Source organism: Bacillus sp. AK124 (genome assembly GCF_053903085.1).
In genome coordinates, this window is record NZ_CP096378.1 from 4044259 (window position 1) to 4101327 (window position 57069).

Here is a 57069-nt window from a genome sequence, read left to right on the forward strand (position 1 = left end):
AGGGGCCTCTCAAACCGCTGTTTCCGCAATTAACGAACAAGACAAGGACGTTTAGGGTCGAAACGCCAATTTTCAATCAAAAACTGCATGGCAACGGCATCATTTCGCTCGCCTGCTTTCATTTTCTCATACCGTTCATTTGCTTTTTCCACCTGTTCCATGTCGATTTCAATGCCGAGCCCCGGCTGATCAGGAACTTGGACATACCCGTCAGCAATTGAAAAAGGCTGTTTTGTCAGACGCTGTCCATCCTGCCAAATCCAATGCGTATCAATCGCCGTGATGTCGCCGGGAGCTGCTGCGGCAACGTGGGTGAACATGGCCAATGAGACGTCAAAATGGTTATTGGAGTGAGAACCCCACGTCAGCCCCCATTCATGGCACATTTGGGCAACGCGGACAGATCCCTGCATCGTCCAGAAATGCGGATCTGCCAGCGGTATATCAACAGCGTGCAGTTGTATCGCGTGTCCCATTTGCCGCCAGTCTGTCGCAATCATATTCGTCGCTGTCGGAATGCTTGTCGCACGGCGGAATTCGGCCATGATTTCCCGACCCGAGTATCCGGCTTCCGCTCCGCAAGGGTCTTCCGCGTAGGCGAGCACATCCCGTTTTCCCTTACAAAGCGCAATCGCTTCTTCCAATGACCACGCGCCATTCGGGTCAAGGGTGATTCTCGCCTCGGGAAACCGTTTTGCCAAAGCGGATGCCGCCTCGATTTCTTCTTCTCCCGAAAGGACGCCGCCTTTTAATTTAAAATCATGAAAACCGTATCGTTCTTGAGCTGCTTCAGCAAGACGGACGATCGCCCCGGGTGTCAACGCTTCTTCGCGGCGGAGGCGGAACCAATCGTCACTTGCCTCTTGCTCACTAATATAGGGAAGCGTTGTGCGCTTTCGGTCGCCGATGTAAAACAAATAGCCGAGCATCTTCACTTTTTCCCGCTGCTGGCCTTCCCCCAAGAGCGACGCTACAGGGACGCCGAGAAATTTCCCGAGCAAATCGAGCAAAGCCGCTTCCAATGCGGTCACTGCGTGTATTGTCGTCCGCTGGTCAAAGGTCTGCACCCCGCGTCCTCCGGCATCCCGGTCTTTAAAACGACGCCTGACAGACTGCAAAATCGATTGAACAGCGCCGAGCGGCTGACCGATGACAAGCGGCTTCGCCTGCTCCAGCGTCTGGCGGATCCGTTCGCCGCCCGGAACTTCGCCGACACCGAGAGCGCCTGATGAATCTTTTAAAATCACGATATTCCGTGTGAAAAAGGGGCCGTGAGCTCCGCTTAAATTCAAAAGCATGCTGTCGCGCCCTGCCACGGGTATGACCTGCATATCAGCAATTGACGGTGTTTGCGATGCTTTCTCCTCTTTTACATGCTGGTGGATGTTTGTATTCATATCGATTTAGCCTCCCTCTTGTTAAAGCGCTTACATTTCATGTGGATAAAGTGGTGTCCGCAGGGTCTTCCTCTTTCTGCAGTTCGATGCGCTTGATCGGCCCGACGAGAAACAGATAACTTAATACCGCGGCAATCGCGTTGGCACCGACAAACACAAGCGCTCCGTTAAATGAGCCTGTCGCATTCACGATATATCCGATGATAATCGGTGTCGTGATGGACGCAATATTTCCGAAGGTGTTGAAGATGCCGCCGCTCAAGCCGGCACACTCCTTTGGCGAGGTATCTGACACAACCGCCCAGCCCAGCGCGCCAAATCCTTTTCCGAAAAAGGCAAGCGACATGATGGAAACGACCAGCCAAGATGAATCTGCATAGTTGCATACGATCATTGAGCAGGACATCAGCATGCCGAGGATGATCGGTGTTTTTCTGGCAACCGTTATCGAGCAGCCCTTTTTCAAAAGGAAGTCTGACACGAACCCGCCCAGCAATCCTCCTAAAAATCCGCAGATTGCAGGAAGCGATGCGACAAAACCCGCTTCAAGGATCGACATGCCGCGTGCCTGAACGAGATAGACCGGAAACCAGGTCAGAAAGAAATAGGTCAACGTTGTGATGCAGTATTGGGCGATATACACCCCGAGCAGCATCCTGCTTCTTAAAAGCTGCTTAATGTAAGGCCATTGGGACTCCTTTTCCTTCTTTTCCGCGTTCTTTCCCTCATCCATCGAGACAAGCGCGCCGCCTTCTTCGATGTACGCCAGTTCGGCGGCATTGATTCTCGGGTGTTTTTTGGGTTCGTAAATCGTTTTCAGCCAAATAAACGACATCGCAATCCCCAGAGCACCCATAATGACAAAAACCGTATGCCAGCTGAATGAGTGGGCGAGCCACCCCATCAGCGGTGAAAAAATGACAAGTGCAAAGTACTGCGCCGAGTTGAAGATCGCCGATGCTGTTCCGCGTTCAGAGCTTGGAAACCAGGAAGCCACCACCCGGCCGTTGCCCGGGAAGGACGGCGCTTCTGACAGACCGACGAGAAACCGGAGCGCAAATAAAAGGATAACGGCCGTTCCCGCGGCGAAAAAGCCAAGCGTTCCCTGCAAAAGGGTAAACAATGACCAAAAGAAGATGCTGGCGGCGATGATGATTTTCGACCCAAAGCGGTCGAGCAGCCAGCCTCCGGGAATTTGGCCGACAACATACGCCCAGCCAAATGCGGAAAAGACATACCCCATCGCCACCGAACTCAGCCCAAGCTCATGCTGCACAGAATCGCCGACAATCGAGAGTGTCGCACGGTCGGCATAATTAATGGATGTGACGAGAAACAGCATAGACACGACAAACCAGCGGACAGAACTTCTTTTCCCCGCGGTATGGGGGGAGGCTGCACGATTTTTTTTCATAGCATCTTCTCCTTTATTCATTTGTACCGAAACGATTGATTTACGGTTTGAAAAATACGGTTTTCACAGCTGTAAAAAATTCTTTTGCTGCCTCCCCCTGTTCCCGTGAATGTGAGCTCGATTGTTTAACGCCGCCGAATGGCGCCTGCAGTTCGACACCGGCGCTTTCGGCGTTGACGCGAATGAGCCCCGCTTCAATTTCATCTATGAATGACAGCATCCAGCCGATGTTTTGCGTAAAAATGGAGGCGCTCAGGCCAAATTTGACGTCATTGGCCGTCTCCAAAGCTTCCTCAAGTGTATCCGCCTTGATTAATGCGATGACCGGGCCGAAAATTTCTTCTTGGGCAATCGTCATGCCGGAAGTGACATTGTCAAAAATGGCTGGCCTGATATAATAGCCGTTTTCGTATTTTCCATCTGCCAGCCTATCGCCGCCGAAAATGAGGTCCGCTCCTTCTTGCTTTCCTTTTTCAATATAGGACAGGCAGTTGTCAAGCTGCTGTTTGTTCGCAATCGGTCCCATCCAGACATCTTCTTTTAAGCTGTCGCCGATTGTAATTTCTTTTGTTTGTTGAAGCAGCTTTTCTTTAAACCGGTTATAAACACCGTTTAAGACGATGACGCGGCTTGTCGCCGTACACTTTTGACCCGTCGACCGAAACGCTCCGCTGATGACCGCTTCAACCGCACTATCAAGGTCGGCGTCATCTGCTATGATCACCGGGTTTTTGCCGCCCATCTCAAGCTGATACTTCGCCCCTCTTTCAAACGCCGTCCGGCCGATAATTTTTCCGGTTTGGTTCGACCCTGTAAATGTAATTCCGTTCACATCCGGGTGTTCGGCAAGCCTTTGGCCGGCCGATGATCCTGGCCCTGTCACCGCATTGACCACGCCTGACGGAATCCCTGCTTCTTCAAAGCACGAGATAATTTTAAGGCAGGTGACTGCGGTTTCTGTAGCCGGCTTGATGACGACCGTGTTTCCATAGATGAGGGCAGGCGCCATTTTCCAAATTGGGATGGCAATGGGAAAATTCCAAGGCGAGATGACGCCGACGACACCGAGCGGCACCCTGTCGGTGTACATGAAAGCGGATGTGTCGGTGGAGGGAATCACATCGCCCGTTTTCCGCATTCCCTCTCCGGCATAGTATCTGAGAATCGCGATTCCCCGCGCTGTTTCTCCTTTTGCTTCAGGCAGTGTTTTCCCCATTTCACGCGTCGCACACTCGGCAATTTCATTGAGGCGCTGTTCCATGATATCAGCGGCCTTGTAAAGAAATTGACCGCGCTCCGCTCCCGACAGCTTTCTCCAAGCCTTTTTGGCCTGCTTGGCCGCTTCAACCGCCCGGTCTACATCCGCAATCGAAGATTTTTGCACAAGCCCGACGATATCCCGTGTATCTGCCGGGTTCAAGCTCTGTTCCATCCCGCCCGATTCAGCCTTCACCCAGCGGCCGTTGATAAAGTTAAAATACGTTTTATTTTCAGCTGCAACAGACATCTTCAAATTCCTCCTTTTGTTTATAGGGCAGCGGTCGTTTTCGGATAACGCCCCATCGCGTTTTTCAGAATGTTTTCGAGCTGCCGGCAATGTTCTTTTTCCACCGGAACGATCGGCGGTCTCGCCGTGTTTTTCACATGAAGGCCCATGATTTCCATACCGGCTTTGATCAAAGACACGGCATAGCCCTTCCGAAGTTTGCGGATCTCGTTAATCGGCATGATGACATGCTCATAAATCTCTTTGACAAGCTGGTCGTTGCCGTTTAATAATGCCTCATAAAACATCCTTGAAATATGAGGAATATAATTGGATATCGCCGAAGAATAAGACGTGAAGCCAATCGGAGCATAGGCCGGCATCGTGACTTCAGCCATCGGCATTCCGTTGAGCCAGCCCAGCCTGTCTCCTATCGTATACGACAAACTGATATTCAACGCCATATCCCCTATGCCGTCTTTGAGCCCGACAAGCTGCTCGAGATCGGTCAGCCGCTGAATCTGTTCAAGTGTCAAAACCGCATTGTCTCGCTGATAAATGATGGCGTTTAAATCCGTGCTTTCAATGATTGTTTTCGTATACTGATAGAGGCCTTCCTGCTCTCCGTGTATCAAGTATGGCGGGAGAATCAGATAGCCGTCAGCCCCTTTTTCCTCGGAAATCCGCGCCCATTCCAAAGCGGTGCTCAAGTTGCCGCCCACTCCTGTGTAAACAGGCACCTTCCCGCCCGCCGCCGAGACGGCAATTTCGACCATTTGCTCATATTCCTTTGCGCTGAGAGACTGAAATTCTCCTGAGCCGCAAGCGATAAAAACCGCCTCAAGCCCTTCATCCAATAAAAAGCGGATGTTTTCGTAAAGTGCTTCTTCCTCCAGTTTTCCTTCCTTGTTGAAGGGTGCCACCGGGAAACCTAATATGCCTTCCGGCGCCTTCCGTAATTGACTCATCTCCGTCATCCCCCTGTCGTTCATTTCCTGAGAAAGCGTTATCATTCAGTTGAAATGCGATGTTTCTGTTTTAGAAAACCCCTCCATTCATCTTTTTGTTTAATTGTAAGACAAATAAACAAATTGTCAATATCATTATTTTCTGATTTTTTTATATCAAGCAAAAAAAAAGAGACTGAAGACACGGTCCGTCTTCAGCCTTGGGCCTCAGCCCCTGGTTGCACAGCGGTTTTTTTTCGGTAAATCAATGCCGATAAAGAGATGCTTAATTCGTATAATACAAGCAGCGGGACGATCACCAACACATCCGAGATAAAATCGGGCGGTGTGATCACAACTGATACGACGATCAGCGCAAAATAAGAAATTTTTCTCATTTTACTGAGCTTGGCCGGATTTAAAATCCCGAGGCTCGTTAAAAACATCACGATGAGGGGCATTTCAAACAAAAACCCGAATGGCAGTGTCAGGTTCATCATAAAGCGAAAATAATGCTCCGCCGTAAACATCGTTTGAAAATGGCCGGCGGATAATCCGATTAAAAACTGAAGAACGAGCGGAAAGAGCACAACATAACCGAATACAATCCCTAAAATAAAAAAAGTGAACAGCCCCGGAATATAAAATAATGCCGTCCTCCGTTCGCGGTCGGTCAGCGCAGGCGCCACAAACCGCCATGTCTGAAAAGCGGCCACCGGTATGGTGGCTGCGACCGCCAGCACCCCCGCAATCATCATATATACCCAAAGAATATCCCCCGGCCCCAGTACAGCAAGCTTTTCATCAAGGTCTCTGATCAGCCAGTCATAGATGTCCTGAACAAACAAAAAGCCGGTGATGAGAAACAGAATAAACGTCAGAAGCGTTTTAATGATTCGCTGGCGCAGCTCTTCAAGATGGGCAATCAAATGTGTTTCCCTTTTTTTCACCTTCGACTTCCTCCCCTTCACATGCTAAACAGAAAAAAAGAACAGACGGGTTCACCCGCCCGCTCTATTGATCATCTATTTTGCCGATGGATCGCTTTGCTTTTTCACATTAGTCTCTTGTCCGATCTCATTGTCATCGGCAGATACTAATGACTTTGTCGCGCTTTTGAATTCGGTCAGCGTTTTTCCAAAAGCCCGGCCGATTTCCGGAAGCTTTGAAGGCCCGAAAATGATCAGCGCAATTACCAGAACCAGGATGAGACCCGGAATACCGATATTTGAAAGCATTTTGCTGTCATCCTTTCATTGATTACTGGGTTACTTTTTTCTCCTTTTGCTTCACTTGCTTCTGATGGGCTCTTGTATGTGCGAGGAAACGGTCTTCTTCGACTTCGTTTGACTTCTTCACGCCTCCAGGCACAATGTTGGAAGCGGTCCGTTTCAGCCCTGTGTAGTCTTTATGATAAACATAGGAAGCTCTTGTCGAAATCGCGGCACCCGGTTCTGTCACATATGGGACCACGCGGTAATCTGTCCGCCATTCTTCCGGTGTGACCGTACAGCGCACATAGCCGCGGTAATCATTGAAAAACTTTATATGAGGATTGTTCGATAAAATCTTATCCGTATCCGCTCTTTTATCAGCGCCGTTTCCTCCAGATGTAATTGACGTCCCGACGAATTCCACACCGAAGATGTCCGATTTTGGATTGTCAAAGTCAACGAGCAGGTTATTTGCCCAGCTGGCATGCACATCACCGGTGAGGACGACGATGTTGTTCAGTTTTTGAGATTTGATGAAGTCGATCACCCGCTTGCGCTGAGCGGGGTATCCGTCCCACGAATCCATGCTGTAAATCGGCGCCGCGCTTGTCCCAAAGTTCCATTGCGCAAAGAAAATCTGCTGTGCAATGATGTTCCAGTGCGCCCCGGAACGACTCAGGTTGTCAAACAGCCAAGCCTCCTGTTCGGCTCCAAGCAGTGTCCGCTTCGGATCATTCGATTCATCAGAAGGAGGCTTATTGCCATCTCCATTGGCTTGGTCATCGCGATACTGACGGGTATCAAGCACGCTAATGTCCGCCAGATTTCCATAGGAAAAATTCCGGTACAATTGCATATCAGGACCGTTCGGCAGGGATTTGCGGCGGAGCGGCATATGCTCGTAATAAGCTTGGTATGCGGCGGCGCGCCGTTTAATAAACGCTTCTACTGACTGGCCTTTTTCAGGGATGACATTCGCATAGTTGTTCTCCACTTCATGGTCGTCCCATGTGACAACCCACGGGAAAGCGGCATGCGCGGCTTTCAAGTTTGCATCTGAACGGTATTGGGCATGGCGGTTTCGGTAATCAAGCAGCGACATGATTTCAGGACCGCTGTGTGTCCTGACATTGCCTGTTTTTGAAACATATTCATTCGGACCGTACTCATAAATATAGTCGCCGAGATGAAACACAAGATCGAGCTTTTCCTTCGCCATATGCTGATAGGCGGTATAATAGCCGTGTTCGTACTGCTGGCATGAAGCAAAAGCGAATGTGAATGTAGCAACATCTGCCCCTGCCGCCGGAAGCGTTTTTGTCTTGCCGACGGGGCTCAGCTGGCTGCCGCATTTAAAGCGGTAATAGTACACATGATTCGGTTTCAGTCCGGATACCTCAGCATGTACCGAATGTGCAAGGTGCGGTGTCGCTTTTTCGGTTCCCCGTTTGACGATACGGCGGAAGCGTTCGTCTTCCGCGATCTCCCATTTCACGGATACAGCTTCATTCGGCATCCCGCCCCCGTTTAGCGGATCGGGCGCCAGCCTTGTCCACAACACGACGCTGTCAGAAAGCGGATCTCCCGATGCTACGCCAAGTGTAAACGGATATTCGGAGAATGTCGGTGCTGCATTGACTTCCATTGCCCCCATCGATTGTGCAATTGCAAGTCCGAGCGAAAGCCCGGCTATTTTGCCGGCCCCTTGAATAAAACGGCGGCGGTCAAACGTATTGTCCTTGAGGCTTTCCTCGCTCAGCTTTTTCATCCATTCCTCCAGCGGTCCTTCATGTGTCATTCGTATTACCCCTCTCTATACAAATGATTGATCGGGTTCTATTATAGGCAGAGTTTATTAACGAACTGTAAAGTATTGTAAACAGGAGGAGAGACGCGGTTGATGGTCCATCAAGTCGCACCGCCAATAGATGTGTCGAATTTTGTCACAATCCAACCCATTCGCCTATGATTTCGACAAAAACCCGGTCCTTTCCCGCAGACCGATTTTCCCGTTTTTCTTCACATGATCTTTAAAGAGAGAAAACAAAAAAAGCCCACACCATTGCCGGACAATGATATGAGCTTGATCACCAAGTGACTTTATGTAAGATGATGTTTTGACGGATTCATCGCAATGTTTTTATTTGCCGTTCATGTTTAAGGCTTTCATTACCACCTTTGTTGCCTCTGCAATAAGTTTATCATCATACTTGGCGTCCTTTTTATCCCTGCTGGATAATACTGCAAGAACGACAGGATCTCCTTTTGGCGGCCAAATGATGGCAATGTCATTCCGGGTTCCATATGATGCCGCTCCAGTTTTATCAGCCACTTCCCAACCGTCCGGCACACCGGCACGGATTAAGGCGTCTCCAGTGGTATTTCGTTTCATCCAATCGATTAAAAGCTCGCGTTTTTCACTTGGAAGTTTATCTTCAAGAGCAAAGGCTCGAAGGCTTGTGACAAGTGCTCTTGCTGTACTGGTATCCTGAGTTTCACCCGGATTCACTTCATTTAACTCTGGTTCGAATCGTTCGGGATTTGTAACCTCATCACCAATCTTCCTCAGTTCCTTTTTCAAACTTTCAGGTCCGCCAATTTGTTTAAGAATGAGATTCTGTGCCGCATTGTCACTATATCGAAGCGAAGCATCCGCAAGCTCTTTGAGCGTCATTCCCGTATCAACGTGCTTTTCCGTAATCGGGTTGTAGTTTACAAGATCATCACGTGTATATGTTATTCTCTGGTTCAGATCTTCTATTGATTTCTGTTGCAAAAGCACGCCTACAGTTAAAGCCTTAATCGTCGAAGCAAAAGCAAAACGCTCATCCGGCCGATACGCTACCGTCCGGTTTGTACCTGTATCCAATGCAAAGATCCCGAGTTTTGCATCAAATTGTTCCTCAAGTTTTGCAAAATCATCTTTCATCTCCGTCTTTTCATTCTTCTCGGCAGGTTGCGAGGCATTCGTTTGATTGTTAGCGCATCCTGCAAGCGCGACGCAAGAGAAAAGCAACACTGCTGCAGCCTTTTTCAGTTTTAAAGTACTGAACCATAATTTCATCAAAATCGTCTCCCTCCGTTTGAATATTTGATTGATCGTAACCAGATGAAGCACTCTTTCCACTATCCCTATAGTGTTATGGCTTGAACGATCACGAAACAATAATTGGTACGTACGATCTTTCAGCCGACTCAAACATCAAATCTTACAAATGTAGTCTTTGAAAGTATTACATATGTAAGATTTAAATGCAACCGTTTTTTCGGAAGGAAATGATGACCTCGTTTCCACCGGGGACAAATGAACGGAGGGAAGTGATGGAATTAAAAATGCAGAAACTGCATGTTCACTCCAGTTAAATTGACTTCTTAAAATGGCAAACCTATAATGAGAGTATTACATTTGTAAGTATAGGATGATTAAAATGAAAAAAATACCTCAAATCTCTGATGCGGAATTAGAAGTGATGAAAGTCATCTGGAAGCATTCTTCGATCAATACCAATGAGGTAATTAAAGAGTTATCCAAAACCAGTACATGGAGCCCTAAAACCATCCAAACCATGCTGCTGCGCCTCATTAAAAAAGGCGCATTAAACCACCATAAAGAAGGACGGGTTTTCGTTTACACACCAAATATAGACGAAAGTGATTATATAGAGGTTAAGAGTCACAGTTTTTTAAACCGGTTTTACAATGGAACTCTTAATTCGATGGTATTAAACTTTTTGGAGAATGATCAGCTGTCAGGTGAAGAAATTAATGAATTGTATCAAATATTAGAAGAACATAAGAACAGAAAGAAGGAATGAAATGAGCAGTTCTTTCTTTATTCCCTTTTTGGTTAGTCAAATTCTATTGTCTCTGTTTTTTTCTATCATCTTACTCATTAAAAAACTGCTCAGGACTCAAATCACTGTAGGCACCCACTATTATATTAGCGTGATTTCTCTTTTGGCATTGATCGCTCCTTTTATTCCCTTTCATTTTCTAAAAAGCCATCATTTTGACTGGATTCTGAATTTAGGAGGAGCTCAATCGGCCTTATCCCAAACCCACTCCACAGACAAGACGACAGAAGCAATCGGCCAACATGTAAACTGGGTGCAGGACTTTTCGTTGTCGATTGAACAATCGTCTTCCAAAATGATAGATTCAGCCTTTTTCGCAGTTTGGATATTGGGCGTTGCCGTTATGCTTTTGGCTACTCTTTATAGCAATCTAAAAATCGGCAAAATAAAAAAGAACCTGCAAATTGTTAACAACAAAGAGCTATTATCCCTTTTTCACACATGTAAAGAGGAAATACGCTTTCATCAAAAAGTCATTTTGGGCCGTTCTCCATTGATAAAATCCCCCATTACATTTGGGGTCATTCGTCCATATATTATCTTGCCAAAAGATATTTCAATGTTTTCAGCCGACGAAATGAAATGTGTTTTGCTTCATGAACTGTACCATTGCAAACGAAAAGATATGCTTATCAACTATTTTCTTTGCCTGTTGAAAATCGTCTATTGGTTTAATCCTCTCGTATGGTATTTATCAAAGGAAGCGAAAACGGAGATGGAGATTTCTTGCGACTTTGCCGTATTAAAAACGCTTGATAAAAAGTTGCACCTCAAATATGGCGAGGTGATTTTAAAATTCACTTCAATTAAGCAAAGAACATCGTCTTTGTTAGCCGCTTCTGAATTCAGCAGCTCATACAAACATATCAAAAGACGGATTGTTACAGTTGTCAACTTTCAGACGGCATCACCTTTGCTAAAGGCGAAAAGCGCCTTAGTGTTCACTCTTGTTCTTGGGGCCATATTAGCCGGTACTCCTTCTGTGTCTATATTGGCCATGCAAAAAGAAACACGCTTTTTACCCGGCACCAATGTAGAATACGAAGATTACAGCACTTTTTTTGATAAATTTTCAGCCTCAGGGGGCTTTGTCCTGTTTAATTCTAATAGGAAAAAGTATACAATATACAATAGGAAAGAAAGCACCTCCAGATTCGCACCTGCTTCCACCTACAAGGTGTTTAGCGCATTGCTCGCACTGGAATCCGGGATCATCACGAAGAACGACTCTCACATGACTTGGGATGGGACTCAATATCCGTATAAAGAATGGAATCAAGACCAGGATTTATTCTCTGCGATGAGCAGCTCCACAACATGGTATTTTCAAAAATTGGACCGGCAAATTGGGGAGGATCATTTACGTCATTATCTCAAATCTATACATTATGGAAATGAGGATTTTTCAGTCCCAGCCGATTATTGGCTGGATGGCTCTCTTCAAATTTCCCCACTTGAACAGGTCAATATATTAAAAAAGTTTTATGATAACGAATTTGATTTTAAACAGTCTAATATTGAAACTGTGAAAGATTCAATACGTTTAGAAGAATCAAATGGCAGGGTTTTATCCGGTAAAACCGGAACCTCGGTAATCAACGGGGAACTCCATGCCGGTTGGTTTATCGGGTATGTAGAAACTGCCGATAATACTTTTTTCTTTGCTGTTCATATTCAAGGTGAAAAACGGGCTGCCGGAAGCTCCGCTGCCGAAATTGCACTTTCCATTTTAGATAAAAAAGGGATTTATCCCTCCGTTTCCCGATAACAGTTTACTTTTTATTCTATGAACATGAATGATGCGCAAATCGATGAATGGTCCTTTCACATTCCTAATAATACGGAACTTGGAGGCAAGAACATGGAAACCCTTTATACAGAAAGATTGACTTTGAGAAAAATGGAATTGGAAGATGCAGATGTCCTCTGTCAATACTGGTCAGATCCGGAAGTCACAAAATATATGAATATCACGCCTTTTACAGACGTCTCACAGGCGCGGGACATGATCCAAATGATCAATGATTTAAGCCTTGAAGGGCAGGCAAACCGCTTTTCAATCATTGTGAAAGAAACGGATGAAGTCATCGGGACGTGCGGTTTTAATATGATCGACCAGGAAAACGGCAGAGCTGAAATCGGCTATGACTTAGGGAGAAATCATTGGGGAAAAGGCTTTGCTTCCGAAGCTGTTCAAAAGCTGATCGACTACGGCTTTACAAGCTTGAACCTCAACCGGATCGAAGCGAAGGTAGAGCCCGAAAACACGCCTTCAATCAAACTCCTCAACTCGTTATCCTTTCAAAAGGAAGGACTGCTAAGAGATTACGAGAAAGCGAAAGGAAGACTGATTGACGTATACATGTTTTCGCTGCTGAAAAGAGAATACGCTGGGTAACCGGCATGCAGAAGAGCTTCCTCTAAGGTGAGGAAGCTCTTTTTAACCCCTTTTTCCGGCGCTTTCGCTCAACCGCTTGGCTTCCAAAAAGAAAACCTGAATAAATTTCTTCGTGTTGACGCGGGCGGACGGCAAGGCGGCGGCAGAGTCTTTCTGCAGCTCTTTCATTTTTTTGCTGATGACAGTAAAGTCAAAAAAACGGGACGCATAGCTTTCAAACCGCGGATTTGAAAAATCTGTTAAACCGAGTGATGCGAAATGGTTTAGCGAATGGCTGACCGCCCGCCGTATCCGCTGCTCAGACGCTTTAATCTCCCTGTTGATCTCCACGGGTGAAGCAGCCGGCCCGAGCTTTTGCTCGGCAATCTGATGAAAAATCTGTTTGAGCGGCGGAAAGTCCTTTTCATATAATGAAGTCTGTTCATCATCAAACAAATACTGAAGGATGGCGAGTAAATCCTGGGACCCGCTCTCCCCGACGATTCCGAGTTCAGAAAGGAGAAATTCGCCCGTTTCCTGAATGCTTTTTTCCCTAAAGCCGTTTTTTCGTCCGCTGCCGAGACTCACGAGCCGGTTCAGCGAAGATTGTATGTCATGGATCGACCTTTCCAGCTCGATGCGCTCCTTGACTTTTTGAATGACGTTCAAGATTTCAATGCGGTTAATCGGTTTATGTATATAATATTCAATCCCCAAAGAATAGGCTTCACCGATCATTTCCTTCGATTCCACCTGGGAAATCATGATGATCTTCCCTGAGAAAGCGCCATACAAATGACGAACCGTCTCAATTCCGTCGCGGAGCGGCATTAAAAGATCGACAAACAAAATATCAATTTGCTGCAAATTCAGGACGTGGCCTTCCAAATCGCAGCCGTCTTCCGCTTCTCCGGCCACTTCTCCCAAATCTTCGTCTTCAATGATTTGTTTTAAAATCGATCGCACAGCACGGTCATCATCTGCAATAAAAAAACGCACAGGCCTTCACCCTTTCTGAATCAATTGTTGGACCGGAAGTCTGATCGTAAACACAACACCGCTTGCATCACTCTGAAATCGAATGCTCCCCCCGAGCTCCTCGACAGTTTCCTTCACATAAGACAAACCGATTCCGGTTGAAGGGGTTCCGAATTCATCATATTTTGACGTGTATCCCGGCTCAAACACCACATCCCCGACTTTCTCTGGAATGCCCGGTCCGTCATCTTCCACGCGGCATTCCAGCATGTCATCGGCGCGCCTATAGAGGCTGAGGCGGATGGAGCCCTGTCTTTGAATCGCTTCCACCGCATTCGCCATAATATTATTAATCACGGACAATACAGTATACACGTGGTATTTTGGATGTTCTCCGCCTATCGAATAATGAAAGTCAATGTCTTTTTCGAGCGATTCGGCATACTTTCGATTAATGCCGGTCACAAGCCGGACCAGATCTTCTGCCGCCATGTAGTCTCTGAAGCTTTCTTTCGAAATTAGTTTTGAAAGCCCGGCGAAGATGCGCTGGTTGTCTTTTTTGACCTCGTGGATTTCACCGGCGAGGCGCAGCACCTTCTGGCTGATCTGCCGGACAGAGGAATTGTTATCGCTCTGTCTATTTAAGAGCCTGTACAGCTGATAGGATTCGTTCGTAATCTCTTCAGTATTCTTCAACGTCTTTTTCAAATGAACGGTTTCTTCGTATAAATTTGAAACGATCATCAGCATGTGCTCATTTTGTTCGCGGATCTGCTTTTCCCGCGATTGCGTTTCATACAGCTTCATGACATTAAAAAAGCTCAGCACAATAAAGCTGTGGGAAAAAGCAATCGCCATCATGTCGCGGATCTTTCCCGGGGTGACGGTAGACTCGAACATCATATATTGAACGACCAGTTCGGCTCCATCGGCAATCAGTTCAATTCCGAAGCCCAGAAACCCGATGTAGAGCGGGCGAAATTGAAATCGCTTCACTTTTGCCAAGTAGAATAGAAACGCATATGTGAAATAAAAGAAAAAAGTCGGATAATGGTGATAAAAGGATGACAACCAATCGATCTGCCCCGGGCCGAATGCATCAAGCAGCACCCGAAACCCGACGACGGCCGCTCCCGTTAAAAAGCCGGACAGCACAGCCGGGACATTCCGCAGCAGCAACAAAAGAAAGAAAAAAGTTGGAACGCCGAAGCTGACCCGGAAGGTCTCGTTCAACGGATAAAACTTCAGCTCTCCTGCGAGCGGCACCGTTAACATCATCACTGTTAAGATATAGCCGTCTTTCTTTACAAGCCGGGCCGCCTGCTTCATCACGCTTCCCCAATTTCCACCCATCATGCTGATCCTCCATTACAAACGTGTTGCTTTATTTTGACTTTAACCGCACGTTTTCCGCAACTCCCATTTTACCCACAGTCGATTTGATTTTTAAATCAATTGGCTTATTTTTTAAATATTTTTGTCGCTTTTTGTAGGTTTATGTAGGTTCTATTATAAATTGAATGTATATTTTCTCTATTTGAAAACGCTTATATTTTCCCGCAACTCACTCCCTTGCGCAACCCAAACCCCTTTTCCCAGGAAAGAACAGGCTTTAAAACAACTTGTGCGGCAGAGGCTTATACCCCTTTGCCTTCTGCCGCCATGCCCTAATCACCGCTTTTTAGAGCCTCGTATTTTTTCAGCAAACCTGCAAGCTTTAACAGGTCAGATTGGAGGAAATTCGATGAATGAAGTATTGGAAGAACGCTATGACGCCCGCTTCTGGCAATCCCGCCTTGAAGATTTGGTTGAACATTACCGTCCTTTTTCCGCAAGCGGACGCAACGCCGAATACATTCCCGCTTTAGGAAAAATCGACTCTAACCAGCTCGGCATCTGTGTGATCGGTTCTGATCAAACGGTGATCAAAGCAGGAACTTGGGACGTATCATTCACACTCCAGAGCATCTCAAAGGTGGTCAGCTTTATCGCAGCGTGTTTGACGAAAGGGATTTCTTACGTATTAGACCGTGTTGATGTAGAACCGACGGGAGACGCGTTCAATTCAATCATCCGCCTTGAAATGCACAAGCCGGGAAAGCCGTTTAACCCGATGATCAACGCCGGAGCGCTGACCGTTGCGTCGATCCTACCCGGTGAATCGGCACTGGAAAAAATGGAGTCGCTTCATGAAGTCATTGAAAAAATGATTGGAAAACGGCTTGAAATCAATGAGGAAGTATTTCGGTCAGAGTGGCAAACCGCCCATCGGAACAGAGCATTGGCCCATTATTTAAAGGAAACCGGCTTCCTCGAAGCAGACGTCGAAGAAACGCTTGAAGTCTATTTGAAGCAATGCTCCATGGAAGGAAGCACTGAAGACATCGCCTTGATCGGCATGATTCTCGCAAATGACGGATATCACCCTCTCCGCCAAGAGCAGGTGATCCCGAAGGATGTCGCCAGGCTGACAAAAGCTTTAATGCTGACGTGCGGCATGTACAATGCTTCAGGAAAATTCGCGGCCTTTGTCGGCATTCCGGCAAAGAGCGGCGTCTCCGGCGGAATCATGTGCGCGGTGCCTGCCAGCATGAAAAGAGAACAGCCTTTTCGGCATGGATGCGGCATCGGCATCTACGGTCCGGCGATTGACGATTACGGCAACAGCATGACGGGCGGAATGCTGTTAAAACATATAGCCCGTGAATGGGATCTCAGTATTTTTTAAAATCACAAAAAAGAGGTGAAAGCATGCAGCAATTCCTTCAAGAAGTCATTGTTGTCACAAATGATTTTCTTTGGTCAAAACTATTAATTATTATGCTTCTGGCTTCAGGACTGTTTTTTACTTTTAAATCGAAGTTCTTTCAAGTTCGCTTGCTGAAAGACATGTTCCGGGTTTTAAAGGAAGGAGCACCCGACAAAAACGGAATCTCTCCTTTTCAGGCTTTTTGCATTAGCATGGCCGCGAGAGTAGGCACAGGAAATATTACGGGGATTGCGATCGCCATTGCCTTGGGCGGACCCGGCGCTATCTTTTGGATGTGGATCATCGCCATCATCGGTTCGGCGTCAAGCTTTGTCGAAAGCACGCTGGCGCAAATTTATAAAATAAAGGATAAAGACGGCTTCCGCGGCGGCCCTGCTTACTATATGGAAAAGGGTTTGAAAAAACGCTGGATGGGTGCGCTGTTTGCCGTCTTGATTACATTATCCTTCGGAATCGTGTTTAACGCGGTCCAGTCCAATACGATAACGGTCGCTTTTGAAAACTCATTCGGCACAGACCGTCTTACACTGGGGATTATCATTACGATTGCCTTCGGCATCATTACCTTCGGCGGTATCAAACGGATCGCCAAGCTGTCCGAATATATTGTCGTATTTCTCGCCGTCTTATATATCGGCGTCGCCGTTTTTGTCATGCTGATGAACATTACGAAACTGCCGGACGTCATCTCTTTGATTGTCGGTCATGCGTTTGGCCTTGAACAAGCGGCAGGCGGAGCCATCGGCGCAGCGCTAATGAACGGAATCAAACGCGGCCTCTTCTCAAATGAAGCCGGGATGGGCAGCGCGCCGAATGCAGCAGCCGCAGCGACAACGAGCCATCCTGTCAAACAGGGTCTTGTCCAGGCTTTAGGGGTTTTCACGAGCACTTTGGTGATTTGTTCAAGCACAGCTTTTATCATTTTGTTTTCCGATGCGTATCAAGAACCGGGGCTGAGCGGAATCGAGTTGACGCAAGCATCGCTCAGCACGCACATCGGAGCATGGGCCTCAGGCTTTCTTGCCATTATGGTGTTCCTGTTTTCTTTCAGCACCTTAATCGGAAACTACTACTATGGAGAAACGAATATCGAATTCCTGCACACGAACAAAGCATGGCTCTTCATTTACAGAATCTGTGTGCTTGCGATGGTTATCTTCGGATCGGTATCAAAAGTCCAGCTTGTGTGGGACCTCGCCGACTTGTTCATGGGCTTGATGGTCATCGTCAACTTAATCGCGATTTTCCTGCTGTCAAAAGTGGCATTTGCCGCCTTGAAAGACTATGTGAAACAGCGAAAAGCTGGAAAAGATCCGGTCTTTTATAAAGATGTTCTTGAAAACCATGAAGGCGTCGAATGCTGGGAACGCTCCGGCACCGAACAAAAAACCGAAAGCAAAAATGCGATATAACACAAGCCGCCGTATCCGGCGGCTTTTTTCGTTCATTTTAAACCGTCCAAAATAATAAAACGTTTTTCCTCTTGTATCCGTCATGTCTCCGAAGATTTACTTCACCTGCTTTGGCAGAAAAGGGGTCCAGCCATGAATATGAAAAGAAGCCGTATCCGCCGGCTTGCGCTGATATTCGCAGCGATGGCGGCGGGGCTTGCTTCAAGAAAGGCGGCCGATATGCTGCCGGACATCGTGAATGCCTATTTAGGGGATGCGCTGTGGGCGCTGATGATTTTCTTCGGCGCAGGCTTTTTGTTCAAAAACGCGAAGACAGCTTCAGTGGCGCTGATTGCGCTCGCGTTTTGTTTTTTAATCGAATGCAGCCAGCTGTATCACGCTCCATGGATTGATGATATCAGAGCCGTTCCGCTCGGCGGACTCATTCTCGGTTATGGATTTTTGTGGAGCGATTTATTGGCTTATGTGCTCGGCGTTTCCGCAGGTGCCGCGGGCGAAAAGCTGTTTCGCAAACGAAAAAGACAGCCGTAACGCTGTCTTTTGGGGAATATTTACGCACTTTGATTTTGAGTCTTTTTACAGTTTAAAACAAACATAGCAAGTCCGATAATAAGAAGGATGGGTCCAATGAGTAAAGCACGGTACAGGCGATTATTTCCTGTATTCGGCAGCGGGTTGCCTCCTGTTTTTTTTGACATGTCCAATGTCTCTATCCTTTTTGGCAGGAGGAGCTGCGGTATTTGTCTCTTCCTTATGATTTTCTACCGCATGCTTTACGATTTGCCCATCTTTTTTGAGTTTCAAATTCGAACGTCTCTTCATTTTAAATAGATCCCTTCGGGGCAATCGTTTCCGTGTGTGTCAAAGCGAGCGATCCCGTTTTCATCGTTTTTTCTCCTTGCAATTTCTGCGCATTTTTCGTTATGACTGTGGCAATAATAAAAAGCCGGCAACAGAAGAGAAGCGCTAATATTATTCGTTAAGCTGTATGATGACGGTTACTAATGCAGCCAACATCAAAAGAATGATAATGGCGAAATAAGTCCAAAGAATGGAAGTAAAGGGATTGAGCGGCCTTTTTGTCCTCTCATTCCAGTTTGCGTTTTTACGGTTATTGGATTTGAGTTGTGCCAGCTGAAATATATTTAAAAACACAGATATAACTAATGCAACTGCCAAAGATAGATTCAAAGTTTCAACCTCCCTTAAAATAAGTCGAGGAGTCATCCAAGGCAAGCTGACCGTAAATTTCCTCCTCTAAATGAATCATTTCCTTTGTTTTTTTAGAGATGAAAATGGTAATCGTCTTGAACGCTTCCTAAAACCTATTCCATTGCTTTATTAGCCGTTATCTCCCCATATCCTCTTTTTTAGTTTCAGACCGCCGCCCATAAATATTATCCCGTTTTTTAGACAGACTACCTGAATAAAGGAGGCAGGTCATATGAAATTAAGCAACAAACTCATCCTCGGGTTAACGGTTTCGTCACTCGCCGGGAAGTTTCTTGAAAAGCTGCTGATCCAAGACAATGTCAGCCCCAATATTACCGCGTCATTTAATCAAGAAGCTGATATTCCGGATATTGATGCGTCCTCATACATCCATCATTTCGCCTCGGTCATCGGCAGTGTGGTCATCGGGCGAAACGTTTTCATCGGGCCTTTCTCTTCGATCAGAGGAGACACGGGATTAAAAATCTACATCGGCCATGATTGCAATATCCAGGACGGAGTTGTCTTGCACGGTATGAAAAACTATGAATACAACAACCCTGTTACTGAACAATCCGTTTTTAAGGATCGTGAATCGTATTCCATTTACATAGGCGAGAAAGTATCACTCGCCCCGCAATGTCAAATTCACGGCCCCGTACGAATTGACAACAATGTTTTTGTCGGAATGCAAAGCCTTGTTTTTGATGCCTATATCCAAGAGAATACGGTGATCGAACCGGGAGCAACAGTAATCGGTGTTACAATTCCCCCAAAACGGTTTGTTTCGGCGGGTCGTGTGATTTCAAACCAGGAGGATGCCAACCGGCTTCCTGAAATAAGCGATTCTTATCCATATCATGACCTCAACTCGAAAATGACGGCCGTCAATCTTGAATTGGCAAAAGCGTATAAAAAGGAAGCGAGAAAATGGAAACTATGAAAGAAATTTTGGTTGTCTACGGACGAATCATCACCATCCTTCCCCTTTTATTGGCTGTTACATTGCTAATGGGAAAACGCTCAATCGGCGAAATGCCTGTATTTGATTTTTTAATCATTATTACATTGGGGGCTGTCGTCGGAGCTGACATAGCCGATCCGAGGATTGAACATTTGCATACCGCCGCTGCGGTGGTTGCGATTGCCCTATTGCAAAGACTCGCTTCAAAAATCATGATCAAAAACAGAACACTCGGACGTCTGATTACATTTGAACCGACCATCGTCATCAAAAATGGAACGTTTATTGTCGGCAATTTAAAACGAATCAGATATTCGGTGGATAATGTTCTGCAAATGCTTCGTGAAAAAGATGTTTTCAATGTCAGCGACGTAGAAATGGCGTTTATAGAGGCGAATGGAAATTTAACGGTATACAAAAAGCCAAATAAAATGGAAGTCACGGCTGAAGATATGGGGATTCAAAAAAGCGGCGGCGAATTTTCATATCCGGTCATCATTGAAGGGAAAGTGTACACATCTGTCCTTCACCAATTGAATGTAACGGAAAACTGGCTCAAAAACCAGCTGAAGAAGAAAGGGCTTGAACGAATGGATGAAATCTTTTTCGCTTCTGTTAATCAAAACCATCAACTGCATGTTTCGCTTGATAATGAAACGGCGAAAATTGAGCCGGAGCTTTTGCATTAAAAGCTCCGGCGGATTTTTTCATCGGCCGTTTTCGGGACAGAAATCGTTGTGAATCATGTAATATTCGAACACCTGCTGCAGCCACTCATCCTCTTCTTTTGTAAAAGGTGAAGAAAACTTCTCTGCCAGCTGCTGCGATTCGATTGTCTCCATCTGTCCTAAAGCCGACAGCACGCCCTCTCCGACAAATTCCAAACTCGTCTTCATATATCGGTCCGCCATTTCCTGCACTTCGGGGTCATCAACCGGTTTTCCCATGAGCCGCTTGGCTTCCTTAGATAAACGAACATACTCTTGATCCAATTTGGCCATCTCATCTTCTGATTTGCCGAATACATCATCGGCAAAACGTTTGGACACCTGCTGTTCAAGCCATATGCGCTGCTCCTTCTCAGTCTGGATGCTGTTCAGCAGGCTCATGAAAACAGAACTGTCGATTTCCTCTTCCTCCTCCAGAAGACCGATTGTCCTGTTTATCGCTTTCAGCCCTGTTTCAATATGTTCCTTTTTCTCCTCCAGCACCTTTTTCTGCTCCTGCAGCGCCTCAATCAGACCGGCATCAAAGCATGCATCCTTCATGAAAGCGCGAATTTGTTCAAGACTGTACCCGAGAAACTTAAAACATGTGATTTTCTGCAACTCTCTCGCATCTCTGTCTGTGTAGAAACGGTGGCCTGTTCCCGGCTGTTTTTCAGGCTTCAACAGGCCGATTTCATCGTAATAATGGAGCGTCCGAATGGATGTCCCTGTCATTTCTGAAAAAACACCGATTGAATAATATCCGTCATTTTCCATAAAAATCCCCTCCAACTGACGATTTATTCCTATCATAACGCCTCACGCTGCTGGAGGTGCAAGCTTATTTTTCGCAGACTCGTGATTTTTCCAAAAGGTACGGGACAATCAACTCCAGTTTTTAATCCGGCGGAGTCTCCCCGATTAAGTTCTGCAAATCTTTTTTCACATTCCCAGCATCCGTTCCGATCACAATCTGGATATGATGCTGGTCAATTTTGACCACACCGTGCGCTCCTAATTGCTTTAATTGCGCTTCATCCGCCAAGGACGTGTCTTTTAATTTCATTCGCAAACGGGTTATACAGTTTTCGCAAGTCACGACATTCTCACGGCCGCCGATATGCTTAAGAATGCCTGCAGCCATAGACTGATGCAGCCGGTTTCCTTCAGGTGTTTCCTGTTCCCTTCCGATCACCGGAATGTTTCGCTTTATAATCACAAAGTAAAACGTAACATAATAGAGAGCAAAAAAGGCAAGGCCGACGGGTATGATCCATAATCCGCCGTCTGATAAATTAAGGTTCAGCAAATAATCGATTACGCCTGCTCCCCATGAGAAGCCGTGACGAATCCCAAGCAAACAGAGCACCGCTCCGGCAAGTCCCGTATAGACCGAGTGAAGAAAGTACAATAAAGGCGAAGTAAATAAAAACGTGAATTCAACTGGTTCCGTAATCCCGGTGATCAGTGATGTGGCTGCTCCTGAAGACATGAGCGCTTTCGTTTCCTTTTTTCTCGTTCTGGCTGCATGCGCGATTGCCAAAGCGATCGCCGGAATGCCAAACATCATCGTGATAAAAAAGCCGCCGAGAAAGTAGCCGGCTGTCGGGTCTCCATTCAAAAACCGCGTAATTTCCCCTGTCACCGCTTCGCCGGATGCCGTCTCATAGCGCCCAAGCCCAAAATAAATATACGTATTCATGACATGGTGAAGGCCGAACGGCAGCAAAAACCGATTCAGAAATCCGAATACAAACACCCCGAAAGCGCCAAGACCTACAAGCGACTGGCTAAAAGTGTCGATCGCCGCTTCTGCATAAGGCCAGACGATTGAAAAAAAGCCTGCCACCGGAATCGTCACCAATACGATCATCGTAATCGGAAACTTCTCTCCGCCAAAAAATGAAAACATGCTTGGCAGTTTCGTATGTTGAAACCGGTTATAAATGAAAGCCGCCATCAGGCCGGCGAGCACCCCGCCGAAGACGCTCATATCAAGATCAGGATTCAAGATGCCGAGCCCCTCTTTTAATACGGTTATCGCCAAATATCCTGTCAGCGCAGGAATTCCTTTATCTTTTGAACGGGCAAAGCCCATGGCGATGCCGATTGCGATCAGGACATCCATATTGTTCAATATCACGCCTGACGCTTGAAAAAGCGGTATATTCAGCATATCTTCCGCAGAAAGACGCAGCAGCAGGCCGGCGATCGGAAGAACGGTAATCGGAATCAGCAAAGACTTTCCCAGCAGCTGAAAAATATGTTTCATTCCGGCATTCTCCTTATGTCAAATTCCTAAATGATACGAGCTGGACATCAGTAAGCTTATTCAAACGGATGACAACGTCCGGATCGGTTAAAAATTCAAGTTCATCGACTCTCGGATAATTATAAGAAGAGTTCGTCAAAAGCTCCTTATCGAGGTATGCCGGGTGGGTCATGACCTCCACGGTATCATGCTCTTCAAACAGTTCAGAGACGGCTTCTTCATCCTTTAAAGCCGCTTCGAGGACAGGTGAAAAAGAGTCTGTTGTTTTCACTCCTTTTTCCGTGATCACAGCACTCTCCATATTGCGCCTGACAGGCAAACGATACTCTTTGGCGAGCGTCAAAAATGCGTCTGAGATGCCCGGGGAAGCGTTGATGTGATGGTGGCTGTCCAAATGATCGGGTTCCAAGCCCATGTTGATGCATGTTTCAATCTGCGCTTTCCACTCTCGGTATACTTCATCAGTATCAATTGTAAAAGCACCTTGATAAAATGCGAGATTGCGAAAATTCCCCTTTGCATCGACGATCGTCCGGTGGTCAGACAAAAGCGGTCTTCCGCAGGTCAGCACCAAATGTACGCCGATCCCGAGCCCGGGCGATTCGCGAGCCAGCCGCGCCGCATGACCTGCGCCCGGCATATTTGTCATGAACGTCGCTGATGTTAAAATCCCCAGCTTATAGGCATCAATAATTCCATAGTTCACGCCTCTTGAATATCCAAAATCATCAGCATTGATAATCAGTTTTTTCATCCATCCAATACCCCTTATCAGTCTTTTTTAAAAAAAATATGCGGAGACGTACCGTTTTACCCTAAATAGAAAACGACAAAAGCTACTAGTAAAAACTGATTTTTGGTAGATTGACAAAAGCTACTGAAGTCTTTTAAACTATTTTTCATATATTTTTAAAAACTCTAAAAAAGGAGGCCGGGGTCTCAAACGACAGATCCTCAACAATGAGATGACCAATCCGATCCAATCGATTTTAGAACAATTTCCTATCATCACACTTGACGGCGCGATGGCCACCGAGCTTGAACGGTACGGCTGTGATTTGAACGACAGCCTGTGGTCTGCAAAAATGCTCATCGAAAACCCCGAGCTTATCAAACAAGTGCATCTGGATTATTTCCGTGTGGGCGCCGATTGCGCGATGACAGCCAGCTATCAGTCGACGGTTGAAGGTTTCACAAAACGCGGCCTCAGTGAACAAGAAGCGCTCCACCTTATCCGGGAGTCTGTACGTCTTGCTGTAGAAGCACGCGATGAATTTTGGGCGGTTCCGGAAAACCGCAAAGGCCGGCCCAAACCGTTTGTAGCCGCTTCAGTAGGCCCTTACGGCGCTTTTTTAGCGGATGGTTCCGAATATCGGGGGGATTATGACGTCACAGAAGACGAATTGGCCGATTTTCACAGGCAGCGAATGGCCGCTTTAATCGATGCAGGCGCCGATATGTTAGCCTGTGAAACAATACCGTGCCTTTCAGAAGCAAAAGCAATCGTTCATTTATTGAAAGAATTCCCTGACACACATGCGTGGATCAGTTTCAGCGCTAAAGACGGACGTCATATCAGCGACGGCACGAAAGCCGGCGAATGCGCGAAATGGCTCGATCAGCATGACCAGGTTGCGGCAGTTGGCGTAAACTGTACGCGGCTGGAGCATGTCTCTTCGCTCATTGGCGGCATCAAAAAGCATACAGCTAAACCGATTATCGTCTATCCGAATTCCGGTGAACAGTATGATCCGGAGACAAAAACATGGCATGGTGCGGCATGCAAAGCTTCCTTCGGAGAAAGCGCCCGCAGCTGGTACAACCAAGGAGCACAGCTGATCGGCGGCTGCTGCAGAACAACACCTGAAGACATAAAAGCCGTCGCCGACTGGGCGAGAAAGCTGGAGATATGATGGAACAGTCAAACAACAATCGTCAGAACTTTCAAAGAAAAATGCAAACGAGACACCTGATCATGCTCTCCTTGGGAGGCGTTATCGGCACGGGTCTTTTCTTAAGTTCCGGCTATACGATCTCACAGGCGGGTCCTGCCGGAACGATTTTAGCCTACTTAGTCGGGGCTCTGATTGTCTACCTTGTCATGCTCTGCCTCGGCGAATTATCGGTCGCCATGCCTGTCACCGGATCGTTTCATATGTATGCCTCCAAATTCATCGGGCCGGGCACCGGATTCACCGTCGCCTGGCTTTACTGGCTGACCTGGGCTGTCGCGCTGGGTTCGGAATTTACCGCTGCCGGGTTATTAATGCAGCGCTGGTTCCCCGATACTTCGGTGTGGATGTGGAGCGCGGTTTTCGCTGCACTGATTTTCGTGTTCAATGCTGTCTCAGTGAGATTTTTTGCCGAGTCCGAATTTTGGTTTTCGAGCATTAAAGTACTTGCCATTATATTGTTTATTATTTTAGGCGGAGCGGCGATATTCGGCATCATCCCGCTACAAAATACAGATTCCGCACCGCTTCTTTCAAACTTTGCAGGAGAAGGCGGGCTCTTTCCGAACGGTTTCCTTCCAATTTTTATGGCGATGCTCTCCGTGAATTTTGCGTTTTCGGGTACGGAGCTGATCGGGATTGCCGCCGGAGAAAGCGCCGAACCGGAAAAGAACATTCCAAAAGCGATCAAGACAACACTCTGGAGACTGGTGCTTTTCTTCATCGGAACGATTTTCGTGCTCTCATGCCTCATTCCGGTCAAAGAAGCCGGTGTGATCAAAAGCCCGTTCGTCGTCGTTTTTGACCGTATCGGTGTTCCATACGCGGCCGACATTATGAATTTTGTGATTCTGACGGCTCTGCTTTCCGCGGCCAACTCAGGCTTATATGCTTGCTCCCGGATGCTCTGGTCACTGTCAAAAGAAAAAACGTTACACCCCGTTTTTCAAAAGCTGACTTCACGGGGAATTCCGTTGAACGCGCTGATTTTCAGTATGATCGGCGGCATTCTGTCGCTGCTCTCCAGTGTTTTTGCACCTGATTCCGTCTATATCGTTCTTGTATCAATTTCAGGCTTTGCCGTTGTTGCCGTCTGGATGAGCATTGCAGCCTCGCAGTTCATGTTCCGCAGACGCTTTTTGGCTGAAGGAAACACCGCAGACGGCTTAAAATACCGGACACCGTTTTATCCGGCAGTACCGATTGCCGCTTTTCTATTATGTCTGGCATCCTGCATCGGCATTGCCTTTGATCCGAACCAAAGAATCGCCCTTTTTTGCGGTGTTCCATTTATGGCGTTATGCTATATCATCTACTATGCAAGAAACAGAAAGAATGGCGGAAAAATGTCTGAGCCCGTTAAAAAAGCAAGTTTGCATGTTTCGTTTTCTGAATACGAGGAAAAGAAAAACTAAAATCTCGTATAAAGGAGCGAATTGTTATGGAACATGTGAAAGCCCTTGCCATTAAAGGCATCATGACAATTGTGATACTGTACCTTGTTCTCGGGCTCGGGTTTAGTTTCAGTTTTGAAAACACCCTCTTCATCACAATTGTTCTTGGCGCGGTATCCTATTTGCTGGGTGATTTGTTTATTTTGCCGAAGACCAATAACATCACAGCCACTTTAGCCGATTTAGGCGTCGCTTTTCTTGTCGTTTGGCTGATGGCTCTTGCGATGGGAACGGCTGCAAACACCGCTGCATTGGCCGCGTTTTTTGCAGCAGTCGCTATGGCAATCGGTGAATACATTTTCCATTTTTACTTGATGAATAAAGGCCTTGGCTCTCCCAACCGCAGAATGGAAACGAGAACGGAATAATATATAAAAAAACGTCCAGCAAACTGGACGTTTTTTAATCAAGAATAGAGATTTTCCCAATACGGCCGCACTCTTCTGCAAACCAGATCGATTGGGCTGGTCCGGCCGCTATCCCGTGCGGTTCAGACTCGGCCGTCGGAATTGGATATTCCGTAATATCCCCGTTGACTGTAATGCGGCCGATTTGACCCGCACCCCATTCCGTAAACCACAGGGCACCATCGCCGCCGGCGGTAATCGCGTGCGGGCGGGCATTGGCTGTCGGAAGCGGGTATTCGCTGATCTTCCCTGAGACCGCAATTCTCCCAATTTGATTTTCGTTTATTTCTGTAAACCACAAAGCTCCGTCCGGGCCTGCAGTGATTCCGACCGGTCCGGATTGTTCTCCAGGAAGCGGATACTCGCTGATGTCTCCATCTGCCGTTATTCGCCCGATGGAGCCGCTTTGATTTTGTGTAAACCAGAGTGCATCGTCTGCTCCCCTTGTAATAAATGACGGGAAGGCTCCCGGTTTGGGCAGTTTATATTCAGTGATTTCGCCTGAAGATGACAGCCTGCCGATTTGATGTCCGGCCATATCGGTATACCACATGGCATCGTCACAGCCTACGGTGATCCCAAACGGGGCAGTACCTGGAGGAAGGGCATACTCAGTTATTTCCCCTTGAGGCGTCATTTTTCCGATTTTCCCCGCTTTATACTCCGTAAACCATAGCTCACCGCTAATCCCGGGAGTAATAATCGAGGCGCCTGCGCTCTTCGTCGGAATCGTATATTCGGTAATATCTCCAGACTCTGTGAGCATACCGATCCGGTTTCCCTTTTGTTCAGTAAACCAAATGCGCCCGTTTGCACATACGGCGATCCCGTACGGACCCGACTCGGGGTCGGGAACGTGATATTCAGTCATGCGAATCTGCATGAGCGACCCTCCCTTTATTCCATTTTCCTTGAGCATCTGACCTTTCAGAACGCTCCCAGGCATTTCTCATTTTCATGTTACCTCAGGCGGAGCATGCAGTGAAACAGAAAGTTCCATTAAATATAAACTGTACAGGCATGCTCTAGTATCATAAGATTGTTTTAAAGCATAAACTTATTTTTCTATATATGGTTCAATAAGGAACCGTCTGCCAGATCTTATCATTTTGAAATATATTCATATTATCGCCCTATCAATTCATTGGTGACGGCATACTTTGTGTATAAAGGCAACCGCTGTCTCAGGCGGACCAAAACAAAGAAAGAAGTGGATGTGTTCTGCATGTTTGAAGATGAGAGACTGAATCGCTTGATTTACCTTTATACCCCTCTTTTTGCGAAAGATTTTCCGATCATTCTGTTCTGGATTCCAAAAAGCGGCTGCACGACGCTGAATCGCTGGTTCTTTTTCCAAAACGGACTGCTTGAAGATGTTGGCCGAAGATGCGCGGGGGAGGTTCATCACTACAGAAATACGATCTATACGCAGCAGCCGGATTATGTGAAGGATCTTCTGGCAGAATTAAAAGAGGGAAAAAAGGACACTTACAAGCTTGTGCGCAACCCTTTCCGGAGAGCAGTCAGTTCCTTTCTGGCGGCAATTTGCTCCCCGAATTTTATCTGTCTGTTCAACAGTGACATGAATACAGGGCTGTCTTTCACCCAATTCTTGCATTATTTAAAAGATTTGGGGCCGGAAATCAGCGCCATTGACCGGCACCTTGGTCCTCAGTATCTCGAAGGAGAAGAAGAGTTTGTTACCAATTATATTTACCTCGAGCAATTCAGCGCGCAAATCAGAGAGATTGAAAACAAATACAAATTATTGAAATCTCCGATATCACAGCTGTCGAAATCACCGCACCATCTTTCCGATACTATGCTCAAAAAAGGAAAATTCGCGGACACCGTTTTCACCATGTCATCCTTCGACTGGGTGTTACCGACTTTTGAGAGCTTTTACAATGACGAAACAAAAGAGCTGGTGCAGGAGATTTTTGCGAAGGACTTCGAAGTCTACGGCTTTGATCCGAAACATATCAAGTAAACCGGAACTCGGCCATCACATTACGATCTCCTTTCAATTCGATTACATTTTGGAAAATTGATTCCAAATGGTTTCTTTTTCAGAGACGATCGTTTAGAATGCCCACTAAAGGTCATTTTAAGAATCACTTCTGTTTGAAGAAAGGAGATATATTATGAAAAAAGGCATATCATCTCTCATGATTGGATTATTGGCTGTCGTATTGGGCGCCTGCACTTCAAATCATGATGATCAGCAATCCAAGGCAAACAATCAAGAAAAAACAGCCCAAAGCGGGCAGCAGGATCAAGAAAAGCAAATGAAAGCCATGCAGAAAAAGCTTGATCAGCAAAAAGTCGATGATACAAAAACAGTGGCTGTCGTTAACGATGAAAAGATCACAGGCAAGGACTATAACAGCGTATTATCAACCGCACAAATGCAGTATCAGCAAACAGGACAGGATCCGACTTCAAAAGATGCGGCACAGCAAATCAAAAAGCAGGCCATCGACAGCCTGGTCGGACAGGCTTTAATTACCCAAGAAGCGGACAAAAAAGGCTACAAAGCATCTGAGAAAGAAATTGAAAAACAGCTGGACGAAAGCAAAAAGCAGTATAAAAATGAACAAGATTTTGAGGAAGCTGTCAAGAAAGCCGGCTTAAACATGAACACGCTGAAAAGTGACATTGCCGACAATATCAAAACAGAAAAATATATTGACAAAGAACTGCCGGCAGATCAGGTCACAGACAAAGAAATCAAAGATTACTATGATCAATTTGCCGCACAGCAAAAAGACAGCGGACAGAAAAACACACCTGCGTTTGACGATGTCAAGAAACAAATCCAAGACATGCTCAAACAGCAAAAAAGACAGGAAAAACTCGGACAGCAGGTTGAAAAACTGAAAAAAAGCGCCGATGTGAAAGTGGAAATTTAACAAAGTCAGCCATCCGTTACAGGATGGCTGACTCGTTTTATTTATCAGGTTTATTCAAGCGACTCTATCGCCGCCATCACATCAGCTTCATGAAAAGATCCCATCAGACATAAAGATTCATCCGGACGCACGGCATGAGCGGCAACGGTCCGTTTTGCCTCTTCAACGTTTTCTAAAATGCCTAAATCGCTAAGTCTTCTCGGAAAACCGAGCCCTTCATAAAAGGGAATCAGTTCGGCAATTTCATCTGTCCGTCCTTCTAAAGCAAGCTGCACGAGTATCCCGTAGGCTACCTTTTGGCCATGCAGCACACGATGGGTTTCGGGGATGAACGTTAAGCCGTTGTGAATGGCATGGGCTCCGGCCATTCTGCCATAGCGTCCCGCATATCCGCCTACTGTGCCAGCCAGCGCGATAACCGCTTCGAGGACATGTGCGAAAGATGAGGAGGTTTCGCCTTTTTCAAGACTTTCTATGGCTTTCAGACTTTCTGTCAACAAAATATCCCGAATATAGACAGACTGTCTCAGCCCTGTCTGAACCATGATGGAAAGCGAATCGGCCGTATTTCTGATGATCGCTTCGGCCTCATACCATTTCGCAAGCGTATCACCGATTCCGCTTTTCACATAAGCGACCGGCGAAGAAAGGAGAAGCAGCGGATCGACCAGCGTCAAATAGCTTGAGCGCTTATGGTATTGGACGCCCGAAAAGTTGCCGTCATCATCATAGATCACGCTTAACGGCGTGCTTGCCGCGCATGTTCCCGGGATCGTCGGAATCATCATGACTTCAATGTTCAACAAATCGGCGGCTGCCTTCGCCGTATCTAAGACGGTTCCCCCGCCTATCCCGATGATGACATCTGCCGATTCTGCTGCTTCTGCTGCTTTTTTAATCTTATTTAGGGAACTGCAGCCCGTATGCTGAACGACTTTCCAATCGTTTGGAGGCGTTGTATAACTCGTAAAAGCTTTAAACGATTTGACTCCAGTAATGATGACGGGCCGTTCGAATGCATTCGCAAATGACGGCAGTTCTTTCGCGATCCCCTCCCTGCAAACGTACTGGTTCGGACCGCTTCTGACAATATCTTCAGGCTGCATATTTCCCACTCCTTCTATTATTTTCTAATATTTATCATCTCACTTTCTAACAAGATGTCAAACGATATCACAAACCGGTCACCGGTTTCTTTCTGAATTAAGCAAGACTCTCTTCCTTCCCATTCAAGCTCAAACAGCTGTTCCAAATGAAATATTCCGTGTGGAAAGCTTCCGGTATACAAAGCTGACGCGGCTGCAGCGGCTGTCTGTGCGGTAATGAATGATTCATTTTCGCCGAACAGCGCGATGCCTGTCCCGGCGCTCCGGCCGTTTTTCAATCCTTCAGCATCCACCTTTACCGCGTATTGCGCTGATCCGATGTTGAGCGCCCCCAGCATACGGACCGCCAGATTTCGAATTCCCTTATTGTTTAAGAGCTTGGCTGCGCCGATTTTTTGCATGGCCGCAATCAGTGCGGTGGCAGGCCTTGAATCAAAGCAAAGCCGGGTAGAAACAGAAGGGACGGCTAATGTGCCTGGCAATGTCACCTGATCGGAAAAAGGAAACCGGTAGGCTGTCCGGCGCCCCAATCGCCCGCCGAAGTTTGTCCGCCGGCCGTCTGTAAAACTGCTGACTTCCATCAAGTGTCCATTTTCTTTCACATCATACACCGTATTCAGATGGTCAACTGTCCACTCGATCGCCGCTTTTCCGTGGCTGTCACCTAAACCGAGCATGATCGCAATATCAATCCGACTCGTTTCATCGAGAGCCTGGGCGGCTTTCTGCGCAAGTAAATTGGTAAGCCCCGGAGCCAGGCCGACGCTTAATAATCCAGTGCCGCGGCATGCTTTGTCATTCAGCTGTTCAAGCTGAGCTAAAAATGAACCGTTCGCCGTAATGTCGATATAATCCGTGCCGCTCGCCAGACAAGCCTCTGCCAACTCAGTGTTTTCCTGATCGATGCACACGATCACCAGCTTCGTCGTCTTGAGCCAATCCCAGTCAGCCGGTGCATCTCTGTTGAAACGCATCGGCTTCACTTGGCCGCCCGTTTCCTGACTAAAACGCTCGGCGTGATCCAGGTTTCTTCCGGCAGCATACACACGGCCCGGATATTTTTCTCCGAGACTCCGGCAGATTTGGGCGCCGACATGACCGTACCCGCCGATCACGACAATATGTTTCTTCATTGTTTGCCGCCTCCTTTCACAGCAAACCAGCCGTCGATTACATAAGCGCTGAAAAATCTCGTTACGTTTGTAAAGCCTGCTTTGCCGAGCAGATCCTCCACCTCTGAAGCCGGCACCGGATGAGAGCGGCTGCCGATTGAAGCGGAAAAGCTCTCCCATTCCTGTTCAGAAATCCCGCCTGCCAGCATATGCTCCTTCCAGGCACACATCTGCCACTTGAATGCCTCTGACGTCATGTTGCCTTGAATGGCCGCAATGAAAAACGGAGCGCCATCCGCCAATCTTGAGGCGATCTGCTGCAAAAATTCAAGCTTATGGCGGACAAAGTGAAGCACAAGCATGCATGTCGCAGCATCATATTGAAATCCGCACTCAAGCTGATGTACTTCTCCTTCAATCAGATCGGCTTGAGGCTGAATTCCGGCGAGCTCCAGCCTTTTTCTCGCCAAACCGAGCATGCTGGCAGACGGATCGACTCCTGTATATGACCAATTCGGGTGTCTTTTTGCAAGCGTCACGAGCTCCTGCCCGCCTCCGGCCCCGACGACCATCACATTAGCCGCATCTTCAGAAAGCCGGACCGTCAACAAGCGATCCATCATATCGTAGAGCATTTCATAGCATGGGATTTTTAAAGGGATTTTCTTTTCGTATTGATAGACATCAGGATGATTCCAGTCCATGTTCATGACAAGCCGTTCTCCTTTTAGTAAAATTAATTAAGAATTGTTCTCAATTATAAAGGAGTTTCAACAAACCACCATCCCTTAAACCTGGGATTTTTAAAGAGGAGGACCGACATGAACCGGCCGTTAAAAGACATACTGAACGAACTGCAGCGCACAACCCGTTCTTCGCCCCAATATATCGAAGCCATGCTGTCTGCATTAAAACAGGCGATTCCGTTTGATGCATCATGCTGCACGGCTGTAGACCCCAAGACCTTACTGTCCATCGGAGCCGTCACAGACGATCAAATTGAAGCGATCCATCCGCAATTATTCGAGCTTGAGTACACGCAGGAGGATGTGAATCGATTCGAAGCCTTAATTCATGCACGGCAGACAGCGGCTATATTAAGTGAATCGGTCAAAGGAGACTTCCGGCAAAGCAAACGCTACAGCAACATTTTTGGGCCTGCAGGCTATGAAGATGAATTGCGCGCCATTCTGCTCAGCAAGGGGGAGTGCCGGGGATACCTTACCCTGTTGAGGAAAAGAGGACAGCCGCTGTTTACAGAAAAGGATAAGAGCTTGCTCGCTTCACTCGCACCGCTTATCGGCCGGCACCTTCAGCAATTCAGACACCACCTGTCAAAAAAAGACGTGTTTCACATGAAACATGTCGGAGGCATTCTGATTTTGTCGGAAGACCTGCAGCCCTTGTCATGCAACCGAGCGGCCCTCCATTGGCTAAATATCTTGCGCGGCTGGGAAAGGATCGGCAGCGATGCCGTGCCGAGACCTGTCCGGGCCGTCTGCACGCGGGCAGCGGCTGAAACTGCCGATCCGGCAAAAACGGTCATCTCGATTCCGGGTCATTCCTGCCTATCCATTAAAGCGAGTCGTTTAGACGGCTTTGGTCCATCAGGCCAGATCGCCGTTTCATTCGAGCCTGCTTCACCGGCAGAAACCATACCGCTGATAGCAGAAGCCTACAACCTGTCCGACCGGGAAAAAGACATCGTGTACCGGGTCATCCGCGGACTTTCAACAAAAGCCATCGGAGACGAATTGCATATATCAGCTTACACCGTTCAAGACCACTTGAAATCGATTTTTTTGAAGACGGGCGCAGGAAACCGGAGGGAGCTGATGTGGAAGCTGCTTGATGATGTGCTGGAGTGAGAATAAGGTGGAAAACTGTTCTCAACTCCGATTCCACAGACAAGACACGCAGTGTTTTTCACTATGTCTTATCTTGGAGGAATGAAGACCAGCAAATTCAGAGGACTTAACTTTTTCTTCATTCCACCCCATCCTGTTCATTGAACAGCTCGTCCAAACGCGCCACAGCATCCTGTTTTTCAAAGGTGCTGAACCATAGGTCGTCATACGAATCCAAAATGCGGTAATGGTGAGAAATCAAGTTTTGCTGAAGGCGAAACTCGCCTTTTTTCTCAATGTCCCGCCACCACACTTTTCCGCCGAGCGTCTTCCCTTTTGGTCTGTCGATGCTTCGGTGAGCGACAGTCTCCACCACCTCAAGGGGCTCATCCCCGAGCACGGCCTGCAGCACCTCACTGTTCCGAAAAAGCGCGCATACCGCGACAACATGCGCCCACCCCGCTGCCGACCTGCCCTTTTCAATTTGCACGAGCGTTTTCTTCGACATCCCGAGCACGTTCGCCATTTTCTCCTGCGTATAGCCGCTTTCCGCACGGATTAATCTTAACTTGGATGAAATGAGTTCGGTTATGTATTCTTTATCCATGGAGGAACCTCCGATGTTCTTTTTAGTGTAATATTACACTAAAAGTTACAATGGTTCAATTTTTATGACCCTGTAATTGCTGTCAGTTTAACACTCTCCTTATGATCTTCACCATTGTGATTCCATTCCACGACAGCTTTAAATTGCTCATTCTTTTCACAAAAAATACGATTTTTTCATTAAGCAACATCATACAAGAAATTTCTCAAAAACATGATAAACTTAAACATCATCACACCAAGGAGGCCCGACATGCGAAATGAAACCCGCACGCTTTTCCTCGACCCTGATCTAAATGTTGAAGCCTACCGCTTTAAAGGCATTATGCAGAAGTTTCCGAATCACTTTCACGAGTACTTTGTGATTGGTTTTATTGAGAAGGGGCAGCGCTATTTGCTTTGCAAAGGAGAAGAATACATCATTAATCAGGGCGACCTCGTGCTTTTCAATCCTTATGACACGCACAGTTGCGAGCAGATTGACGGAAAGGCGCTCGATTATCGCTGCATAAATGTGATGCCTGACGTTATGAGAAAATTTGTGAAGGAGATCACCGGAACCGACAGCCTCCCATATTTCACGGAAAATGTCTTGTTCCGTCATGAGCTGAACGCCAGCTTGAAGGAGCTTCACATTCAAATATTGCAGAAAGAAAAAGCTTTGAAAAAAGAGGAACTTTTTCTCAATCTTCTCGAAGAGTTGATTCGGACGTATTCTGATGTTGCGTTTCTCGAAAATACGCCTGAACCGTCCGACGAAGTCAAAGCGGTGTGCGGTTATTTGGAATCCCATTACCAGGAAAACATTACGCTTGAACATTTAAGCAAGCTGGCAGGCTGGAGCAAGTATCACCTCCTGCGGTCGTTTACGAAGCAGAAAGGAATTTCCCCCTACAGCTACTTGGAAACCGTCCGTATCAATCATGCGAAAAAGCTGTTGGAAGAAGGCGTAAAACCAATCGATGCCGCTTTCCAAACAGGCTTCAGCGATCAGAGCCATATGACGAAATTTTTCAAGCGGCAGGTCGGGCTGACGCCGAAACAATATATGAAAATCTTTGAATATGACAGGCAGGAGATCAAAGGATGAAGATAAGACGCGAAACCGCCGGACACCTCGCAGCTGTTATCACGATCATCATCTGGGGTACCACTTTTGTCTCGACAAAGGTGCTGCTCGAGGATTTTGCGCCCGTAGATATATTGTTTTACCGGTTTCTCATCGGATTGATCGTGCTGATTATGGTGCATCCGCATGTGCCGACATTCCGGAGCTGGAGGCAGGAAGCGCTGTTTGCGGGAGCAGGTTTATGCGGGGTGACGCTTTATTTTCTGTTGGAAAACATCGCGCTTACCCTTACCTACGCCTCAAACGCCGGCATGATCGTCGCAGTTATTCCGATGATCACCGCGGTATTGGCGCATTTTTTCCTTTCGGGCGAAAAGCTGGAGCCCCGTTTCTTCATTGGATTCGCCGCCGCTTTTACAGGACTTGCGCTCATTTTCTTTAACGGACAAATGATGCTCAAGCTGAATCCGCTCGGCGACATTCTTGCTGCTGCCTCTGCATTCGTCTGGGCGGCATATGCGATTTTGATGAAAAAAATCAGCACATTCGGTTATCATACAATCCAATGCACACAGCGGATCTTTCTGTACGGCTTGCTATTCATGGTTCCCGCTCTGTTCCTGTTTGATTTCCGCTTCGACGCCAGCCCTTTCGCCTCCCCCGCCAATTGGCTGAATATCCTGTTCTTAGGTGCGGGCGCTTCTGCGCTTTGCTTTGTGACATGGAACTGGTCGGTCGGTGTGCTTGGGGCGGTAAAAACGAGCGCTTATATCTATATGGTACCCGTCATCACCATTGCCGCATCCGTCGTCATTCTGCAAGAAAAACTGACATGGGTTGCTTTTTGCGGAGGAGCGCTCACATTGGCCGGTCTTTATATTTCTGAATCAAAAACAAAACCTCAGCTGAAGGAGGAACAAATTTGATAGAAGAGACAAAATGCGCATTGATCATCGATGAAAGCCTGCCGCTCGGGCTAATTGCCAATACAGCTGCAATCCTGGGGGCTGCACTCGGCAAAAACAAACCCGGCCTGCTCGGAGAAAATGTAACGGACGGCTCGGGAATCGACCATTTGGGTATCGTCAAACTTCCAATCCCCATTTTAAAAGGCAACGCCGAGCTGCTTCATCAATTAAGACAAAAGCTGTTGACCGACGAATTCAACGATATTCTGACGGTCGATTTCACCGATGTCGCGCAAGGCATTCATACATATGAAGAATTTATTGAAACATTTCAAAGAACCGCAGCTTCCGATTACCGCTATTTTGGAATCGGCGTTTGCGGCGATAAGAAAAAAGTCGCGCGGCTGACAGGAAGCTTGGGGCTGTTGAGATAAACAAAATACGGAAATTGATTTCGCTTCATTTAATGAAGGAGTCAATTTCCGTATTTTTTTGTCAATAGTAAAAAGAGGAACAATTGGGGTTGCAGTTGGAGGAATTATCATAACAACAGCTGGTGTAATTAGCTGGAACTCAGCATCTGAAATTGCTATTGGCACGGCGGTGTCTGCTGTGATATTTAGATAACTAATATCTCATTAATTTCCTTATTTAATGAAAGCTAAATAAATACATATTATAATGTATTTATTCAGTTTTTCAAAATTAAAGTATCGTGGAGGTATTACATTGAACACAGACAAACAAGTATTCATTGAAACGCAAAAAACAGCCAAAACCCTTAAAACTTACCGCGATAAGAGTGACGAAGAGTTATTAGCCTTTCTCGCTAAACAAGATTCATTAACCTTAAATCAACTGAAAGTCTATTACTCAGATCCTTCATTTGCGCTTCATTATTTCATTAGTGCGGCCTTTTTCAGTATAATATTGGCTACCTTCATAACTGCAATTCTTTCTGGTCAAGCAGCTTCGATATTCCCTTTCATTTCCGGCATCTCCATTCTAATATTAGCTGTCATATTTGCGGGGTGTATCTTCTGGGTGCTTAAACAGCTTGTCATCCTGAAAAAAAAGCCGATTCAATTCATTACCCACTTTTCCAAGAAAGCCGAGTTTGCACGTATCATAAAAATGATTGATTATGTTTTACAACAAAAATACCAAAAGGTATTGAATACACCGTACCAATAAACTCTCATGTTTTTTATGAAATAGGAGTGACAATCCAATGAGTAACGAAAAACAATTATTTCAAAAAGCTGAACATACAGCCAAACTCCTTGAGTCTCACAAAAGTGACGAAGAGCTGCTTACATACCTTGCAAAACAAGATTCTATTGCATTAAATCAGCTAAAAATCTATTTTTCAAACCCCAGCTTTACATTAACGTATTTTATTAAGGGTATTTTTTTTAGCAGTATGACTGCTGTAATTATGGCGGCCTTTTTGTCTGGCCAAGTCTCCTCCTTCAACCATGGTCTTTCAAGGCTATTTTCATTCTGCTTCATGTTCTATCTGATGTTCTCTTTGCTTTGGATCGTCAAAATGCTAATCACCTCGCGAAAAGGACCCATGCAAACAATCCTGCATTTCCAAAAAAGAGCGGAATATTCCAGAATCACGGGTATGATTGATTTTATTTTAGAAGAACGTTTTAAAAAAGAACTCAATTAGAAAGCAGAGGAACATTCACCTCTGCTTTGATTCTCTAACAATCAAACAAAAAAAGAAGGGCAAATGACATGCAAACAGACAAACAATTATTCGAAAAAACAAAACAAATGGCAGAAGCTATATTATTATCAAAAGCTGAAAACGATGAAGAGCTGATGGCATACCTCGAAAAACAAGATTTATCCACGTTAAACCGGCTGAAAGTTTATTTTTCGGGTCCTACGCTAAAAATTAGCCACGTGATCAAAGCTTCGCTTTACAGCTCCTTCACCGCCAGCATTATAACTGCTATATTTTCTGGTCAAGTCGTTTCCATTTCATATGACATCGAGCATAATTTTTTTCCTTTGATATTAACAATATTACTTTTAGCCAGCTCCATCTGGGTGTTCGGCACAATCACTAAATCGCAAAGAAACAAAGACCAAAACTTTTTACACTTTAGAAAAAAGCGAACCATACAAAAATTATTGGAATGATTGACTTCGTTTTGGAAAACAAACATAAAAATATTTCAAATTAAAAAAGCATCCCTAAAGATGCTTTTTTCATGTTTACTCACCACTCGACAAATTCTGTCTTCTCTCCTGCTCCGCGATGATTTCATTATCCTCAGCGTTGTCTCTCGTCACTTTCTGCGTCAAAATCGCGCCGACCGCCACTAAAATCATCACAGCTATGTAATAGCCTTTTTCATTGAGCTGCAGGTTGTCCGCATTGTAAAGGCCGATACCGAACAAAAAGACCCCCGCAAAAAATGTGAAATATGACATAACCGTAAAGGCCGTTGTGTTTCTTCTTCTGTGTTTCTGCATCTTAATACCTCCTAAAGAATAAAACTATTATACTTTATTTAGGTCAACAGAAGAAGAATGTTCTTCCTTCCCACACATAATTTAGTATATATGTCACACAGTGATAAAAAAGGCCTACAAAATAAAAAACCGGGAATGACTCCCGGTTTTTAATGCTTTTCTTCGCCTAAAACAGCTTCTGCAATATTGACGGCATGGTCGCCGATCCTTTCCAGATTGCTGGTGATATCGACGAAGATCACGCCTGCTTGTCCGCTGCATAATCCGTCGTTTAAGCGAAGAATGTGCTTTTTGCGAAGCTTGCGTTCCATTTTATCGATTTGATTTTCTTTTTCGACTACACGTCTTGCGGCATCTTCGTTATTTTCTCCAAGAGCTGTGATAGACTCCTTAACAGTGGAAATAGTCAGATCAAGCATTTCTGTTAAGTCCGCCATTGCCGCTTCGGAAATTTTCACCCTGTTGGATTGCTGGTACTCGCCAAGCTCAACCAAGTTTTCAAAGTGATCGCCGATTCTTTCAATGTCTCTGACTGTGTCCATTAACATATGATGTTCTTCAGATTCTTGTTCAGAAAGAGTGGTCGCTGACAGTTCGATCAAATAATCGGTAATCTTCCTGTCCAAATTGTTAATCGCGTCTTCTATTTGAAAAGCCCTTTGCGCATGTTTTGCCTGATTCGTATTTAAAAACTCTTTTGTTTCCTCAAGTCCCTTTACCGCAAATTCACCCATGCGCAATACTTCTTCTTTTACCTGACCCAGCGCAATTGAAGGAGACTGCTGAATGAACAGCGGATCCAGATGTGTTGCTTTATAGTCCACAACCGAATCTTTGCCCGGAATCAGCTTCGTAACGATCAAAGCCAATATGCCGACAAACGGAAGCTGAATCAGCGTATTCGACGTATTAAAGATCCCGTGGGCAAACGCAATCACCATCTTAGGGTCCAGCCCTAAAGAGGATTGAAGCGTTAAAATCAAAGCTGTGAACGGCTTCAGCAAGATCAGGAAGATAACTGTCCCAATCAGGTTGAATAATACGTGAACAGCCGCGGCCCGTTTGGCTGCAACGGAGGCGCCAAGAGATGCCAGTACGGCGGTAATCGTCGTACCGATATTGTCTCCAAATAATACAGGCAGAGCGCCGTTGAGATCTATTAATGAATCGGCAAACAGCCCTTGCAGGATCCCGATCGTTGCACTTGAGCTTTGGACGAGAACGGTGAAAAGGGTGCCGACAATCACACCGAGAACTGGATTCGCACTCATGCTGACTGTTAAATCATGAAAAGCTTCAACCGTCCGAAGCGGCTTCATCCCGCTGCTCATTAACTCCAAGCCATAGAAAAGTGCACCAAATCCAAACAGAATTTGTCCGATGTTCTGGAGCTTTTTGTTTTTAAAGAAAAACAGCAAAAATGAACCAATGGCGATGATCGGAAGCGCATATGCCCCAACGTCAAAGCCGATAATAAAGGCTGTGGCCGTCGTTCCGATGTTCGCACCCATAATGACGCCGATCGCCTGGCGGAGGGTCATAAAGCCGGCGCTGACAAGACCGACAGTAATAACGGTGGTGCCGGAACTGCTTTGAATTAAAACCGTGACAATCATACCTGCCAAAACACCCATCAGAGGGTTGCTTGTAAAACGATCTAAAATGTCTCTCAGCTTATCTCCGGCTGATTTTTGGAGTCCTTCTCCCATAAACTTAATACCAAGAAGAAAAATCCCGAGACCTCCAATGAATTCAAAAAGCAATTTCTGCACATCTATTTCCAAAGTCGTTGCCCCCCTAATTCGACATAAATCTACAAACCAAACACTATGATTATGATGGAGATTAAAGCCTATGTAAACGATTCAAATCGAAAATTTACAATAACTTAACATTGCCGGCTGATGATTTACATTCCCTTAACATTGCCTGGACTGATCGCAAATATACCTTATTCCAACAGGCAAAAATCCCGAACTTTTTCATGGGTTAAACCGTATTTAAAACTAAAGGAGAGATCACATATGCCAAACAGAGCTAACGGTACTCACATTAAAATTAAAAAGACAAAAGGGGAACGGGTTTGGAACGCATTTGGCTATTTCTTTTACCTGGGATCAATTATCTTTTTGGCCGCTGTCTGGGGAGCACTCCCCGAAAAAGTGCCTGCACATTACAACGCACTCGGTGAAGTCGATCGCTGGGGATCAAAATGGGAGCTTTTGATATTGCCGGGAATCGGATTACTTATCCTTCTGTTCATGCAATTCTTAGAAAAGCACCCTGAGATTCATAATCATCCAAAGCGTCTGAATGAATCAAATGCTGAAGACTTCTACCTGCTCAGCCGAAAGTTGATCAACCGCTTAAAAAATGCATGTTTAATCATTTTTTCTCTCATATTAATGGAATCTGTGTCAATCGCTTTAGATTGGGGAAGCGGATTTGGCGGATGGTTTCTTCCGGTTGCCTTACTCGGCACCGCCATGCTTGTGGCCGTAAGTTTAATACAGCAACAAAAGATCAAATAACGGTCAGGTGCATATTTGTAAAGATTCAAAATGGTCGTCCCCGACGGATTTTTATTGTTAGTCGAAACGGAGGTATTCAATGTTCGAAGCAATTATTCTATTTATTTTAGGGGTCTCGGTTCTCGCAGCCGGCTTTTTATCTTTAAAAAGAGAGCTGTCAACTGAATCTGTTTCTATATCTTCCACTGATGAAGCTAAATCCGAATATAAAAAAATGTTAGATGATCACGGCTGGTTTTACCTGACCGGTATCGCCCTTTTCATGCAATTTATATTTCGCGGATTTCACTTTACATTTGAACACTTTTTTTACGCCTTCATCATTAGCTCTGGAATCCAGTCGATTTTTTACTTATTTAATAAAAAGAATTTGGGCTATAAGGTATGCGCGGTGATTGTGGTGAGTTTTTTAGTTATCTATCTTTAAAGAAAGAGTGATGAACACTGTAATCTTGTTCATCACTCTTTCGAATGCCGTTAATTATTTCGCTTCTGAGATTTTTGCAACGATTTGAGCCAATCCTTCTTTAATTGGAGTGAGCGGACGGCCGAGCACTTTTTCAAAATCATCGCTTTCGACTTCAAGTGTGCCTTCACGAATGCCTTTTTGGATTTCGACAACCATCGGAATCAGAAAATCCGGTACACCCGCATTTTTCATGATATCGCGATAGGCAGCATCGTCAACATGCTGAACGGATACTTCTTTGCCCAATACTTCTCCAAGGGCTGAAGCGATTTCTTCCTGAGTTAATAGTTTGCCTGAAAGTTCGTAGACGGTGTTTTCGTGGCCTTCGCCGGACAGAACCGCTGCCGCTGCATCCGCGTAATCCTGCTGCAGCGCCCAGCCCACCTTGCCGTTCTCTGCTGACGTCACCCAAGGGGCTCCCGCCAAAACACCTTGAATACTCGACATTTCATTTTCCAAGTACCAGTTATTGCGCAAGAAGGAGTATGGAATCCCCGTTTTCAAAATCGCTTCTTCAGTTGCTTTGTGAGTAGGCGCAAGGAAGTTTTTGCTTTCGCGGGCATTCGCAATACTCGTATAAGCGATAAACCGAACTCCCGCGCGTTCTGCGGCGGCTACCGCATTGCCGTGCTGACGGATTCTCGTCTCATTGTCTCCATCGGCAGAGATGATCAGCAGACGGTCAACGCCTTGAAATGCGGATGCCAATGTTTCCGAGCGGTCAAAATCCCCTTGACGCACATCGACTCCTCGCGCCTGCAGCGCTTCCGCTTTTTCCGGATTGCGCACGCTGACCGCCAACTGATCCGCCGGTACAGTTTCCAGCAGTTTTTTCACAACTTTCGATCCTAATTTTCCAGTTGCTCCTGTTACTAACATTTTCATAATCAAATTCCTCCTAATGTTTTAATGTCGAACTGTAACAAAAAACGTTACACTTGATGTAACTATCATAATTACAAATAGACTGATTGTCAACAGGAATGTCTTTCACTTGGCTAAAAAAATAAAAGTAGACGACATACGCCTTCCTGGCTCTCTTGTCAATATGGAAATAATAGAGTAAGATGTTATCATTGATTTTGGTCGACCAGATACCGTCGACCCTCAGATGATGCGAAATCAGTTATTCATAAAGGGGAAGAAGCAACATGTTGATTGTGTTGGTTATGTTTTTATTAGGTCTTGTGCTTGGCTTTGTCGGGGCCGGCGGAGCCGGATTCGTCATCGCACTGTTAACGATGATGTTTCACATTCCGATTCATACAGCATTGGGAACATCTCTGGCCGGTATGGCTTTTACGAGCTTATCAGGAACGTACAGCCACTTTCGCGAAGGAAATATCAAGCTGAAAATCGGCTTAACCGTCGGCTGTTTTGCTGCAATAGGATCCTTTGCAGGAGCTAAGCTGACTTCTCTGATACCTTCAAGTTCATTGCACTATATGACCGCAGGAATGTTATTCTTATCGGCCATTCTGATTTTAATCAGATTATTCTTTTTGCAAGAAAAAGAAGCTGACCAGGAAACGAACCTTGCCTTTTGGATCAAGGCCAGTTTATTGGGAATCGTAGCCGGCATCCTGTCCGGAACGTTCGGAATCGGCTCGGCGCCTTTTATTCAAATCGGGTTGATGATGATGCTGAACCTGTCTATTCGCCATTCCGTAGGAACGACGATGCTCGTCATTATTCCGCTCTCGTTAGGCGGTGGGGCGGGCTATATTTCAGAAGGCTTCGTCGATTATGTTCTGTTGGTCAAAATCTTGATCGGTACGATGTGCGGCGCTTATGTCGGAGCTAAATTCACCAATGTCCTGCCGAAAGTCGTCTTGAAATCGGGTTTATTTTTAACTCCCGCCGTTTCAGGGTTCATTCTCTTATTTTAATTAACTTGGAATGGCTATAGCGGGAGATCACGAAGGAACCTGTGGTAAAATACGAAATGAAAACGAATACGAGGATGAGAAGCGTGATTGAAAAACCAAAACCGTTTTATGAACAATCCTACCATGCGATTAAGCGAATGATATTTGAAGGGAAATTAAAGCCCGGTGAACGAATCGCCGAAGCGAAGTTAGCTAAGGAGCTCGGCGTCAGCAAAAGCCCTTTGAGAGAAGCGATCAGAGTTCTGGAAAAAGAGGGGCTCATCGTCATCGACTCAAGAGTGAAGGTCTATCAGCCGACAATCAAGGACGTTGAAGAAATCTATTTTTGCAGAACGGCGCTTGAATCATTCGCTGCGGGATTGACGGCAAGAATTGCAACGGCAGAGGAACTGAAAACGATTGAAGACGTTTTGCAAAAAACGGAGGAAGCCATCCTTCAATCCAAGGATCAAAACACAATTATCCAATTAAATGATACATTTCACGACTTAATTATCCAATATACACGAAACAGTCTATTGCGGAAGCAGCTCAACGATTTGGAAGGATTAATTTATTATTTCCGCATTTTGAATTTTGAAGGAGAAAAACGGGCTGAAGCCATTTTGGAGCAGCATCGGGAAATTTTCCGCCATATGAAACAAAGAGACGACGAGCAGGCATCAAAAGCGATGATTCGCCACCTTAAGCTTGATCTTGACCACTTAGTCGAAGTACTGTCTCACCGCGGGGAAAAATGATAAAGAGGGCTGCCTGTCTTAAGGCGCCCTCTCCTTTTTTTAATAGAAAGAAACAAATTCATTAACCGGCTTGCGATATCCTCTCAAGCGTCGGCTGCTTTCTTTTTCTTTGCCGATCGTAATCATGAGGACGATTTCATGTGTATCCGGGATCTCGAGCAACTCGCGGACCTGATCGCTGTCAAATCCGATCATTGGGCATGTGTCCCACCCCCGGTTTTTGGCGGCAAGCATAAACATCATCGCAGAAAGAGAAGCATTGCGAATCGCTTCTTCCTTCATGAATGGCTCCCCGCGCGTCTCGTAAAATTGGGTATTGTTTTCAACCATTTCCTGCAGCTCAAAGTCCTTAATAATTCCTAAATCCCTCATGCCTTCGTTGATTTTTTCCGTTTGCCGGTAGGCGTAGCGGTCTCCCGTCACTAAAATCACGGCAGAGGCTGAATGCACTTTATATTGGCCGCTCGCAGCTTCCCTGATTTTTTCTTTTAAATCCTTCTCCAATACCACTTTATACTCTGCGTGCTGCAAATTGAACGCTGAAGGCGCTAGCTTGATATCCTCAAAGATAGGCTCCAAATCTTTCACCGTAATTTGAACATCTTCCAGAAAATTATTTGCAGAGTGACGCGTTTCGATAAGCTCGTTAAATTCCATTTTCAAAAAACTCCATTCATCTATCCTTTTGCATCAATATCCTTACTTTTATGATCGGCGATAAGCTACCTATTGTTTAGCGACGCTCACATGAACCAAAGAGAACGCGGCGTGGTGTCGGGCTTCTGTCGATAGACATGCTCAAATGTCTTGTGACCGGCGTCATAGCAGCTTCTGTCACCACATTATTTTTTTCCTTCGAACCTTATATACTCAGCAATCAACCATGATACGCCAAAATCAAAATGCTATAATTGAGAAAAAATGTGAAAGAAAGCAGCGTGTGAACTATGAAACTATCCTTTTTGCCCAGTAACACTTTTATCGATCCGAACGGACAGAATATTAAGGAAATATCGATTCTTGTTGATCAAATCGTCAAATTTGTCATTGAGCACACAAGCAACGCCGGAAATCACCGCACTTTGCCTTCTCCGGAATCATCACATTACGGCGATATACCCGAGACCGGAATCGAATTAGAAGAGCTCTTAAAAAAGTTGCAGGCGATTGTAAAAAACTCCATGAATCCTCTAGGCCCGAATTATATGGGGCATATGGATTCCATACCGACTCTAATGTCTTGTCTGGGCGAATTCGTCAGCACTTCAATCAATAACAATATGCTGAGCCTTGAAATGTCGCCTGTCTTTTCGAAGATGGAAGTACAGCTTTTGGGCACCATTGCCCGTATGTTTGGATATGACGACAACTCAGGGGGTGTGATGACAAGCGGCGGAAGCCTCGCGAATCTTCAAGCGCTCGCAGCAGCACGAAACGATCAATTGAAGGTAAAGGAATCGGGGTTATTCGGTCTTTCCGGACAGCCGGTCATCTTTGCTTCAGACGTCAGCCATACTTCCTTACATAAAGCAGCGATGCTGTTGGGACTGGGTACCTCCAGCGTAATCCCGGTGAAAAGCAGCAGCGATTCGAAAATGGATCTTGACGATTTAAGAAAGAAAATCAAGCAGGCAAAAAATGAAGGCAAGATTCCTTTTGCAATCGCAGCCACGGCCGGAACGACAGTCACAGGAAGCATTGATCCCATTCGATCGATCGCTGACATCGCAAAGGAAAACGGATTATGGCTGCATGTCGACGCGGCATACGGAGGAGCACTCATTTTTTCAGAAGCTTACCGCGATAAGCTGAACGGAATCGAAATGGCAGATTCCATCACATTCAATCCGCAAAAATGGATGTACATTGCGAAGACTTGTGCAATGGTTTTATTCAAAAATCACGGCGTTTTGGAAACCGGTTTTCGCATTTCCGCCCCTTATATGAATGAAACAGCCTTTGCTAACTTGGGCGAAATCAGTGTGCAGGGCACGCGGCATGCGGATATCCTAAAGTTATATTTATCGCTTCAGCACATTGGATTAAAAGGCTACAGGGAGCTGTTGCATGAAAGCCTCGCATTAAAAGACGAGTTTACCAAGCAGGTGAAACAGCGCCATTATCTCGAACTGTCCAGCGAGCCGGATACAAACGTTGTCTGCTTTAGAGGGATCCCGCATCACCTTGATGAAGCTCAATGGGATAACTGGAATCTCGAATTGCAGCAGTTTTTGTTGAATGAAGAAAACGTCTTCTTTTCATTGCCTGCATATAGGGGAAACCGCTGGCTCCGTGCCGTTTTGTTAAATCCTTTTATCTCTAATACCCTTATTCAAAGGGTCTTTGAAAAAATTGATCAGTTTTATGATCAGGGGATATCGTGTTAAATGAATAAACAGACTTTGAAAAGGAGGAGAAATATGACAAAGAAAATTGGCACAGAAGAAGCCATTCAAAGATGGAATCGATTTGCCGATGCGTATGCCGCCAATCATACCGAACTTGGAGACATCCACAAAGAAGTGTTTTTAAATCCTGCTATTTTTTCTCTCATTGAAACGGTAAAGAATCAACGTGTGCTCGATGCCGGGTGCGGTGAAGGGTATTTCAGCAGGCTGCTGGCCAAGGCCGGAGCCAATGTAACGGCTGTCGATTACTCGCCGAGAATGATCGACATTGCCAAGGAAAGAACGCCGGATGATTTGCCGATTGAGTATCAGCACGGGAACTGTGAAGACCTGAATATGTTAGAAGACAAAAGCTTTGATTTAATTATATCGAATATGGTCATGCAAGACCTTGCGGATTATGAAAAAGCGTTTCAGGAAATGCATCGGCTGCTGACAGACCGCGGATTTTTTATTTTTTCAATTTTGCATCCCTGCTTCATTACGCCGGAAAGCGGCTGGGAAAAAACAAAAGACGGAAAAAAACTGCATTGGAATGTAGACCGGTATTTTTATGAAGGTACATACGAACAAAAGCTTGGCGATCGGGAGAATATGCTGTTCTTCCATAGAACCTTGACGAGCTATATTAACACTTTGAGGAAAACGGGCTTCGTGCTCGAAAGCATAGTAGAACCAAAGCCATCAGAAGAAATACTGAAAAAATATCCGTCATTTGCAGAAGATTTCAGATGTCCTGATTTTATCGTTTTTAAATTAAGAAAGCCCGGCGGCGATGTCCGATAGGCCTCATATCGATGGATTCTTTTCCTACCCTTTTTGAGTGTCTGTTTTTCTTCGCGACCAAATGACGGATGGAATCAGAGCCAGGGATAACAGCCCTCCCGCCAATGCGATCAAAACATCATGCATTCCTTGCCCTTTCGCACGTGTTGAGGGCAACGATCAATAAAGGGATCCAGCGCCACCACTGCACCAGCGAGCAGTAAGGTTACTCCTGAGGCGATGCTCATGGCTGTCCGGCCAATTTTGTCAACAAGAACCCCTGTGACAAGTGATGGAAGATACATTGACTATGAAAACCTATCACGATCCCGACATCTCCAAGCTGTGTCCGTGGCACTGCATATGAACGGGAGTCATGGTCATAATCGCAACCATCACAATTTTTCGTTTATGAATAGTTGAATTTTTAAAAAAGCACCTTTTGTAAATTTGTTAAGAGCATGTCCCCTTCAACATTTTATGAACTGAATCTATCCATATTCCGATTTTAGATTGTGGTGGCATTTCGGTTTCAGGTATTAAAAAAACTAGTCACCGAATCAGTAACTAGTCAGATGATGTTCTGTTAATTCTTGACTTGCGACAACTATTAAATCTTCCTATTTACACTTGGTACATAAAATTTCGTGAGCAAATTTAGATAACACTCTGTCTAAAGGACCGACAGGCATCCGCCTTTTATTCGGCATTCTAATAGCTACAGTCATCTCATCATTTTCATTTATTTCTTTTCCACATCGAGAACATTGTAGTTTTACGTCCTTAAAAAAACCTTTAAAAGAAGCCGTCATATTAAAAACCTCTATCCTGTACATTTTAAGTAATCACAGCAAACAAATTTAACGTTATCTTTATTCGTATACTAGCTACTATATTAAAATTGGAGCCTACATGGTATTTATTAATTCCTCAATCGAATAAATATCTTTCAAACTAAGAAGTGCAAAACGATGATTCTCGAAGCGACTGCTGCAATATGCTTTATTATTTTGTTTTAAAAGTAAGTTCATAATATTTCCCCCACTTTTTTGTATTTCGTCTTTCCAAAAATCAAGTTTTAAGATGTGTCCAATAATAAACAATAATAAATAGCGGTTACAATTAAAATAGCAAACCTGTATTTCCTATTTTAACATAACTTACCTTTCAACATGTCTTCTCAACATAGAAATTATTCTATTCACATAAACTGTGTACCTTCAAAATCCCCCTAATAATATATGTTTAAAAGACCTTTAAATTCCAGATCAAAAACGATAATACAGCGACAACAGCCGCCCTATCGAAGATATACTTAACACACCCACAATCTTTTGGCGGTCCCCTTTAAGGGAAGAAGCGAAGTGAAAAAACAAGATTGTGCTTTGTGCATTTGCTATACGTCCTACCAATTTTCTTACTGGAAGTCCCCTCCTATATGATTGGATAGTTTGGTCTTCCTTTAAAATACAGTTTTAGCACCTTTATTTGCTCTTTAACAAGATTACAGCAATCAAACTCAGTCGCAAATCGGTTCTTTTTTCACTCTTGAAACGGTCATCCCATCGCCGATCGGCATCGACAGGTATTCTAATTGAGGATGGGCGGCGACCGCTTGATTGAATTTCTTCATGGATTCGGTATGACGCTTCGGTGTAGCATCATCGTCTCCTATACTTCCCCCTGCAAGTACGTTATCGGCAACGATTATAGCGCCAGGTTCCGCCAATTTGATGCAATACGCCAGGTAATGTTCATAATTTCCTTTGTCTGCATCGATAAAGAAAAAATCGAATCGCTTTTGATTGCCGGCTAATGTTTCAAGGCTTTCCAGAGCCGGTTCTGTCATATCCGATACCTGGCTGCCGAATCCCGCTTTAGAGAGATTGCTGTGTGCCAGGTCGATGGAAGGAAGACTTTTTGAAATCGGACAATAATATGATGGTGCACATTACAAAAATTAGAGAAAAAATAGAAGAAGACCCCAAACACCCTATAACATTAAAACTGGAACGGGATATAAAATATGAGGAAGTTTGGAATTAAGCTGGTTGCAAAGCCTCTTGGCGCGATTGCAATTAGTTTTCTTAGAGGTCACCATACTTACACCAACACGCCCACAACCCCGTCGACTGGAACCCTTTTCAAAAAACGAAACACGAAAAAAGCCGATACTTGCCAGCATCGGCTATTCGACTTGTCATTAATAGCCCGGGATAATCAACTCGTGTGGAACATCATTAAAAGATAACAGCAGCCATTTTAAACGATAATGCCATTTGTTCAAATAATACAGTTTACCTTTTATGTCATTCATTTTTTAAAACCTGTCATCCGTAACCATGCGGTAGCAGGTTTTTTTATTTGCTTGACTTAGAGTTAACTCTAAGTTGTAAACTAACTTTAATCAAATGAGAGGGATGATGTTTGTTGTATTCCATTAGTAAAGCTGCTGAGAAGACTAGTATTAGTTCGTATACATTAAGATATTATGAAAAGATTGGGTTACTTCCACCACCAAAACGAAAAAACAGCGGAAGGCGTTTTTATACGGAGACTGATATTCAGTTCATGTTATTCCTGAAAAGTTTAAAGGAAACAGGTATGTCTTTGGAGGATATTAATGAGTTTGTCAAAGACGGATGCATTTTGGAAAAAATCAGTTCGGATGTTAAATCGGCACAACTCTCCCCATCTATAAATAAACGTATTGAGATTTTAACCAAACACTTAGAGAAAATGGAAATTAAAAAAAGGGAGCTGGAAGAAGTGATTTCTACTACAAAAGGAAAATTGGATACATATTATTCAATTTTGAAAGAGGAAGTGGAAAACAAATGAAACATTTAAATATATACATGATGTTACTTGGTTTCTCTATTTTCACGGGAGCTACTTTTAATCTTGCAAAATATACAGTTGGATATTTTTCTCCCTCGTCTTCTGCGGCATGGCGTTTCGGTTTAGCGGCTGCAGTGATGCTCATCATTTTGATTTTTACTGAAGGTATAAACAAGAGTCAATTACGGAAAAACGCCGTTTCATACATTGTTCTTGGAATTATAGGGATCTTTGGATTTAATGCATTGTTTTTTGTTGGTTTGAAATATACATCTCCCGTTAACGGAGCATTAATAATGGGGCTGAATCCTTTATTAACAGCAATTCTCGCTCGAATTATCTTAAAGGACAAAATGACAAAAAAACAAGTGCTCGGTATATTCTTTGCTTTCATCGGTGTATTGTTAGTTATTACACAAGGTTCTATCGAAACCATTAAAACCTTATCAATTTCAGGCGGAGACTTAATAATCTTTACAGGTAACGTTTGTTGGGCACTTTATGGTGTAATTGGACGTCGGTTTGTAAAGGATGGAACTCCGCTATCTACAACCACTTATACGATGGTTATCGGTGCTGTTAGTTTAATAGTAGCTTCCTTATTTACATCCAATCCTGCTTCTTTACCGAACATCCCGATTGGAGTTTGGGGAGCAATTGCCTTTATGGCTTTCTTTACAAGTGTTTTGGGTTACCTATGGTGGAATCAAGGGATTAAGGAGATTGGGGCAAGTAAAACATCTTTATTTTTCAACCTTGTTCCCGTTGTAACGATGATTATTTCATTTGCTGTTGGAACACCGATAAAGGCATTGCAAGTTATTGGGGCTGTGTTAGTTATATTGGGCGTTCTAACTGCTTCGGGGGTAATACGCATTCCTAAGTACAATACTAAAGAACAGTCAGCTGTATAAAGAAACAGGGATTATTTTTGAAAAAATGTGTTAAGTTAAATATACACTAATTCTAGGAAGAAGGTGATCCCATGCCAAACAAAAGTAAACCCAATAGATTAATCGCTGAGAAGTCACCATACTTACTCCAACACGCCCACAACCCCGTCGACTGGTACCCCTGGGGCGAAGAAGCCTTCGAAAAAGCGAAACACGAAAACAAGCCGGTACTTGTCAGCATCGGTTATTCGACTTGTCATTGGTGCCATGTCATGGCTCATGAAAGCTTCGAAGATGAAGAAGTTGCGAAGCTCCTGAATGAAAAATTCGTCTCTATTAAAGTGGACCGCGAGGAGCGGCCTGATGTGGATTCAATTTATATGACGATCTGCCAGATGATGACGGGGCAGGGCGGCTGGCCGCTGAACGTGTTTTTAACGCCTGATCAGAAGCCGTTTTATGCGGGTACATATTTTCCGAAGACGAGCAGGTTTAACCGGCCGGGATTTGTTGAGGTGGTGAAGCAGCTTTCCGATACTTTTGCGAACAACCGGGAACATGTTGAGGATATTGCTGAAAAAGCCGCCAACAACCTGAGAATCAAAGCGAAAAGCGATGCCGGCGATTCGCTCGGCGAAGACATGTTGAGACGGACGTATCAACAGCTGATCAACAGCTTCGATGCGGCGTACGGCGGTTTCGGAAGCGCACCGAAATTTCCGATCCCCCATATGCTGGCATTTCTGCTTCGCTATCATCAATACAGCGGCGAGGAGAACGCGCTGTACAGTGTGACGAAAACGTTGGACAGCATGGCGAACGGCGGCATTTACGATCATGTCGGCTACGGGTTCGCCCGCTATTCGACAGACGACGAATGGCTCGTTCCCCACTTTGAAAAAATGCTTTACGATAATGCTTTATTGCTGATCGCATATACTGAAGCCTATCAAATCACGAAAAACGAACGGTATAAACAGATTTCCGAGCAGATCATCACATTTGTCCGCCGCGAAATGACCGATGACAGAGGCGCTTTTTATTCAGCGCTTGATGCCGACACAGAAGGCGTGGAAGGCAAATATTATGTGTGGTCAAAAGACGAAGTCCTCGAAACGCTCGGGGATGAACTAGGCGAATTGTATTGCGCTGTTTACAACATCACGCAAGAAGGGAATTTTGAAGGCCACAATATCCCAAACTTGATCTACACCAGGCTGGAAAACATCAAGGATGAATTCGCGCTGACAGATGAAGAGCTTCAGAACAAGCTTGAAGAAGCGAGAATAAAACTTTTTGAAAAACGGCAGGAAAGAACGTATCCCCATGTCGACGACAAAGTGCTGACATCTTGGAACGCTCTGATGATCGCGGGTCTTGCCAAAGCGGCGAAAGTCTACAATGCGCCCGAATACTTGGAGATGGCGCGAGCTGCAGTCGCGTTCATCGAGAATAAATTGATTCAAGACGGACGCGTCATGGTCCGCTACCGTGACGGCGAGGTGAAACATAAAGGGTTTATCGATGACTACGCCTTCCTGCTGTGGGCCTACATCGAATTGTATGAAGCATCACTTGATTTAACCGATTTGCGAAAAGCCAAAAAACTCGCAGAGGACATGACGGGGCTGTTCTGGGATGAAGAGCACGGGGGTTTTTATTTTACGGGAAGCGATGCCGAGGCTTTGATCGTGCGTGATAAAGAAGTATACGACGGCGCCCTCCCGTCCGGAAACGGCGTCCTGGCCGTGCAGCTGTCCCGGCTTGGTCGGTTGACCGGCGATTTAACGCTCCATGATCAAGCGGCAAAAATGTTTTCTGCATTCAATGGAGATGTCTCCTCTTATCCGAGCGGCCATACAAACTTTCTCCAAGGCCTGTTGAGCCATGTCATGCCGCAAAAAGAAATCGTTGTGCTCGGAAAGCGCCATGACCCGGACAGACAGAAGATCGTAAGCACTTTGCAGCAGGCTTTCCAGCTGAATTACGCCGTCCTCGCCGCAGAATCGCCTGACGATTTCAAAGGGATTGCCGACTTTGCGGCCGAATACAAAGCAGTCGATAACAAAACGACTGTCTATATTTGTGAAAACTTCGCCTGCAGACAGCCGACCACGAATATAGACGAAGCGCTCGATCAGTTGGTTTAAACGGATGCCATCATGGGAATAACATCTGCAAACACCTAATCAGAAAGGGGTTATGACCATGAAGCAAAAGAATCTGATCTCAGGTCTCGCCGTTGCCGCCGGAGTCACCGCATATATGCTCAAAGACGAAACAAGAAGACAAAAACTGAAATCGTACTTGCAAAGCGTCAAAGAAAAGATCCCTTACTTTTCGGAAAAACACAACGTAGATTCATTCCCGGTTGAAAAAGCAGGCCATCCGTCTCCGCATGATATCGAAGATAACAAAATGGTATCGGAAGGATCCATGTACCCTGTTCAATACTACGATGAAAAGAAAAAATAGCGATGCATGAGCTGTCATATTTATGGCAGCTTTTCTGCTGCCGTTGTAAAAACTGCAAGCGGATGATAGATATCAAAATCCAAAAATAAAAGCCGCCCGTCGGCAGCCTCTTCAAACCTTATATTTTATTTTCATAGCAATAATGATTGACAAGCTCTTCAATTAAATCATGTTCTGGAAACTCTCCGTGAAACTCAAAGGGAATCTCCTCGACAAACCGGCCGCGCCGGTATACATGGATGGCGCCGTTTTGTCTGGTCACGCTGTATTCCGGTTCAAACGTGTATCCGTTCCGCTCTATTGCACCCATTGTTCATGCCCGCCTTTCAAAACAACAGTTCATACACTTCGTTTAATTCTCTTGTTCGTTTATGGTCCTGTTCATTCAGCGCATATTTCATCTCATGTTCAAGCACTTGATTCAGAAATTCCATTTCCCGCTCCTCCAAGTGCTCGACAAACTCTTCTTCATTGGCATATCGCCTGGAAACGATTTTTCTGTAAATGTTTTGTCCTATGCCGTGTTCAAGGTGATTCGACAGTGACTCACGGAGGTAGCCCAATGTTGTGTCCATGATTCAATCTCCTTTTTTACCTTATAGGTTGGGTGAATTCTTGATGATTCATGCATGAGCGGCCTAAATTTTCAATAAGAAAAAGGCGATACACCATGATGCTGTGCAGATAAAAACTTTCTCCTTCCCAGATGGTAGGCACCTAGAGCGAAGAAGACTGAACACGCAGCAATGAGAAAGACGGCTTTTCCCCCGTACAAGGCAAGCATCATTCCCCCCAGCCAAGGCCCTAAAAATTCACCGATGTTGTATAAGTTTTGCATGCCGTAATACGCGCCCTTCATATGATCCGGAGCAAGCTCGTCCAAAAGGACATTCATTGAAGGAAAACATAAAATTTCGCCGATTGTCAGAACAAACATCGAAAGCATAAAAACAATCCAGCCATTTGCGACAGAAAAACCGACATTCCCCAACATGCAAAAAACGGTTCCAATTGATATTGTTGTTAAGGATTTATACTTCTCAAATAAACGGGTGAGCGGCACTTGTAAAAGGATGACCGTCACTGCGTTTAACGTAATTAAAGTCGAAAATATTTTAACTCCGTTTGCAAAGTCGTAATTTAAATACTGCAGCAAAGTACTTTCCATTTGCGAATAGCTGAACAAAAAAAGGATGCCGCCGGCTATGTAAAATCGAAGAGCCTTGTCTTGCTTTAACGTTTTCAAGACGGAACCTGCCTGAATTTTTTCAGAAGCGGTTTTTGTCTCTTTCACCGTGATCAGCCGAATCATCATCAAGCTTAAAAGTGCAGCATAGCCAAAATAGACAAGCCCTGTGATGATAAACGGCGTTCCGGTTTTGGCAAGACCGAAATAAGTGCCCAATAAAGGTCCGACAGCGGCTCCAATATTAATGGCCAAATACCGCAAAGAGAAAATGCGGAATCTCATCTCCCGTTCCGATAACTCAGCCATCAAAGCCTTTGACACAGGTTCAAAACACGAATGGCAAAGCCCGCTTAAAATATTTAGCAATAAAAACCACATGAAATCATGGACAAGTCCAAAAAGAATGAATACAAAGCTCCAAATGAAAATGGATGAAAGCATCACTTTTTTTCTGCCGATTTTATCTGAAAGCGCTCCTCCGACTACCCCTCCTACAGTGCTTGAAAAATAGCCGAAACCGATCACAAGCCCGATGGTTCCAAAATCGGCTCCCGTTTTCATATGAAGATAGAGTGCCAAAAACGGGGTTGTCATCGACTTAGCCGCCTTTGTGACAAGCGTGCCTATCAGCAAAAATCGGATCAACGGGTGAAGGCGGCTGAATGCTTTAAATTGCGCAAACATCCGAAGTCTTTTCCCATTCGGTATGATCATGAAACCACGTTGCAAGTCGGCTGATGCGGCCGCTTAATTCGGCTTCTGTGTGCCCGGTAATCAAACAGCCTGCTATTGCGTCTACACTGGAAGACGAGCCGTGGAACCTGTCTCCGGCTTGAGCGAAAATATTTTGTTTCGCTAGCCAGTCTGTAGCTGGTGCCGGCATGATTTCTTTCAGCACGCCGTCTTTTGGTGGAATCAACAGCCAGCCGCTTAGGCGGTGCGGATTGTTGTTCACCGCCGGAATATGAAAGTCCAGGCCGCATTGCGCTTTAACACACGCTTCATTGATATCAAAGCCGAAAGTCTGCGCAGTAGCTTCACGGACCATAGCGCCGCCGGTTCTGCTGGCCACTTCACAAAACACCAGTTCATCATCCGGTGTATGAAACACTTCAGCATGGAATGTTGTAATATCCGGAACAGGAAGGGCAGCAAGCGCTTTTTGAACAAAATCAGTCAACCGCCGGGTGAGCGGATTTTCCCGTTCAAGCTGGAGGCTGCCTAAAAACTGTTGTTCTTGAAAAGCCAAACATCCGTTGATATAACGCGACGGCCAGCTGAGGACAGTCTCTCCATCAAGGATCAGACCGTCTATATGATACATATCCCCTTCGATAAACGACTCAACCTCCAGATGATCAGGAAGACCTTTCGAAAGAAAATTCCACACGTCCTGCCGATCCCTTAAAACGGTTGTATCAACAGACCCCGATCCGCAAATAGGCTTAACGACCACAGGAAAACCGAAAGTTTGAACAAACGTATATAAGTCGGCCGCCGAGTCGATTTTCTTAAAGTCCGGAACCTTTACACCGGCTTTTCTGACCTGCTCTTTCATTAATATTTTGTTGCGGAACAACAGAGCGCTTTCGTAAGACTGCCCTTTTATACCCAAAAGCGACCTCAGCTTCCCCGCCCTCAACATATCAAATTCTGATGATGCAATAATCGTTTTAAAGTGATACGTTTCATTCAGCTCCAAAGCACGTATTTCGATGCATCCATTAACCGGATAATCGTCAAACGCTTCGATCACATCATAATTTCTGCATTCATCCGCACGATCGGTTGAAGTCAGCATGGCCACCGGTTCGTTCAATTCCTCCAGCCATACATCATACGGAGACTTGCAATAAGCTGTTTTATTTAGGATAAGCGTACTCATAGCCGTTTCTCCTTTCTTGTAAAACATGTTGTTCAACTTTATAATAGTAAAAGTATTTAGATAACTCTAATATATCTTTATTTGATATTGATAACTTTTATTTATAAATAGAGG

General features: G+C 45.3%; 57 protein-coding genes and 4 pseudogenes. 32 read left to right on the forward strand and 29 right to left on the reverse strand.

Translation table 11 applies throughout. The features are described from left to right. Positions 1-29 precede the first annotated feature (29 nt). From gudD to blaP, 8 genes are all read right to left on the reverse strand, one after another. Complete coding sequence (gudD, locus tag M1E06_RS20185; RefSeq protein ID WP_020449999.1) at positions 30-1397, reverse strand: glucarate dehydratase; 1368 nt, start codon at positions 1395-1397, stop codon at positions 30-32. A gap of 37 nt (positions 1398-1434) precedes the next feature. Beyond that, entirely contained in the window at positions 1435-2811 is a 1377-nt protein-coding gene (locus M1E06_RS20190) for an MFS transporter (RefSeq protein ID WP_020449998.1), read from the reverse strand. 40 nt (positions 2812-2851) lie between these two features. Beyond that, positions 2852-4318 (reverse strand): alpha-ketoglutaric semialdehyde dehydrogenase GucD, encoded by a 1467-nt coding sequence (gene gucD, locus M1E06_RS20195; protein ID WP_020449997.1) that lies wholly within the window; start codon positions 4316-4318, stop codon positions 2852-2854. Positions 4319-4338: 20 nt separating this feature from the next. After that, positions 4339-5265 (reverse strand): 5-dehydro-4-deoxyglucarate dehydratase, encoded by a 927-nt coding sequence (gene kdgD / locus M1E06_RS20200; RefSeq protein ID WP_020449996.1) that lies wholly within the window; start codon positions 5263-5265, stop codon positions 4339-4341. Between the two features lie 194 nt (positions 5266-5459). After that, a complete protein-coding gene (gene tatC, locus M1E06_RS20205) occupies positions 5460-6194 on the reverse strand; it encodes a twin-arginine translocase subunit TatC (protein ID WP_020449995.1) in 735 nt (244 codons plus the stop codon). Between the two features lie 75 nt (positions 6195-6269). Continuing rightward, positions 6270-6482 carry a twin-arginine translocase TatA/TatE family subunit gene (locus tag M1E06_RS20210; RefSeq protein WP_020449994.1) on the reverse strand — a complete coding sequence of 71 codons (213 nt, stop codon included), beginning with the start codon at positions 6480-6482 and terminating at the stop codon, positions 6270-6272. A gap of 22 nt (positions 6483-6504) precedes the next feature. Further along, complete coding sequence (locus M1E06_RS20215; RefSeq protein ID WP_023857756.1) at positions 6505-8256, reverse strand: alkaline phosphatase D family protein; 1752 nt, start codon at positions 8254-8256, stop codon at positions 6505-6507. Between the two features lie 342 nt (positions 8257-8598). Further along, positions 8599-9522 (reverse strand): class A beta-lactamase BlaP, encoded by a 924-nt coding sequence (gene blaP, locus M1E06_RS20220; RefSeq protein ID WP_023857755.1) that lies wholly within the window; start codon positions 9520-9522, stop codon positions 8599-8601. A 364-nt stretch (positions 9523-9886) separates the two neighbouring features. Here blaP and M1E06_RS20225 point away from each other — a divergent pair, with 364 nt between their 5' ends. From M1E06_RS20225 to M1E06_RS20235, 3 genes are all read left to right on the forward strand, one after another. Further along, positions 9887-10273: a BlaI/MecI/CopY family transcriptional regulator gene (locus tag M1E06_RS20225; protein ID WP_020449991.1), complete on the forward strand. Its 387-nt coding sequence runs from the start codon at positions 9887-9889 to the stop codon at positions 10271-10273. Position 10274: 1 nt separating this feature from the next. Next, positions 10275-12080, forward strand: coding sequence for a BlaR1 family beta-lactam sensor/signal transducer (locus tag M1E06_RS20230; RefSeq protein WP_023857754.1), 1806 nt, complete (start codon positions 10275-10277; stop codon positions 12078-12080). Positions 12081-12173: 93 nt separating this feature from the next. After that, complete coding sequence (locus M1E06_RS20235) at positions 12174-12710, forward strand: GNAT family N-acetyltransferase (protein WP_020449989.1); 537 nt, start codon at positions 12174-12176, stop codon at positions 12708-12710. A gap of 42 nt (positions 12711-12752) precedes the next feature. Here M1E06_RS20235 and M1E06_RS20240 read toward each other — a convergent pair whose 3' ends face one another. Both M1E06_RS20240 and M1E06_RS20245 read right to left on the reverse strand, forming a co-directional pair. Further along, positions 12753-13688: a DNA-binding domain-containing protein gene (locus M1E06_RS20240; protein ID WP_020449988.1), complete on the reverse strand. Its 936-nt coding sequence runs from the start codon at positions 13686-13688 to the stop codon at positions 12753-12755. Positions 13689-13694: 6 nt separating this feature from the next. After that, a complete protein-coding gene (locus M1E06_RS20245) occupies positions 13695-15023 on the reverse strand; it encodes a sensor histidine kinase (protein ID WP_025810837.1) in 1329 nt (442 codons plus the stop codon). A gap of 388 nt (positions 15024-15411) precedes the next feature. Here M1E06_RS20245 and M1E06_RS20250 point away from each other — a divergent pair, with 388 nt between their 5' ends. From M1E06_RS20250 to M1E06_RS20260, 3 genes are all read left to right on the forward strand, one after another. After that, the gene (locus M1E06_RS20250) at positions 15412-16395 is read left to right on the forward strand and encodes a glutaminase (protein WP_020449986.1); all 984 of its coding nucleotides are present in this window, start codon (positions 15412-15414) and stop codon (positions 16393-16395) included. Between the two features lie 23 nt (positions 16396-16418). Further along, a complete protein-coding gene (locus tag M1E06_RS20255; RefSeq protein WP_020449985.1) occupies positions 16419-17849 on the forward strand; it encodes an alanine/glycine:cation symporter family protein in 1431 nt (476 codons plus the stop codon). A 132-nt stretch (positions 17850-17981) separates the two neighbouring features. After that, a complete protein-coding gene (locus M1E06_RS20260; RefSeq protein WP_020449984.1) occupies positions 17982-18380 on the forward strand; it encodes a ribosomal maturation YjgA family protein in 399 nt (132 codons plus the stop codon). A 441-nt stretch (positions 18381-18821) separates the two neighbouring features. Here the strand turns inward: M1E06_RS20260 and M1E06_RS20265 are convergent, their stop codons facing one another. Further along, the gene (locus M1E06_RS20265) at positions 18822-19040 is read right to left on the reverse strand and encodes a hypothetical protein (RefSeq protein ID WP_125897644.1); all 219 of its coding nucleotides are present in this window, start codon (positions 19038-19040) and stop codon (positions 18822-18824) included. Between the two features lie 253 nt (positions 19041-19293). Here M1E06_RS20265 and M1E06_RS20270 point away from each other — a divergent pair, with 253 nt between their 5' ends. Both M1E06_RS20270 and M1E06_RS20275 read left to right on the forward strand, forming a co-directional pair. Beyond that, positions 19294-20004, forward strand: coding sequence for a gamma carbonic anhydrase family protein (locus M1E06_RS20270; RefSeq protein ID WP_020449981.1), 711 nt, complete (start codon positions 19294-19296; stop codon positions 20002-20004). Next, positions 19992-20714 carry a DUF421 domain-containing protein gene (locus M1E06_RS20275; RefSeq protein WP_020449980.1) on the forward strand — a complete coding sequence of 241 codons (723 nt, stop codon included), beginning with the start codon at positions 19992-19994 and terminating at the stop codon, positions 20712-20714. The genes M1E06_RS20270 and M1E06_RS20275 overlap by 13 nt, the downstream gene beginning before the upstream one ends. An 18-nt stretch (positions 20715-20732) precedes the next feature. On the opposite strand, the gene M1E06_RS20280 is transcribed toward M1E06_RS20275, so the two are convergent. The 3 genes from M1E06_RS20280 to chbG all read right to left on the reverse strand — a co-directional run bounded on the left by M1E06_RS20280 (position 20733) and on the right by chbG (position 23758). Then, on the reverse strand, positions 20733-21509 hold the full coding sequence (locus tag M1E06_RS20280; protein WP_020449979.1) for a MerR family transcriptional regulator: 777 nt from the start codon (positions 21507-21509) through the stop codon (positions 20733-20735). Positions 21510-21630: 121 nt separating this feature from the next. After that, positions 21631-23004 (reverse strand): PTS transporter subunit EIIC, encoded by a 1374-nt coding sequence (locus M1E06_RS20285; RefSeq protein WP_035337373.1) that lies wholly within the window; start codon positions 23002-23004, stop codon positions 21631-21633. 13 nt (positions 23005-23017) lie between these two features. Beyond that, on the reverse strand, positions 23018-23758 hold the full coding sequence (gene chbG / locus M1E06_RS20290; RefSeq protein ID WP_039073139.1) for a chitin disaccharide deacetylase: 741 nt from the start codon (positions 23756-23758) through the stop codon (positions 23018-23020). A 211-nt stretch (positions 23759-23969) separates the two neighbouring features. On the opposite strand from chbG, the gene mmuM reads away from it, so the two are divergent. Genes mmuM through M1E06_RS20305 form a run of 3 tightly spaced genes read left to right on the forward strand, consistent with a single transcriptional unit; the run spans position 23970 to position 26778 of the window. After that, positions 23970-24917 (forward strand): homocysteine S-methyltransferase, encoded by a 948-nt coding sequence (gene mmuM, locus M1E06_RS20295; RefSeq protein ID WP_020449976.1) that lies wholly within the window; start codon positions 23970-23972, stop codon positions 24915-24917. Further along, positions 24917-26371, forward strand: a complete 1455-nt coding sequence (gene mmuP / locus M1E06_RS20300; RefSeq protein ID WP_020449975.1) for an S-methylmethionine permease — start codon at positions 24917-24919, stop codon at positions 26369-26371. The genes mmuM and mmuP overlap by 1 nt, the downstream gene beginning before the upstream one ends. Before the next feature lie 26 nt (positions 26372-26397). Further along, positions 26398-26778: a DUF2512 family protein gene (locus M1E06_RS20305; RefSeq protein WP_003178548.1), complete on the forward strand. Its 381-nt coding sequence runs from the start codon at positions 26398-26400 to the stop codon at positions 26776-26778. Between the two features lie 34 nt (positions 26779-26812). On the opposite strand, the gene M1E06_RS20310 is transcribed toward M1E06_RS20305, so the two are convergent. Next, complete coding sequence (locus M1E06_RS20310; protein WP_020449974.1) at positions 26813-27700, reverse strand: Vgb family protein; 888 nt, start codon at positions 27698-27700, stop codon at positions 26813-26815. Positions 27701-28042: 342 nt separating this feature from the next. Between M1E06_RS20310 and M1E06_RS20315 the strand changes: the two genes are divergently transcribed. Both M1E06_RS20315 and M1E06_RS20320 read left to right on the forward strand, forming a co-directional pair. After that, positions 28043-28807 (forward strand): sulfotransferase family 2 domain-containing protein, encoded by a 765-nt coding sequence (locus M1E06_RS20315; RefSeq protein ID WP_020449973.1) that lies wholly within the window; start codon positions 28043-28045, stop codon positions 28805-28807. Positions 28808-28961: 154 nt separating this feature from the next. After that, positions 28962-29729 (forward strand): SurA N-terminal domain-containing protein, encoded by a 768-nt coding sequence (locus M1E06_RS20320; protein ID WP_020449972.1) that lies wholly within the window; start codon positions 28962-28964, stop codon positions 29727-29729. A gap of 50 nt (positions 29730-29779) precedes the next feature. On the opposite strand, the gene M1E06_RS20325 is transcribed toward M1E06_RS20320, so the two are convergent. From M1E06_RS20325 to M1E06_RS20335, 3 genes are read right to left on the reverse strand one after another with little or no spacing between them, the layout of a single operon-like run. After that, the gene (locus tag M1E06_RS20325; protein WP_025810850.1) at positions 29780-30835 is read right to left on the reverse strand and encodes an iron-containing alcohol dehydrogenase family protein; all 1056 of its coding nucleotides are present in this window, start codon (positions 30833-30835) and stop codon (positions 29780-29782) included. A gap of 17 nt (positions 30836-30852) precedes the next feature. After that, on the reverse strand, positions 30853-31968 hold the full coding sequence (locus tag M1E06_RS20330; RefSeq protein WP_145685945.1) for a saccharopine dehydrogenase family protein: 1116 nt from the start codon (positions 31966-31968) through the stop codon (positions 30853-30855). Continuing rightward, positions 31965-32657, reverse strand: a complete 693-nt coding sequence (locus tag M1E06_RS20335; RefSeq protein ID WP_049937907.1) for a class I SAM-dependent methyltransferase — start codon at positions 32655-32657, stop codon at positions 31965-31967. The genes M1E06_RS20330 and M1E06_RS20335 overlap by 4 nt, the downstream gene beginning before the upstream one ends. 111 nt (positions 32658-32768) lie before the next feature. Between M1E06_RS20335 and M1E06_RS20340 the strand changes: the two genes are divergently transcribed. Beyond that, positions 32769-33815 carry a helix-turn-helix transcriptional regulator gene (locus M1E06_RS20340; protein WP_237585353.1) on the forward strand — a complete coding sequence of 349 codons (1047 nt, stop codon included), beginning with the start codon at positions 32769-32771 and terminating at the stop codon, positions 33813-33815. 118 nt (positions 33816-33933) lie between these two features. On the opposite strand, the gene M1E06_RS20345 is transcribed toward M1E06_RS20340, so the two are convergent. Beyond that, a complete protein-coding gene (locus tag M1E06_RS20345) occupies positions 33934-34401 on the reverse strand; it encodes a helix-turn-helix domain-containing protein (RefSeq protein ID WP_025810853.1) in 468 nt (155 codons plus the stop codon). Positions 34402-34653: 252 nt separating this feature from the next. Here M1E06_RS20345 and M1E06_RS20350 point away from each other — a divergent pair, with 252 nt between their 5' ends. From M1E06_RS20350 to M1E06_RS20375, 6 genes are all read left to right on the forward strand, one after another. Next, entirely contained in the window at positions 34654-35490 is an 837-nt protein-coding gene (locus M1E06_RS20350; protein WP_025810854.1) for an AraC family ligand binding domain-containing protein, read from the forward strand. Then, positions 35487-36395, forward strand: coding sequence for a DMT family transporter (locus M1E06_RS20355; protein WP_025810855.1), 909 nt, complete (start codon positions 35487-35489; stop codon positions 36393-36395). The genes M1E06_RS20350 and M1E06_RS20355 overlap by 4 nt, the downstream gene beginning before the upstream one ends. Continuing rightward, positions 36392-36811, forward strand: coding sequence for a DUF2000 domain-containing protein (locus tag M1E06_RS20360; RefSeq protein WP_025810856.1), 420 nt, complete (start codon positions 36392-36394; stop codon positions 36809-36811). The genes M1E06_RS20355 and M1E06_RS20360 overlap by 4 nt, the downstream gene beginning before the upstream one ends. A 295-nt stretch (positions 36812-37106) precedes the next feature. Continuing rightward, positions 37107-37571 (forward strand): hypothetical protein, encoded by a 465-nt coding sequence (locus M1E06_RS20365; RefSeq protein WP_025810857.1) that lies wholly within the window; start codon positions 37107-37109, stop codon positions 37569-37571. A gap of 37 nt (positions 37572-37608) precedes the next feature. Continuing rightward, the gene (locus M1E06_RS20370; protein ID WP_146875268.1) at positions 37609-38055 is read left to right on the forward strand and encodes a hypothetical protein; all 447 of its coding nucleotides are present in this window, start codon (positions 37609-37611) and stop codon (positions 38053-38055) included. A 68-nt stretch (positions 38056-38123) separates the two neighbouring features. Next, a complete protein-coding gene (locus M1E06_RS20375) occupies positions 38124-38534 on the forward strand; it encodes a hypothetical protein (protein WP_229105598.1) in 411 nt (136 codons plus the stop codon). A 75-nt stretch (positions 38535-38609) separates the two neighbouring features. Here M1E06_RS20375 and M1E06_RS20380 read toward each other — a convergent pair whose 3' ends face one another. Continuing rightward, positions 38610-38870 (reverse strand): YiaA/YiaB family inner membrane protein, encoded by a 261-nt coding sequence (locus M1E06_RS20380; protein WP_020449960.1) that lies wholly within the window; start codon positions 38868-38870, stop codon positions 38610-38612. A gap of 149 nt (positions 38871-39019) precedes the next feature. After that, on the reverse strand, positions 39020-40654 hold the full coding sequence (locus M1E06_RS20385; protein WP_025810860.1) for a Na/Pi cotransporter family protein: 1635 nt from the start codon (positions 40652-40654) through the stop codon (positions 39020-39022). A gap of 240 nt (positions 40655-40894) precedes the next feature. Between M1E06_RS20385 and M1E06_RS20390 the strand changes: the two genes are divergently transcribed. Continuing rightward, complete coding sequence (locus tag M1E06_RS20390; protein WP_025810861.1) at positions 40895-41401, forward strand: DUF1648 domain-containing protein; 507 nt, start codon at positions 40895-40897, stop codon at positions 41399-41401. 79 nt (positions 41402-41480) lie between these two features. Next, positions 41481-41828 carry a hypothetical protein gene (locus tag M1E06_RS20395; RefSeq protein ID WP_035337402.1) on the forward strand — a complete coding sequence of 116 codons (348 nt, stop codon included), beginning with the start codon at positions 41481-41483 and terminating at the stop codon, positions 41826-41828. A gap of 54 nt (positions 41829-41882) precedes the next feature. On the opposite strand, the gene M1E06_RS20400 is transcribed toward M1E06_RS20395, so the two are convergent. Continuing rightward, positions 41883-42755, reverse strand: a complete 873-nt coding sequence (locus tag M1E06_RS20400) for an SDR family oxidoreductase (RefSeq protein WP_025810863.1) — start codon at positions 42753-42755, stop codon at positions 41883-41885. A gap of 266 nt (positions 42756-43021) precedes the next feature. Between M1E06_RS20400 and M1E06_RS20405 the strand changes: the two genes are divergently transcribed. Next, on the forward strand, positions 43022-43759 hold the full coding sequence (locus tag M1E06_RS20405) for a sulfite exporter TauE/SafE family protein (protein WP_020449955.1): 738 nt from the start codon (positions 43022-43024) through the stop codon (positions 43757-43759). 74 nt (positions 43760-43833) lie between these two features. After that, positions 43834-44499, forward strand: coding sequence for a GntR family transcriptional regulator (locus M1E06_RS20410; RefSeq protein WP_039073258.1), 666 nt, complete (start codon positions 43834-43836; stop codon positions 44497-44499). Positions 44500-44538: 39 nt separating this feature from the next. Here M1E06_RS20410 and M1E06_RS20415 read toward each other — a convergent pair whose 3' ends face one another. Then, the gene (locus M1E06_RS20415) at positions 44539-45156 is read right to left on the reverse strand and encodes a nitroreductase family protein (RefSeq protein ID WP_020449953.1); all 618 of its coding nucleotides are present in this window, start codon (positions 45154-45156) and stop codon (positions 44539-44541) included. Between the two features lie 290 nt (positions 45157-45446). On the opposite strand from M1E06_RS20415, the gene M1E06_RS20420 reads away from it, so the two are divergent. After that, a complete protein-coding gene (locus M1E06_RS20420; protein ID WP_079289387.1) occupies positions 45447-46886 on the forward strand; it encodes a pyridoxal phosphate-dependent decarboxylase family protein in 1440 nt (479 codons plus the stop codon). Between the two features lie 33 nt (positions 46887-46919). After that, a complete protein-coding gene (locus M1E06_RS20425) occupies positions 46920-47693 on the forward strand; it encodes a class I SAM-dependent methyltransferase (protein ID WP_041817140.1) in 774 nt (257 codons plus the stop codon). A gap of 24 nt (positions 47694-47717) precedes the next feature. Here the strand turns inward: M1E06_RS20425 and M1E06_RS20430 are convergent. Further along, positions 47718-48077: pseudogene (locus M1E06_RS20430) on the reverse strand (MFS transporter); the annotation flags it as partial. A 1114-nt stretch (positions 48078-49191) separates the two neighbouring features. Continuing rightward, positions 49192-49572 (reverse strand): annotated as a pseudogene (locus tag M1E06_RS20435) (O-methyltransferase); the annotation flags it as partial. A 5-nt stretch (positions 49573-49577) separates the two neighbouring features. On the opposite strand from M1E06_RS20435, the pseudogene M1E06_RS20440 reads away from it, so the two are divergent. From M1E06_RS20440 to M1E06_RS20465, 6 genes and pseudogenes are all read left to right on the forward strand, one after another. Further along, positions 49578-49702: pseudogene (locus tag M1E06_RS20440) on the forward strand (winged helix-turn-helix domain-containing protein); the annotation flags it as partial. Between the two features lie 61 nt (positions 49703-49763). Next, a pseudogene (locus tag M1E06_RS20445) lies at positions 49764-49876 on the forward strand (DUF255 domain-containing protein); the annotation flags it as partial. A 223-nt stretch (positions 49877-50099) separates the two neighbouring features. Continuing rightward, entirely contained in the window at positions 50100-50513 is a 414-nt protein-coding gene (locus M1E06_RS20450; protein WP_050820846.1) for a MerR family transcriptional regulator, read from the forward strand. Further along, positions 50510-51427, forward strand: coding sequence for a DMT family transporter (locus M1E06_RS20455; protein WP_020449948.1), 918 nt, complete (start codon positions 50510-50512; stop codon positions 51425-51427). The genes M1E06_RS20450 and M1E06_RS20455 overlap by 4 nt, the downstream gene beginning before the upstream one ends. 71 nt (positions 51428-51498) lie before the next feature. Further along, positions 51499-53556, forward strand: a complete 2058-nt coding sequence (locus tag M1E06_RS20460) for a thioredoxin domain-containing protein (RefSeq protein ID WP_050820847.1) — start codon at positions 51499-51501, stop codon at positions 53554-53556. A 58-nt stretch (positions 53557-53614) separates the two neighbouring features. After that, complete coding sequence (locus M1E06_RS20465) at positions 53615-53881, forward strand: hypothetical protein (RefSeq protein ID WP_020449946.1); 267 nt, start codon at positions 53615-53617, stop codon at positions 53879-53881. A 118-nt stretch (positions 53882-53999) separates the two neighbouring features. Here M1E06_RS20465 and M1E06_RS20470 read toward each other — a convergent pair whose 3' ends face one another. From M1E06_RS20470 to M1E06_RS20485, 4 genes are all read right to left on the reverse strand, one after another. Then, the gene (locus M1E06_RS20470; protein WP_003178500.1) at positions 54000-54191 is read right to left on the reverse strand and encodes a YbxH family protein; all 192 of its coding nucleotides are present in this window, start codon (positions 54189-54191) and stop codon (positions 54000-54002) included. A 16-nt stretch (positions 54192-54207) separates the two neighbouring features. Next, entirely contained in the window at positions 54208-54456 is a 249-nt protein-coding gene (locus M1E06_RS20475; RefSeq protein WP_020449945.1) for a hypothetical protein, read from the reverse strand. A gap of 71 nt (positions 54457-54527) precedes the next feature. Continuing rightward, entirely contained in the window at positions 54528-55754 is a 1227-nt protein-coding gene (locus tag M1E06_RS20480) for an MDR family MFS transporter (protein WP_020449944.1), read from the reverse strand. Continuing rightward, positions 55738-56955, reverse strand: coding sequence for an ATP-grasp domain-containing protein (locus M1E06_RS20485; RefSeq protein WP_020449943.1), 1218 nt, complete (start codon positions 56953-56955; stop codon positions 55738-55740). Before M1E06_RS20485 ends, M1E06_RS20480 begins: the two co-directional genes overlap by 17 nt. Between the last annotated feature and the right edge of the window lie 114 nt (positions 56956-57069).

Bases quoted from the DNA above. Each gene is read 5' to 3' on its own strand.
- gudD (WP_020449999.1), bottom strand. From the start codon at position 1,397: ATGAATACAAACATCCACCAGCATGTAAAAGAGGAGAAAGCATCGCAA.
- M1E06_RS20190 (WP_020449998.1), bottom strand. From the start codon at position 2,811: ATGAAAAAAAATCGTGCAGCCTCCCCCCATACCGCGGGGAAAAGAAGT.
- gucD (WP_020449997.1), bottom strand. From the start codon at position 4,318: ATGTCTGTTGCAGCTGAAAATAAAACGTATTTTAACTTTATCAACGGC.
- kdgD (WP_020449996.1), bottom strand. From the start codon at position 5,265: ATGAGTCAATTACGGAAGGCGCCGGAAGGCATATTAGGTTTCCCGGTG.
- M1E06_RS20210 (WP_020449994.1), bottom strand. From the start codon at position 6,482: ATGCTTTCAAATATCGGTATTCCGGGTCTCATCCTGGTTCTGGTAATT.
- M1E06_RS20215 (WP_023857756.1), bottom strand. From the start codon at position 8,256: ATGACACATGAAGGACCGCTGGAGGAATGGATGAAAAAGCTGAGCGAG.
- blaP (WP_023857755.1), bottom strand. From the start codon at position 9,522: ATGAAATTATGGTTCAGTACTTTAAAACTGAAAAAGGCTGCAGCAGTG.
- M1E06_RS20225 (WP_020449991.1), top strand. From the start codon at position 9,887: ATGAAAAAAATACCTCAAATCTCTGATGCGGAATTAGAAGTGATGAAA.
- M1E06_RS20230 (WP_023857754.1), top strand. From the start codon at position 10,275: ATGAGCAGTTCTTTCTTTATTCCCTTTTTGGTTAGTCAAATTCTATTG.
- M1E06_RS20235 (WP_020449989.1), top strand. From the start codon at position 12,174: ATGGAAACCCTTTATACAGAAAGATTGACTTTGAGAAAAATGGAATTG.
- M1E06_RS20245 (WP_025810837.1), bottom strand. From the start codon at position 15,023: ATGATGGGTGGAAATTGGGGAAGCGTGATGAAGCAGGCGGCCCGGCTT.
- M1E06_RS20250 (WP_020449986.1), top strand. From the start codon at position 15,412: ATGAATGAAGTATTGGAAGAACGCTATGACGCCCGCTTCTGGCAATCC.
- M1E06_RS20255 (WP_020449985.1), top strand. From the start codon at position 16,419: ATGCAGCAATTCCTTCAAGAAGTCATTGTTGTCACAAATGATTTTCTT.
- M1E06_RS20260 (WP_020449984.1), top strand. From the start codon at position 17,982: ATGAATATGAAAAGAAGCCGTATCCGCCGGCTTGCGCTGATATTCGCA.
- M1E06_RS20270 (WP_020449981.1), top strand. From the start codon at position 19,294: ATGAAATTAAGCAACAAACTCATCCTCGGGTTAACGGTTTCGTCACTC.
- M1E06_RS20275 (WP_020449980.1), top strand. From the start codon at position 19,992: ATGGAAACTATGAAAGAAATTTTGGTTGTCTACGGACGAATCATCACC.
- M1E06_RS20280 (WP_020449979.1), bottom strand. From the start codon at position 21,509: ATGGAAAATGACGGATATTATTCAATCGGTGTTTTTTCAGAAATGACA.
- M1E06_RS20285 (WP_035337373.1), bottom strand. From the start codon at position 23,004: ATGAAACATATTTTTCAGCTGCTGGGAAAGTCTTTGCTGATTCCGATT.
- chbG (WP_039073139.1), bottom strand. From the start codon at position 23,758: ATGAAAAAACTGATTATCAATGCTGATGATTTTGGATATTCAAGAGGC.
- mmuM (WP_020449976.1), top strand. From the start codon at position 23,970: ATGACCAATCCGATCCAATCGATTTTAGAACAATTTCCTATCATCACA.
- mmuP (WP_020449975.1), top strand. From the start codon at position 24,917: ATGGAACAGTCAAACAACAATCGTCAGAACTTTCAAAGAAAAATGCAA.
- M1E06_RS20305 (WP_003178548.1), top strand. From the start codon at position 26,398: ATGGAACATGTGAAAGCCCTTGCCATTAAAGGCATCATGACAATTGTG.
- M1E06_RS20310 (WP_020449974.1), bottom strand. From the start codon at position 27,700: ATGCAGATTCGCATGACTGAATATCACGTTCCCGACCCCGAGTCGGGT.
- M1E06_RS20315 (WP_020449973.1), top strand. From the start codon at position 28,043: ATGTTTGAAGATGAGAGACTGAATCGCTTGATTTACCTTTATACCCCT.
- M1E06_RS20320 (WP_020449972.1), top strand. From the start codon at position 28,962: ATGAAAAAAGGCATATCATCTCTCATGATTGGATTATTGGCTGTCGTA.
- M1E06_RS20325 (WP_025810850.1), bottom strand. From the start codon at position 30,835: ATGCAGCCTGAAGATATTGTCAGAAGCGGTCCGAACCAGTACGTTTGC.
- M1E06_RS20330 (WP_145685945.1), bottom strand. From the start codon at position 31,968: ATGAAGAAACATATTGTCGTGATCGGCGGGTACGGTCATGTCGGCGCC.
- M1E06_RS20335 (WP_049937907.1), bottom strand. From the start codon at position 32,657: ATGAACATGGACTGGAATCATCCTGATGTCTATCAATACGAAAAGAAA.
- M1E06_RS20340 (WP_237585353.1), top strand. From the start codon at position 32,769: ATGAACCGGCCGTTAAAAGACATACTGAACGAACTGCAGCGCACAACC.
- M1E06_RS20345 (WP_025810853.1), bottom strand. From the start codon at position 34,401: ATGGATAAAGAATACATAACCGAACTCATTTCATCCAAGTTAAGATTA.
- M1E06_RS20350 (WP_025810854.1), top strand. From the start codon at position 34,654: ATGCGAAATGAAACCCGCACGCTTTTCCTCGACCCTGATCTAAATGTT.
- M1E06_RS20355 (WP_025810855.1), top strand. From the start codon at position 35,487: ATGAAGATAAGACGCGAAACCGCCGGACACCTCGCAGCTGTTATCACG.
- M1E06_RS20370 (WP_146875268.1), top strand. From the start codon at position 37,609: ATGAGTAACGAAAAACAATTATTTCAAAAAGCTGAACATACAGCCAAA.
- M1E06_RS20375 (WP_229105598.1), top strand. From the start codon at position 38,124: ATGCAAACAGACAAACAATTATTCGAAAAAACAAAACAAATGGCAGAA.
- M1E06_RS20380 (WP_020449960.1), bottom strand. From the start codon at position 38,870: ATGCAGAAACACAGAAGAAGAAACACAACGGCCTTTACGGTTATGTCA.
- M1E06_RS20390 (WP_025810861.1), top strand. From the start codon at position 40,895: ATGCCAAACAGAGCTAACGGTACTCACATTAAAATTAAAAAGACAAAA.
- M1E06_RS20395 (WP_035337402.1), top strand. From the start codon at position 41,481: ATGTTCGAAGCAATTATTCTATTTATTTTAGGGGTCTCGGTTCTCGCA.
- M1E06_RS20400 (WP_025810863.1), bottom strand. From the start codon at position 42,755: ATGAAAATGTTAGTAACAGGAGCAACTGGAAAATTAGGATCGAAAGTT.
- M1E06_RS20405 (WP_020449955.1), top strand. From the start codon at position 43,022: ATGTTGATTGTGTTGGTTATGTTTTTATTAGGTCTTGTGCTTGGCTTT.
- M1E06_RS20410 (WP_039073258.1), top strand. From the start codon at position 43,834: ATGAGAAGCGTGATTGAAAAACCAAAACCGTTTTATGAACAATCCTAC.
- M1E06_RS20415 (WP_020449953.1), bottom strand. From the start codon at position 45,156: ATGGAATTTAACGAGCTTATCGAAACGCGTCACTCTGCAAATAATTTT.
- M1E06_RS20420 (WP_079289387.1), top strand. From the start codon at position 45,447: ATGAAACTATCCTTTTTGCCCAGTAACACTTTTATCGATCCGAACGGA.
- M1E06_RS20425 (WP_041817140.1), top strand. From the start codon at position 46,920: ATGACAAAGAAAATTGGCACAGAAGAAGCCATTCAAAGATGGAATCGA.
- M1E06_RS20455 (WP_020449948.1), top strand. From the start codon at position 50,510: ATGAAACATTTAAATATATACATGATGTTACTTGGTTTCTCTATTTTC.
- M1E06_RS20460 (WP_050820847.1), top strand. From the start codon at position 51,499: ATGCCAAACAAAAGTAAACCCAATAGATTAATCGCTGAGAAGTCACCA.
- M1E06_RS20465 (WP_020449946.1), top strand. From the start codon at position 53,615: ATGAAGCAAAAGAATCTGATCTCAGGTCTCGCCGTTGCCGCCGGAGTC.
- M1E06_RS20470 (WP_003178500.1), bottom strand. From the start codon at position 54,191: ATGGGTGCAATAGAGCGGAACGGATACACGTTTGAACCGGAATACAGC.
- M1E06_RS20475 (WP_020449945.1), bottom strand. From the start codon at position 54,456: ATGGACACAACATTGGGCTACCTCCGTGAGTCACTGTCGAATCACCTT.
- M1E06_RS20480 (WP_020449944.1), bottom strand. From the start codon at position 55,754: ATGTTTGCGCAATTTAAAGCATTCAGCCGCCTTCACCCGTTGATCCGA.
- M1E06_RS20485 (WP_020449943.1), bottom strand. From the start codon at position 56,955: ATGAGTACGCTTATCCTAAATAAAACAGCTTATTGCAAGTCTCCGTAT.